Here is a 57,671-nt window from a genome sequence, read left to right as displayed (position 1 = left end):
AAAGCGAAGCATCTCAAGAACCAAGGTTTCTAAGCCTCCAGGTGCGAGATGCTGAACGACATGAACGATCACTTTGCCTTTGCTCTTACTATTACTTTCTCGGGTCTTAACGTTTTCCATTCCTCAGCCCTCGACGTCAGTTGTTATCAGTAATACTGCACAGTGCATGCCAATCATTAAATTCAGTTAAAACATATGGTTAGGGTAGACTTTGGTGAGGTGCTTAAAATGACACAACATTATTCTCAAATTGAAATTCATATTCTTTGTGCACTTTCAAACAAGCAAGAAGTTGATAAATAAGAAAAAGCACCCGAAGTTCGAGTGCTTTGATTGTGCTGAGGGGGCCGTCAGTGAAGAGCTAAAATGTCACCTTTGGAATCGTGGTGATGACAGCGACGCCTAAGTGATTTTCTAATGCCTTACGTGAACGGATAGAGTTGTCAGCCAGCTCGATAAGAGTTGCGATGCCAATTCCTAATCCCGTACCGCCAATGAGCCCCAGAAGGACAAAAACAATACTGGGTAGATTAGAAGGTAGGGTTGGCGTGTAGGGTTCATCAATGATTTTTACCCGTTTGTTTTCTTCGAACACACCGAGAGAACCCGTCAATTGAGCCATTTCATAACGCTCAACCAGATCATCATATAATTCGCGTTTGACTGCGACGTCTCGTGCAAGCCTGTTTATCTCAGTCGCGGTACTACCAAAACGGTTGGCGTTGTTTTCCAGATCTTGAATCATGTTGTAGAGACTATCGGTTTCTTCTTCTAGCGACTCGTATCGACCTCGCATGATTTGCAGTTGATGGAGTTGAGAGACAAGCAAGGGTTGTGCGTCGCCGAGGTTGCTGACCGTTGCCGTACTGGCAATATCCCAAAGCTGATTACTGTTCATTTCCGGTTGTTTAGAATTAATCAGTACCGTACGTTCTTGCTCAAGTCGATTGAGTTCTCGGACTTTACCTTGGACCAGACTGTGTGCTTCGGTGTATTTAGCACGAAGCAGCGTCAACTCACTTCGTATTTCTATGATCTGTTCTTCAATCTTGCCGATAACTGGGTTTGTTTTAGAAAGTTGTTGGTCCAAACTACCCAAGCTGCGTTTTACCCCGGCTAGCTCTGCTTCCTTCTCTGCCAAGGATTGCTTGAGACTGGCGAGTCGAGACAAACTTTGCGCCTGCATCTCGGGTGTTGCGTGGGCGTAAGTATTTTTGTACTCAGCAAATGCTTGTTCTGCTGCATCAAGCTCTGTGCGCCTCTTATCGATATGAATCGTCAGGAAATGACTGGAATCTTTAATAGAGGAGCGCTCTGGTGCAAGCAATTGTTCGACAAAATGATTACTGACCGACGTGAGCATCGCTTCCATGCCATCTGGTGTCTTGTTGGTAAGTTCGATTTGAATGAAGTCTTTACCCAACTGTTTGACGGAGAGTCGACTGGCGAGATCTTTAATAATGAACTCTTGTTCTTTTAGATCCATCTCATCGTTTATCAACCCTTGTTCTTGAGCGACGGAGAAGAGCACGTGTCGGCTCTTTAATAATGTACTCAACGCGTTGATACGGTCTTTCAGTTGAGTAGAAACGGCCAGATCTTCAAGAAACGGATTCATTTTGGCGGTTTCCTGTACCAGCATGCTGGTGTGCGCAACGTAACTTGTAGGCAAAAGCTTGCTAACAATAAAACCAAGGACGGGCAGCACTAGCATAGGGACCACGATCAGGTAACGTCGACGCCAGGCCCCGTGAAGCAATACAGATAGGTTTTCTCTTAAATCGCTCATAGTGACCTCACGAGTTGTTCAACTTGAAAGGCTCTCGATGCCCAGCTTTGTTTTTCGATCAAAGCCATAGAACCAATTGGAGGAGGCAGTAAATGATTTAAGCTGGCGCATACATCCTCGGCATCCGCTGCAACATGCAACATCTGTTTGTAAGGCATGAGCGCTGGGAAAGTGGTGCTGATAACAGGTGTGCCGGTTGCTAAATACTCCAAAAGCTTGAGTGGATTACACGCTTTAATCTGAGCATTGTCGACGAAAGGTAACCAACTCGCATCCCAGTGCTGTGAGTAGCTTGGCAACTGTTGATGTGCTCTAGGTCCAAGGTAGTGGACATTAGTTCGTTGTGGGAGCGGGTTGTGGGGCAGTTCGTTTGGTCCAATGAAAACGAGATCCCAATCGGGTGCTTGAACCGCCACTTGTTCAATCAATGCATAGTCTAACCATTCGGATAAACTGCCGTAAAAGCCAAGTATTTTTCTGCCATTATCTGGCAAGTCGTTAGCTTTGACTGCGGGAGTTGAGAATAAGGTGAAATCCACGCCGTGAGGGAGGGTGACAGTTTTGTCTTGTGGGAATTTAGCCGCCAGTTTTTCACTCGCGGCCAAAATGATGTCGCAGCAATCAATCAAATCCTCTTCGTGTTCCAAGACCGTTTGATTATCGACGCCGGCGAGTGCACCAAAATCGTCGCCACAATAATAAACGATGCCAGAGTTATCCATACTCTTACACACATCAACGGCAGTCGGCAGAGACGTCCAGAGTACCGGTTTTTCAAAGCCAAGCTCTTTTAGCTTTCGCTTCAGTTGATGTTGCATCATGCTCGAAGCCGCCTTCCTTGCCCATTGAGTCCGCGGTGCAGGGATGGTGAGTAGGTTAATCGTTTGAATGCTGGCGCTCATGTGGCAGTCTTGATTGAACGTTGTATTGTTCTGTGTATGTGCATCAAAAGAGCGTGTGAGTTTGTTAACGATGCGCTTTACGTCTTTTGTCACCAACCTCGGCTGCCTTAAACCGATGGAATTAACCCACAGGATGCGGTGATTGTCTGTCAGATGTTTAATGATATGTTGAGTGGAAGAAGGCAATCCGCCAAAGTCTTCGCCAAACACTACGATGTCCGTCATCATTTTCTCCTTTGAGCCAACTTTATGATTGTTCTAATAAGTAGACTTATCACATTGCGTGCCAAGGAAATAATTTAATAAAAACAGATGGTTGAACTTAACGAGGGAAAGGGCTATGACGCTTTCGCATTTTGACAATCAGATTGAACGATACGATGTATCACAATAGTCAGCGCGGCTAGGATGTATATTGGCCAAGTAAACCCTTGAGTTAAAAAAGTACCGGAAACAATCGTACCGATAAGCCCCCCCAAGACGGCGTTTGCTCCAATAGACAACGTATGGTCACTAGTAGGGGTGAGCATCTGGATGGTCTCACGAGAAGTTCGAATCAAAGACACAATCAGCGCGATAAACACGAACAAGCCAACAAATCCAGTTTCAGCTAACACACCAAACCACGTGCTGTGTACGGCGTGATTGAGTCCATCCCAATGAGAACTGTAGAAGAAGTAGTTATTGTAGAAGTTGTCTATCCCGATGCCCGTTAATGGGTTTTCTATCGCCATTTTTATTGCGGCCTCCCAAGCATAAATCCGTCCCATTGCGGACTCGTCTATCCCTTCTTCCGCGGCACCGCCAGACGAGCGGCCAGAAATCCCTGCAACGGCATAAAGAACGAGCGCCCCAACCAACCCAAGAGAGATAACTAACGCTTTGCTTTTGATGTGTTTAAACGCGAAGTACGCAAAGACAGAAAGCGCGCCAAGTAGGCCTCCTCGGCTTTGTGTCTCTAATATCGCGAAGAACAACACGACACAGGTGATCAATGCAAACAAGCGAAGAACGAAGCTGGCTCTTTTCTCTAACAATTGGCTAACAGTAAATGCAAGTGGGAACATCAGTACTAAAGATAAATCATTTGGATCACCAAGTACCGAACCTAAGTCGCGGCTGATGGTCACGCGTGAGCCTTCGACCAATCCTATACCATTACTCGCGTTAGACAGGGCGGTTAAGCCAACCAATAGTCCTGCTAGCATGATGGCTTTCGACATTTGAGCAACTTGTTTTGGTGTGGTGATGAGCCAAGTTATCGCTAGCGTCATTACGATGATCTTCCAATAAACACTGTTGAATTCATCAATCGCAACAGAGCGGTTTGAAGCGAATGCTACGCCTAATGTCACCAGAACCCAAAAAATGGATAACCATTTCAAGCAAGGGTGCCAAAACGCAATAATTTGACGGCTAATCAATAAATGAAATGACAAGGCCATAAGAGCCCCAAGTGAAAGCAGCAAAGGAATTTTGAAGTTGTAAATCACCGGAAAGGTTTCGTGAATCCGAAAGAAAGAAAAAATCACAAACAGAGTCACGAACCAGAAGGTTTGGTTGAGAACAAACAAGATAGCCAATGGCGCAAAACAAAGTACGAGAATCAGAATTGGATTTGGCATCACTAACCATAACAGCGCGATACACGTCGTGAGCGCGATCGCGATGATGGACTGCTTCATTCTCAATTCAGCGCTGATCATAGCGGTGTTCTCTTCATTTGGCCGCGCCACTTGAGCCAAAAGTGGTGCACGTTACTTTTGGTTTGCGCATCAAAGTAACGAAACGCTATGGTCGCGATGAGCACGCAACTTGTGAAACATACCAGCATGATAAGTGGGGCAGAACCGGCTGAATGAATCAAGAATAACGACGCGCCAGCAAGGATATGTAGTATTACCATTAAGCTCAGGTGGAAGGGGAGCTTCATGCATTGTTGACCAATGCTAAAGGTCAACGCAAGTCGACAAAGCTGAGCATAATAAAGAGCGATGAACACACCGAAGATCCCTAGTGTTGATAAGCTGAACAGCATCGCAAGACCAATTGCGGCCGGTATTGCATTAATGCCCATTAACCAGTGGGTCTTCCTTTTGTATAGGATGCTAATACACAGTAATTCGCTCCATTCTTTAAGTAAGGCTATTGGTAAAAGAAACAGAACATAAAGCGACGCTTCTCGATACGCCTCAGGCAAAAAATTGTTGATGATGATTACCGCTAATGAGCCTACGACTACGACTAGAAACGTCAGATAAATCATACCTAGGTGGGTGATTCGCGTTGCTTCGTTGGCGCCCTTTTTCTCTAAAATCGAGAATCGTCTTGGCGACCACCACATGGCAAAAGGTTGTGCCAAAAAACACATACCAATTGCGAATTTAAATGCGATTGTATAAACCCCGAGCGTTGCTAACGATGCATTTGCCCCAATAAACCAACGTTCTGCACCATTTAAACAAAACATAATTAAGCCCGAGCACATAATGGGATAACAGTATTTAAAGAATTGTTTTGTCGAGATAAAACTCGGAAGAACCAACTGATAGCGATTGATGAAGTGTAACCAAATTAATTGTGCAGCAGCAGCGATCAGCCCACCAAGTAAGACGGAAAGCACCGTTTGGCTAAATTGAAGCGCGATGATAATGAACGCAGCTTGAAGTGCCGTGGTCGTCACCATCACATACAACAAGGTTTTCGCCTTGTCGTCTTGTAGTCTTAGCCACGCTGTCCCTATCGCAATCGCTCCCTCGAAAGCAATGGCAACTAAGGCAACCATCCATTCTGTCTTAGTAAAAGGTTCTGGTACGGGCATAGCAATGATGATCGTAGCCAAGACCAAAGCGATAGGAACAGAGATAAGCAATGAAAGAGAGTAAATTTGGTCTAGTAGTGACTTCCTTTTCTGCGGGTCGTCTTCCACGCCAGCGAAGCGATTTAGGGCTTCATGCAATGCTAGGCTAATGATTAAAGCAATCACAATACCAACAGACGCGATGATTTCCATTTTACCGATTTGTTCCGGTGTCAAATATTGCGGAAGTATTGGTAGCATGATTAAGCTAATGCTCTTGTTGATCACCAGTGCAATGGCAAAGAGTGACATGTTGGTCATTGCTCTAGACATGGTCATATCCTTTGACGTTGTTGCGCTTTTTCGCGCTGGATTCATTTTGTTGTTCTGGGCCTGAGCACAAATGCTGAGTGATTGGGAAGTAACAACGTTCAGCCGTATAAAGTTGAGCGACATTGAGTGCTTCGATTCCCATCGTTACCTTTAACCATGGAGACTCATTGAGTAAGCGAATCGCGTTGTGCAGCGAGGCCGCGTCGTTGGGTGTGTATTTGATGCAATTTTTTCCGTCAGTAAGGATTCGATCCCAGTAACTGTCATCATGTGGAATTACCACACACATTCCTGCGGCTAATGATTCCAAAATTGCAAGACCAAACGGCTCATTCTCTGCTGTTGCAACAAACACACCACATTGTGCTCTTAGGTCATCAAGGTTTGCTGGTGACTCGTACCAATCGACGCCTTTTGCAGTTAAATCAGGGGTTAAGCATTCATCATCAATTAGGTTGGGTTGGATATAACACACGGTTGCTTTGAGGTTTGTACCGTTTTCAAATTGGATGGCGTCTAAGAGCAAGTCAACGTTTTTGCGTTTTAGGAGAGTCGCTGCCCAAAACACGCGAGAGGACATAGGATTCGCTTGCTTTGGCCAACGCTCTGAAGAGAGACCGTTAACGAATGATGATGTATTTAGGTCTGCCCAGTAACGTTTAACTGCAGCAATGGGTTGGTTGAGATACGCTTGCAATGCGTGGATTATGGATTCGCGACAACTTGCCAAGTAATAGATACTGGTTGCTTTTGTGACGCAATAACCTGCAGATCGTGATTTACCTACCGATTGGCTGATGATTTGAACGATTGGTTTGCGATTCAATAAGCGCAATAGATACAAAGGCATATCGTTGTTGGGATTAGAAAGGCCGAGTAGCCAATCAATTTTGGGTAATCTGCACAAGATGAACAACAATTGGAAGAGGTAAAATCCATTCATTAACCAATAAGCCAGACCATGCTGAGAAATAATCGGCGAGCGACGAACTTTAACGACTTGAATACGTTCGTCATCTTTCAGTAACCGATTCCAGTGCTCTGGGTGAGTCGTTGCGACATAACCGACCACATCTCGCTGATCGCACTGTTTTAAGAGTTCAGCATTTGCTGTTTTTGAACCGCTTTGCAACGGGATAGTGTCCAACATCAGTACGTATTTCATGACCCTATCCTCAATTGTGTTTTAGCCAACGAGGCATAGGTTTAAGACTGTGCGAGGGTGGTATAGAAGCCGTAGGCTCATGTGCCAGCTCTGCATGATAAATTGACTCTATCGCGCTCACCGAAGCCGAAACGGTAAGGTGTTGCGTCGCGTAGTGATAAGCATTGTGAGCAATTTTATTTCGCAGCGGAGCATCATTTAGCATGCGCTGCACAGAATTGAGCAGACCGGCCATCCCATGATTGGAATACAGAAGAGCACTGTGATTGTGTTCGACTAATTCAGGGATAACACCGATTTTTGGGGCCACGATAGGCAATTTTGCTAACGCAGCTTGCCCAATCGCCAGGCCGTAGTCTTCTTCGTAAGCACCACTGATAAAGGCGTCGACGTTGCCTGTCATCCATGCGTCTTTGTTATGCTGTTCCGCGACAAAATGCACACGGTCTTCAACACCAAGATCCGCTGTGAGTTGTTGTAAGGGGGCTTTTTCTTCCCCGTCTCCAACAATCACAAGGTGCGGATTATTCTGATGATAGTTGTGCATGTGAATCGCGCGAATCAGGCGGTCAAAACCTTTACTTTTAATCAGAGCACCAACGGATAGGAAGGTGAAAGCGTTTTTTGGGATACCGAGGTAGTCCTTCACATCAACCGATGGTTCATTTCGGTTTAACGAAACGCCATTGTGGATCACGTGTAAGTTCTCTTTTGGGTAGCCGTCGCGGGCCAGCTCTTGGCTTATTCCCTTACTGACACAGATCAGCTTTGGCGACATGTGCAAGTCAAGTGAAAACCGATCACGGATGGGATAATGGCAATGCAGCTGCGTAACCAAAGGTATGTGGTTCATTCGTGTCGCCAGACACATCCACTGACAGGTCACACCACTGTTCACATGCACAAGATCGATAGTGTGCTTTTCGATGAGTTCAGAGCCTTGCTTGATAAGGCGATTCCAGGCGCTGATGTCCCAGCGGGGAGTACTCCAGCCTCCGACTAACTTGAAGGGAGAATATTGAGTTTCAATCCCCATCTCTCGGCATTTTTCAATTAAAGGCTCACAGTTCGTCCAGACATAAGGCAAGAACTGCTCACGATCAATGCGCGACAAAAGATCAAGTAATACAACTTCGTTGTGGCGAAGCCAGTTGTCGCCATAATGAACATATAGAATGCGTTTTGGAGTAGCCATCGTCGTCACCTCGGTTTGCCCTTTTGTTTACTGGGATACTGCAACCGAGATGCCAAACCTTATCATTTTTTTAAGTTACTGATTTAATGGAGTAAAGATATTTAAGAGTAGGTAGGGGAAAGCAAGTTTTTCATAATGAGAATGCATATGCATCAAGTTTGATTTTCAATTTGATAGCGTTCAATCAAAATAGGAATGATACTTTGTGAAGAATACTGCTCCGAGATGGTCTTAATGGCCTTTTTGCGAATAAGCGATTGGGTATAGGTGCTCATGGTTATCCAGTGGTTGAGCTTGTTTATCAAATTGAGAATATCTGGCGCAATAAATCCATTACTGCCATCTTCAATAAGATCAGATAATCGGCCGACATTTAGGCTGAATACCACAATTCCTCTCGACATCGCTTCTAATGCCGCCATTGGGAGGCCTTCATAGCGAGAAGAGATAATCAATACGCCAATATTGTTCCATACTGCGTTCATGTTGTGTTGATGCCCATGAAACACAACATTACCGGGCGCTTGTTGGGCGAGGTCTTTTCCTTCAGGACCGTCGCCGTAAATAGAAAACTGACGATCAGGAAAATGCCTCGCGATGTCGATAAAGCGATCCGCGCCTTTTTCATGGCTCAATCGACCAACGAATGCGATTTCTTTGTAGCTGCTGTTTTGTGCAGGAAGTGAAACAAAGTTGTTCAATAGCTCGGTTTTTATCGGCAGTTTATTTTGAATACTTTGGCTAACCGCAAAACAATGATCGGACAAACGACCGCTATAACGATCAAGCCAATCGTAAAACCACACTTTTCCCGTTGGTGTTTCGCCGGCATGGTAGGTAGAAATAAGACGAGGGAAGGTACGTGTAAACAGTTCGGCGCTGCGCGCAAGTAAGCTCGCTTTGTAGCCGTGAGTGTGGATAACGCTTGGTTGATGCTCTGCAACCGCAATGGTAAGCCGTTTTACCGCAATGACAGAATGTGTGTCATTATTCTTGGGGCAAAGTTGGTGTAAGTAGCTTACGGGAACATCGGAATCGGCCAACCTAGAAACAAGCGATGCTGGTGGGTTGTACTCAACCACCAATACCACTCTAACGTGGACATGAAATGCTTGTAATCCTTTGGCAAGCTCAAGGACGTGACTTTCTATGCCACCAAAAATGCAGCTGTCGAGTAAAATCCAAACCTCGCCAGCGACAGGTATCTCACGATTGTTCGAGATTAGCCTCATCCGCTTCCCACGCTTGTTTTTTACGATAAACAGTAGATGGACTCAGCTCTAACATTACCGCGGCGTTGAGTACGTTACCATCGCAGTAGGCTATCGCATTTTGAATTGCTTCCCGTTCCACCTTCCACATCGGTCGAATGGTGCCGTCCGTATTAAAGTACGGCGACGCGACTTGTGCAGAAGCACTCATTGGTATCGGTTCGGGTCTGGTTACCGGTTCTTGAGGCAGCATATCGGTAGCGATATGTTCAACGGGCTGTATTGGAGAAGGCTTAGCGACGGTGGTCGGTGCGGGTTCTACGGGCTGCGTAATCACACGTGCTTTTGATGGCTTGCGAGTTAGCTGCGCGGGTAGATGCGCGACGGTGACTTTGTCTTCATTGTTTAACACCACGATGTTACGGATGATGTTTTGCAATTGACGAACATTCCCCGGCCAGTCGTAATGTTTGATGACGTACTGTGCTTCATTATCGATATTGTTGAACTTCTTTTTGTCCTGCTTGGAGTAGGTGGTCAGAAAATGCTTAGCAAGAGTGACAATGTCACTACCTCGCTCTCTGAGTGGCGGCATATCAATAGGTACAACATGGACGCGATAGTATAAATCTTCGCGGAAGCGGCCTTCTTCGACTTCCGTAAGTGGGTCGCGGTTTGTCGCACAGATGATGCGAACATCCACTTTCATTTCTTTGGTCGCGCCAAGTGGCGTGTAAGTGCCTGTTTGTAGAAAACGGAGCAGCTTTTTCTGCATTTCCAATTCCATCTCACACAGTTCATCTAGGAAGAGGGTTCCACCATGAGCAACGGTTGCTGCACCTTTCCTATCTGTTGTCGCACCAGTAAATGCGCCTTTAACGTGACCAAAAATTTCGCTTTCCATTAAATCTCGTGGAATCGCACCACAGTTGATGGCAATAAAGGGTTTGTCACGACGATCACTTTGACGATGGATTGCTTCAGCGCAGACTTCTTTACCAGTACCACTCTCACCAACGATAAATACACTAGCAGAGGTTGGAGCGACAGCATCAATGGTTTTGTAGACGGCTTGCATTGGCAAACTAGAACCGATGAATCCATGGTAATTGTGTCGGTCGAAGGTAGATTGAATGTTTTCTACTAAGTTTTCTAACTTGGCACGTTTAAGGTGAAGTGCAACAGAGGTCTTGAGTCGGTCTGCGTTGATGGGCTTTTCAAGAAAGTCTTCCGCACCTTTTTGAATTAAACCTACCGCAATGTCTACGCTGCCATGTGCGGTTGCAATGATGACTGAGGTTGGAATTTCATTCTCATTGATCCAATCAAGAACGTCTTCCCCGGACATATCGGGTAATTTTAAATCGAGAATGATGAGTTGTGGTTTACTTCTCTCAATGAATTGGATGGCCTCACGCCCAGTTTCTACGTGAAAGATGTCGTAAGGTTCGTCCTTGACATACTGTTTGTATAGTATGGCTAGTGAGGTAGAGTCTTCTACCAATAACACCCTTGGTCTCATAGTCCTTTCCCAACTTTTATTCGCTTTCCGTTAAAACCTTTAATCAGTACTGACACTGTATTGGTTCTAACGTTGCTTTGTCAGCTTGTGAGTCAGTTCGCGAGAATGAATAGTTGTCGTACTCTCAAGCAGATAGCTTCTTTTCTATTCTCATTTTGAGAATCGTTATATTTAAGTATTAGCACAGGTTGGGAGTCTTGCAGAAAATTCTTTATTTTTTAGCTAATTAAATAAATCAATATATACCCAAGCGTGTTGAAGTTACCTAGGTATAGACCTTAATCCTCAAATCCTTGCTCCTTTCTCTGATTCAAGGCAATAAAGGAATTTTCGGCGAGTTGCGGCAATGATTGGCATAGGAGTAGGGCTTGTTGAGTTTCACCTTCCACGCAGTGTTTCTCAATGGTTCTCGCATGTCGAGAAAGGGTACGGTTCCCTAGAGCAAGTGCGGAGCTGCCTAGAGTGTGCACCTCAAACTCTAGGGTGTTGATATTGCAGGTTTCTAATGCTTGTTTGATCTTTTCTACCCGTTCGCGAGACTCCTCGATGTAGTGCTCAATGAGTGTGGGCATTATCTCAGTGCACGTATCTTTGATCATTTGTTGAAGAATCAATTCATCGACCAATTCAGGCTCTACGGCCACATCTGTGTGATTGTTCATTGGATACGCTCCCTATAAGGTAAATAATTCGCTGTCTTTAATCTGTTGCGATATTTTTGCTTTTAACTTATCTGACAAAAAGCGCAGCTTTTTTACCTGACGAATCAATTCGTCTTTTAAGCCTGCATTGTGCTTCATGTTTAATACCGCCCCAAGTAGGTTGGCGTTACTGTTCTCTAATAGTTTTTTTGCTTGGTCAATTTGTGTAGTTGTGGTCGAACCGTAACTGGCGACTAATATGCTCGCATCACAGACGCCTGCAACCACTTGAGCGGGGATGTTATTACGATTTAAGCTCAATAATGGTGAGGTGTCGATGACGACACGATCATATTGGTCCAACCAAGTCTCAATGACTTTTTTAAGCATGGTTGGATCGCGATAAGCGAGTTGTGTGCTGGCCATCGATGGGGCCGTTAAGCCGACTAAGGTCTGATGATCTTCTTCTCTTGCGATGAGCTGTCCGATGCCGTCTTGCTCAGGAAATTGATGCACCGTATTGTATGCAGGCTTGAACAAGTTCAAATCCACGTAAAGCGTGTTATGCCCTGCAAGAATCAAACGCTCGGCCAAAGCGGAAGCCACGGATGTCACGCCGTCTTCGGATTGACAAGCGACGATACATAGGGAGCGATGGCCTTTTAATTCGCCCTGTAAGTAGATTTGTTCGATTTCAGCATGAGTCGCAGGAATAGTCATTACAGCGCTCCTATTAACACAATGGTGGTCGTGATTTGCAAAAGGTCACGTAAGCCAGCCCGTGCTTTCTCTGCAAAACTCTCATCTTTGTGTGGAATATAGATAGTGTCGCCCGCGCGGATAACCGGAAGGTCATAAATGTTAGCGGTTTTGCTAAACTCGGTTAGGTCGAATGTACGAGCTTGGCCTTGGCAACAAGACATGTTGACCACGCTAATTTTTTCTACGTAAGCGTTATCACTTGGTCCTCCGGCTTCTGCCAATAGGTCAAGGATTGTCATATTGTCATTAAATACGTAACGCCCTGGGTCTCTCACTTCGCCCAACACTCGTACGGTCGATTCTTTTGAGCGGTCAAGCCAGTTCTTATTCTTCTCAGGGATGTAGATGGTGTCGCCCGGGCGAACATCCGGCAAGATGTTTTCATCACCGGTTTCAAAATACATCGATAGGTTTAATTTGCTGACTTTAGCGTAACCAAGACCACGGTGCGTTACTCGAATATTATGAATATCGGCATCTTTCGTTGGGCCGTCAGCCGCAGAAAGAATGTCGAGAAAGTGCATCTCGTTGGTAAAACGGTAGCGGCCTGGAGAGTTGATTTGTCCAAAAACATAAATAGACGCATCTGAACTTTGGCTAACCCATTGTGATTTGTTGTCTGTTGGATCATCTGGCAGGGCATGAATTCGAACCACGGTTCCTGCAGATACGCTCGGTAACTTAGAGGTTGGTGAACCTTGTAGGATGTACTTGTCCAAATCAAACTGAGTCATCTTACCGTTATTCGCCACTTCTATTTTGCTGGTGTCTGCGCGGCGAGTTGGGCCGCCAACATGGGCGAGTAGGTCAATCAAATCCATTTCATTGGACCATTCGATTCGACCTGGACGAACCACTTCCCCCATCACTGCGACAGCTCGGCTTGGTGCGACTTTCAACCATGATTTTTCATTCATATCGGTTTTCTCAGGTACGAAAATAGCGTCTCCTGAGGATATTGCAGGCGGTCTCGCAGAAGTGAGCCCCTCTGTGTGTGCCGTAAGGTCGAATTTGATCACTTGTCCGTTCGCTTTAATCACACGGATTTGGCGGGATTCAGCAAAACGAGTAGGGCCGCCAGCGTTGGCGAGAATGTCCATAAAGCTCGCGCCTTTTTTGCCTTCAAATGCTCCAGGGTTTGCGACTTCACCCATAACATAAACAACATTGGCACCCGCTTTTATCTCTTCCTCTTGCTTAGGCACAAAGATGGTTGCCCCTGGTAAGATGTCTGGTAGTAAGTTGGAATCACCTGAGTCTAGGTAGCGCTTTAGGTTAAAAATCACTGGTGTATTGTTGGTGATCACACGGATTTGTTCGACACTCGCGAAGCGCGTAACACCACCCGCTCGCATCACAACGTCGACGAGTGTTGTGTTTGGCTTGTATGTGAATGAGCCGGGTGCGTTCACCTCACCAAACACTTTGATAGCTTTCGTTTCATCTGCACTGTCGCCAGAGTTGGCCAGTTTAGCAGCGTCAAATTCTTGCTCTATGTTACCAACGAGAGGAGAGGCAGGGACGAAGAGAACATCCAGTGATTCAAGCGTCGGCAGTTGGGTGTCATCACCAGTATCAAGGAAGCGTTTGTAATCGAATTCGATGTTCTTGTTACCGCGCTTGACGATGATTTTATCCAGCTGCGCACCAGCACGGAGTCCACCGGCTTCGTATAGGAACATTTGAATGTTAGAGCCGGCTTGTAAAGTGTATTCTCCGGGTTTGACCACATAGCCTTGAACGGATATGAGTAGTTGCTGCTGCTTGATGAAAACGCGCGCGTTGTTCACGTCTCGATAAACGGATTTCAGGTTTTCGATAATCACATCTTGAAGTTGCTTTTCATTATATCCAGCTACAAATACAGGTCCGATTTCCGGTAGGCTGATGCGACCTCGTTTATCGACTTGGAAGCCTTTGTTTAGTGAGGCTTCTCCTGGAAGGTTGATTTGGACTAAATCACCGACTTTAACGACATCGTCTTCCGCAGCCCAACTTGCATTTATGTTGATCATGCAAAGTAACAAAAGGGCGACAATCGATTTGAGGATGCTCATAGCGTGTCTCCCATTTCTGTTGTGCTGTCAGAATTTGAGTTGAGTACTTCAATGCTTACTCGACGGTTGGTCAAGCGAACCGCTGGTGTTTGTCCTTCGTAGAGTGGGAGCTTTTCACCCACGGATTTTGTTTGCACGCGGTCAGAGGTGATACCGAAGACATTGAGGTATCGTTTTACTTGTTCTGCACGTTCTTGTGCGAGCTTTTGGTTGTATTCCGGTTCGCCAGTAACGTCGGCATGACCGGTTACCACCAAGGAGAGAGAAGGGTGCTCTCGTAAAATGTAAGCCGCTTCCGCAAGGTGCCCCATGTACTTTGGATTGATTTCGGCAGAATCGACGGCGAACTGATTATCGATATTGAGCAGGTCATAGACGTCAGCGACGATGTTCAAGTCGCTGCGCAGAGCTTCAATGTCTTGCGGCGGCGAGCAAGTGGTTTGAGAGAGCACGTAATCAAGTTGTTGTTCTAGTTGGCTCAATCGACGACGCTGAATCACGATATCGTTTGCAGCATCAAGTAAAAGCCCGCCCTCGAGTTCTCTTGCGATTCGATTTTGCTTTTCTAATGCTTGCACTACGGCAGCAGGGAAACACCATCTTGCGCCTTCATCAATTAAGGCATCTAAATGTAGTTTTGTGAGTTGCCAATCGAAGCGAAGCCCATGCTCTGGGCCAAGAGGCTCATCAGGCATAACCGGTGAAAACTGATAATTCTCGATAGAAATATCTTGGTAACTTTCCGCCATGCCGCCCTGACCATGATCGGGGTAGCTAAACGCTGAGCAACCAACAACGCCGACAACGAGACCGCTCATTACACTTTGTCGTATTAGATTCACCATGCCAACCTCCGTATTAACCGGTGTTTTTAGTGGCCTTTTGAATTGACGGGAATCGCATGATTGATACGTAACAGGCTCATTATCTCTAACGGTTGTCCCGATACGTTTTCGATTATCATACTGCGTTCACGTTCAACTAGGCGCTTATATAAATAAACAATGGCACCAATCCCTGAGGAATCAAGAAATTGGACGTGTTTGAGGTTGATTTCGACTTCCTTGTGATCATCGCTGTGAATTACCTCATCAATATGATGCTGAGCTTGACGACAGCCTTTTGCGTCTAAATCACCAAAAAATTCGATGGTCAATGTGTTTTGGTCGGTTTCCAATTTTCGCAGTTCCATAGTGCATTCTCCGTTAACAAACTGTCTGCTTGGTATAGAGCACGGAACATGCCAAGAATAAAAGTTCATAAAAACATATAGTTACTTATGCAAGTTCTTAGTTTTTATATTGAGAATTAAGGCGATTTCATTTTGAGAATCAAAAACGCATACAGGTCGAGGAATTTATAAATGCTATTTCGATCTGAACTTTATGTGCTTGTTTGCATTTGCTTGCTTATGAGTGTTGCTGTAGATCGTAGAATGCAAAATGTTGAGTAGGTGAATTGATCGACTTACGGTTCAATGGAGATGCTTTTTTGTACAAGGTCCCCACATGCCATTAAGAATGACATTGATTGCCCTCGCTGTAATTGCTTCTGCTCAGCCACAAGCTGATCCTAATTTACTTCCACCTGTCTCTTTAGCTGAATCATACCAAGATGGTATCGATGTCTCTCAGTATTGGTATAGCGAGAAACTGGATGGGATTCGAGCGTATTGGACCGGTCAACATCTCGTTACACGCAACGGCAACCGAATTTACGCGCCAGAGTGGTTTACCAAGGTATTGCCAGATTACCCTTTGGATGGCGAGTTATGGGCTGGTCGAGGAAATTTCCATCTTGTTCAACAAACGGTATTGGATAAAACGCCGGTGGAAGGCGCATGGCGACGAATCGATTTTATGGTTTTCGATATGCCGTATTCTGCGGGTGATTATCAAAAGCGCTACTACAACATTCAAGATCTGGTGTTTACGATCGACGCCCCTCATATTAAATACGTTGAGCATCGTGCAATTCAAGATGAGAAACATTTGTTCACGCAATTGGACCGAATTTCGCAATCTGACGGCGAAGGTGTGATGTTGCGAAAGGTATCAAGTCGATACCAAGCGGGTAGAGGTAGTGATTTACTCAAACTTAAGCGTTATGAAGATGCAGAGGCCTTAGTATTGGGCTACAAACCAGGAACTGGTCGTTTATTGGGTATGATGGGTGCCTTGTTGGTTAGGTTGGCAGACGGCACTGAGTTTTACATTGGTAGCGGCTTTACCGATGACGTTCGAAAATCTCCTCCTCGAATAGGATCTACCATTACGTTTCGCTACAACGGTTTTACCCATAATGGCAAACCGAGATTTGCCCGATTTTTAAGAGAGCGGGCTTCACAATAAATCTAAATAGCGGCGTATAAACGGCTTGAGCTAACTATTTCCGATTTTCACACCACAACGTTTAAATAGATTTTTCCAAAATTGCACATGCTTCATTGTTTCCTCACGAAACTGATCGTGTGCTTTTTCTATTCCATAGTTTGCACCATGAGCTTGCATTCTCTTTTCAACAAGGGAAAGTCCCCCGTCGAGTTGCTGATAGGTACTGTCGACGTATGCCATGTAAGGTTGAACTTCTGCAACATAAATTGTTTGGAAGACGTTTCTCAAGTAACGAAATTGAGTGGTATCACGGTTGGCACCACAAATGATTTTGTCTTGGTTTGCTTCGAGCATGTGTGTGGTTTGTTCTAACCAATGAGTCGCATCGATCAAAGTGTAATAGAGTCGACCAACGAGACGTGTTTTTTCGATCTCTTCTTGGTAGTTCACAATGGTCACATCGGGCAAGCGAGAAAGAGTGCGATATGGTGTTTGATACATTTCATCCAAAGCAAGGAAAGCATCTCGTACGTGTGCAACTTGGTCTTTGCTTTCCAATGGTAACCATTCAGATCCTGTTAGCTGTTTGCGCATGGCATCGCTAGTCAGCAACATATTGTCGAGATGCACTGTTAGATGGTGCCACTTCTGGTCGTACAAACCGTTCAGCTTTGTGTTTTCTTCATCACTCAATGGGTAATCACTCAAGCAGCCATTCAGTGTTCTCAGCAGGTTGGTTTGATAATCAAAGTCGTAAAAGGCGTCTTGAACTTTACCCAGTTGAGAGTTTTTTTCTGCTAATAAATTAAACAAACCACATTGACGCAGTTGGTAGCTTTCGAGTAAGCCAAGTGATAGACGAGGGAGTTCTTGAAACAGTTCTCGCTTATCAGGAATCGTGACAGCAGGAGAGGCTTCTAACTCCGATTCCGACGTATCTAACACATTTGCTAGGCGTTGATTGTATTTTTCGAAGACCGCTTTCTCTGGGTTAAACCAGTCGTTGCACCCACTGAGTAAGGTTGTCAGTAGTACAAGCGCCGCAGCAACAAGGGAGCTTCTTACAAGGGAACTTCTCACAGCATTTCCTTTTTAATCACTTAGATAAGTATACCGCTTAACGAATATGAGAGATCAAAAAAGCCAGCGAGTGCTGGCTTTAAAATTTGGCGGGTTGAAGTTCGAGTTATTGCTGAGAGAAATTCAACTGAACTTCTGGCTCTTGATGGTGCATCCAACGTAAACGAATACCCAATAGGAAAGCCGCTGAAGATAGGCCTATGATGAAGCCCAACCAAAAGCCTTGTGCGCCCATTGGTTCAACAATCCAATCTGTGCGGCCAAGAATGTAACCAATTGGAAGTCCCAATAACCAGTACGCAACAAAGGTACGGTTGAAGATTGCACGCATGTCTTTATAGCCACGTAGTGCACCAGCAGCGATAACCTGAACCGCATCAGTGCATTGGTAGATTGCAGCAAACAGCAATAGCACCATCGCAAGTTCGATAACTTCTGGGTTATTCGTGTAAAGCAAAGCGATTTGCTCACGGAACAGAACCGTAAGAATCGCGGTCATCATTGCTAACGCTAAACCGACCATGACGCCAACACGAGAAGCGACGCGTGCGCCATCGACGTTTTCTTCCCCTAGACGGTGACCAACACGAATACTGACTGCGGCACCCACACTCATTGGCAGCATAAACACCAATGAAGAGAAGTTAATGGCGACTTGGTGCGCGGCAACAATGATTGAACCTAATGGAGAGACCAAAAGCGCGACCACTGCAAACAATGTCACTTCAAAGAACAATGCAGCGGCAACAGGAAAGCCGAGCTTAAACAGACGAATCTGAGCTTTCAGCTGTGGTTTATGAAATTCGCCAAACAGATTTATGCTTTTTAGACGAGCAGACGTAGTCACATAAAGGAAAAGCAGCCCAAACATCACCCAATAAACGATGGCGGTTGCGACGCCACAACCAACACCACCAAGGGCTGGCATACCAAACTTACCGTAAACGAAAATCCAGTTTAATGGGATGTTCAACATTAGGCCGATGAAACCAATCACCATGGCGGGCTTGGTTAGCGACATGCCATCAGTAAAGCTACGTAACGTTTGGAACAATAAGAAAGCGGGTACCGCAAAAATAACCGCGTGGATGTAACCAACGGTTTTCTCTGTCATCGCTGCTTCTACATCCATCAATCCAAGTATGAACTTAGTTTGGAACAAAACGCCGATAATAGGGATGCTGATCAACAATGCCAAAACGATGCCTTGTTGGATCTCAAAAGGAATGTTTACTCGACGGCCAGAACCATTTAATTGAGCGACAACAGGTACAAGGGCCATCAATAAGCCAACGCCAAATAAAATTGACGGTAACCAAATACTTGCTGCAACAGATACCGCAGCCATGTCAGTAGCACTGACGCCACCAGCCATGACGGTATCCACAAACCCCATCCCGGTTTGTGCGACAGAAGCGATCAACACAGGGGTCGCCAGTTTAATAAGACTCGATGCTTCTTCTTTATAGCGATGCACGAAATACTCCAGAGCGGAACAATAAGTTGAAAATGAAATAAGTTGAAAAGATAGGGAGTACTCGAGGACAAAAGATGTGATGAACTGATCTGATGGTTGATTTTAGTCACTATAAGGTGAAAAAATGCCTCGGAGGAACTCCGCGCAGATGATAAACAATTGTATGCCCAGATGCCATACCCACAAGATAGGGATTTTTGGTTAATTGATAGACAATGGTAAAAACAGCTTGCGAATGTTCGTTCTGGCTATCAGTCGCTTCTAATAAATAGGTAAAGAGAATGTTTACAGGAATAGTTCAGGGTACGGCTAAAGTCGTTCAAATCGAAAAAAAAGAGCGCTTTCAAACTCACGTTATCGAACTTGAAGGCTCGTTAAGTGAAGGGCTAGAGATTGGAGCCTCGGTCGCACACAATGGTTGTTGTTTAACCGTCACCAAAATTGAAGGAACGCACATCAGTTTCGATCTAATGCAAGCAACCTTAGCTCTTACAAACCTAGGTGCATTGATAGAAGGCGACAGCGTAAATATTGAGCGAGCAGCCAAATTTGGTGATGAGATTGGTGGCCACAGTATGTCGGGGCACATCAGTTTAATGGGCGAAATTGTTGATGTGATTGATACACCAAACAACCGCACCATTTGGTTTGCACTGCCGCAAGAATCAATGAAATATGTACTGGCTAAAGGGTACATCGGTTTGGACGGTTGTTCACTGACCATCGGCGAAGTCGAAGAGAATCGATTCTCGGTGCATTTGATTCCGGAAACTCTGCAAAGAACCTTGTTTGGTGCGCGCCAGGTTGGAGAGAAAATAAACATTGAATTTGACCCGCAAACTCAAGCCATCGTCGATACGGTTGAACGTGTATTAGCAGCAAAGCAGTTGTAAGGCGTTTACTTATGACCGGAAACAAGAAAGGAGCTTAACCGCTCCTTTTTATATTTTGTGTAGATGTTTACTTCATGTAGATGATTACTCGGGGGGATTAAAGCTCTCTATTCGTAGTTATCGTCAATGAACAGTTCTACCTTTTCGTGCATCTCATCCACTTTCATGTTGAGGTGGATGGCGTGGCAGCACGCAGGGCAGTCATCATAAAACTCTTGGTTACCATTACTTGCATCTAAAGTGATACCGATAGAGTGCCCACAGTGAGGGCATTTAACATGTCTTTCAGTGTAATTTTGCATACAAAAACTCCTAGTATTGCAGGGCTTTTAATACTTTGGTGTCTCGAAAATTCAGCCCTTGAACACTCGTCTTCTCTCTGGTACAGAGATTCAAATTAAGTCGAGTTACTTTGAATATTAGGTGCTGTTGTTGCTAATTGAGTCGAAATAAGTACAAAAGTTGACCCCAAACTCATGATTGAGCTTGGGGCCTCAAACTAGGGTGATATGCGTCGAATTTTTACATTCGGCAATGATCTTTCCCTTCCAGATCAATAAGAAATAATCTTCTTAATTATCGATTGGGCCTGTTCAAGATAGTGGCCTCCGAACAAGTTACAATGATTGAGGATGTGATAAAGGTTGTAGATGTCTTTTCGTTCATCATAGCCTGCGGGTAATGGCTCAATGGATTCATATCCTTGATAAAACTCCGGCTGGAACCCACCAAACAGCTCAGTCATCGCAATATCACATTCACGATCTCCCCAATAGCAAGCTGGGTCAAAGCAGATAGGGCCAAATGGTGTCAATGCCGTGTTCCCATTCCACAAATCACCGTGAAGCAATGATGGCTCTGGAGCGTGATTGGCTAAAAGCTGTTTCACCACATCAATAAAGTCATCGATATCGACGAGGGTGACACCTTTTTCTTTCAGCAACTGTAACTGCCAACCTATCCGTTGCTCAGAAAAAAAGACACACCACTTTTTATGCCATTGATTTGGTTGAAGGGTAGAGCCTATGTAATTATCGGAATCAAATCCGAACTCTTTCTGTTCTCCCCACAAATGTAAACGCGCCAGTTGCTGGCCAAACTTAAAGCTGTGCTTTGCATCTTCAAGTGGTTTGGTTGGTAGGTAATTCAGGATCAAGAATGAGTGGGTTTTGGTTTTGCCCGCTAACACGACTTCAGGGACAAACACCGTCGAGGTTTCACGTAACAAGTGAAGGCTTTCTACTTCAACTTCGAACTTAGATAAAAAGTCTCGATCATTGAGTTTGACGAAATAGCGCTGTTCTCCGTCATTGATCATGTAACTCTCACTGATGTCTCCACCAGAGAGGCGTGTCTTCTCAGTGATTTGATATTCGAACATCAAGGTATCAGAAAGCTGTTGCGATATTGCTTGCCACATACAAAACCTCGCTTATCTATTTGACCAACAATAGTTTAGGATAAACGGCGGAAGATTGACGCGCAGTTGAGCAAACTTCGACAATAAAACTGCTGCATATAGTAGAAAATGTGCATAAGTGTGAATCATGTCGCCTATAACCCTATGATTTATGGACTTAACATATGGAGCTATTGGTATACAACGAGTATTATTATTTTTTTGACTTTAGTTCCATTGGTGGCATGAAAATACTGATTTGTGATGATTCGGCGGTAGCACGAAAGTTGATATCCCGTTCCATCGTACACGAAACATCATTGCACCTGATCGAAGCCCAAGACGGTTACGAAGCGTTGACGATTCTAGCGGAACAAAATATTGACGTTTTGTTTCTCGATTTAACGATGCCGATTATGGACGGGTTCGAGGTACTAGAGTCTCTACCGGTCAGCAATTATCCCACTCAAGTTGTCATCATTTCTGGTGACGTTCAGCAAGAGGCTAAACAACGTTGTTTAGATCTTGGCGCAATCGACTTTATCGCCAAGCCTCTGTCAGAAGAACAGGTTATCCCGCTATACGAAACGTTAGGGTTGCAATACGCATTTAGCTCGAGTGGGAATGCAGCGCCAGCCCCCGAAATTGAGATTACCCCTCTGGCGAAATTTCGTGAAGTCGCCAACATCGCGTTAGGTAAGGGTGCTGCGATTATGGCCGACCATCTTCATGAGTTCATTCAACTGCCAGTGCCCCACGTTGGTCCATTGTCGTATGGAGAACTGCATATGACGTTAGTGGATGTGATCGGTCGAGACAGTTCAGTTGCCGTTGCTCAGCGATTTGTTGGTGGTGGTATCCATGGTGAAGCTCTAGTTTGTTTGCGTGGCAAAGACATCAATCAAATCGGAGAGCGCCTTGGTTATTTGCTTGAGTTCACTCGGCACAACGAGATTATCCTGAATGTGTCGAATCTTTTGGTATCTTCATTCTTAACGTCACTGGGTACACAGTTGGATAAGCAATTTTCGTTGCGCCAGCCTGCCATTATAGAAAACGTCATTCCATACAATGAAGAGAAGAGTGAATCTGGTGAACTCTTTACCATCGAATACACCTACATGGCAGAGGCGCTCGATTTTGAGTGTGAAGTTCTGTTTTTGATAGATAAATCATCCGTAGAAATCATCTATGAAATTATGGAGCTAATCTAATGTCCGAAATTACGCTGGACATAGCAGACTTTCATTGGGTTACCCAAATACTCGATACCATGGACTCAGGGCTCATCGTTTTAGATGAAGACTATAAAGTCTGCGTGTGGAACAGTTTTATGCAGTCTTACAGTGGCATACTATCGCAGAATATCCTCGGTGAATGTTTGTTTGACCATTTCCAAGATTTACCTCGAACTTGGCTAGAGACCAAGCTCAAGACGTCCGCGGATTTAGAAACTCGTTCATTTTCAAGCTGGGAAAACCGTCCATACCTTTTTAAATTCAACAACTTTTCGCCGGTTTCCAACAGCAGTCATTTGATGTTCCAAGATATTGTTATCACGCCGTTACGCTCGTTATCAGGCGAGGTGAGCCACATAGCCATTCAAATCAACGATGTCTCGGAAACCGCGCGTAATAGAATCCACTTAAGAGAAACCAACCAACACCTGTCTGAAATCAGCCGCAAAGATGGATTAACCGGATTATTTAACCGTGCTTATTGGGAACAGTCACTGAAGGAAGAATTCAATCAACTTAAAGTGATGGAAGGGGCGTGCTCACTGGTTATTTTTGACATCGACCATTTTAAAAAAGTCAATGATACCTATGGTCACCATACTGGGGATGAAGTGATCCGTCGGACGTCCAGTTTATTGCGTAAAACCGCGCGCAGTAGTGACGTGTGTGGGCGTTTTGGTGGAGAAGAGTTTACCGTTCTATTGCCACATACCAACCAAGACCAAGCGTCCTATTTCGCAGAGCGTCTTAGAAAACGAATTGAGCAAGAAATCGTGAAAGTTGAAGACTTTTTGATTAACTACACGATAAGTATCGGTGTTTGCGAGTATAAATCTAACTTTGAGAGTCACACACAATGGCTGAAGAGTGCCGATGCAGCGTTGTATCGTGCGAAAGAGAATGGACGCAATCAGACTTGTTGTCATCAAGACGACTAACCTAATTGGATAAAAATCATTCAGTTGGCGCATCAATGCTTGTTAATATGAAATAAGTTAATGAAATTTTCTCGGCATGTCTTACTATTGAAACTAATTCGCTTTCATCTTCGAAGGCTTGCATTAAACGGAGAAAAACAGTGGTTGTAGAAACCGATGGATATCTCGCTCTTATAGAGCACCTGTCACTTAACTTAGATATTTTCACGTCTGAAATTGGTGACACAGGATCAGAAAGCATCGAAGATGTCGTGAATGACATGGTGGCGTCGAACATCATGGCGATTTTCGAACAAAACCCAGAACTGCATTCAAGTGTACGTTTCAAGCTACTTAAAGAAGCGGATGCCGTCGTTGAAGACCTTGGCGAAGTGTTAGCTGGCGTTTGGGGTAAGAAAGCGACCAACGAGCAAATTGCATTCCTTGATGAATACATTGCGCTAGTGAAAAACTTATTTGATACCGCTGTCGCGACTTACGATTGAATCTAGTCTCTCGTCATTTCGATCTAAAGAGGAGTTACATGGTAACTCTTCTTACTTGCCAAAACTTCGATGCCCAATAAGGGTTGTCTATTCTTGAAATGATCACGCCTTTCGATGTAGAAGCGTGCATAAACTGCTTATTCCCTAGATAGATACCAACATGGTAAGTGGTTCTTCTTGTTTTGAAAAACACTAGATCACCCTGTTGTGCATCTGACCAGCTCATCTCTACGCCTTGCTTAGATTGCTGTCTTGTCGTTCTTGGTAACGACATTTGATATGCCTCGACAAAGGCTTTCTGTACGAAGGCAGAACAATCAATACCAGACTTTTTGGTTCCACCCAAGCGATAAGGCGTGCCTTCCCACTCATCATAAAAGTTGAACAGGCCCCGATTGTCGGAGAGCAGTTCAGTAACAGGAAGAGAGACCTCAGCTTGTGTTTCTGGATCGGGGGCGGACGAACATGCACTAAGTAGTACACTGATTATCAAAGGAAAATAAATACGACGCACATCACCCACCTGTCATCCCTACAACTTAAAACTGAAATATTAATGTCATGACCAATACCTAGTATGGGCAGCAAATCACGTTTTGTCTCACTTCTGTGACGAATAAACGGAAAGTTGATTCAAACCCAAGAAAGAACATTAATTGATTATGACAACGCGCAAACGTCTACGCTTTTCTTTTTCACTGATTCAAACGATCAGTGCAACATTTTTAACTATCATCGCTCTTGTTATAGCCCTTTCTGTCTCAAGTTTCAAAGGAATGGAGCAGGTTGGCGAACAATTTGAAGAGTTGTCTCAAAAAGCGTTACCGATGGCGATGGCAAATGCGACACTGACAAGAAATGTTTTAGAGCAAGTAAAGTTGCTTAACTATGGAATGCAAATTTCTGATCCAGATGAACTTCCTCTCATCACCGCCAAAATTGACGCTCTCGCACAGCAAACTGAAGGTTTAATAGAACAAACATCGGGAGTCGCGGAACATTTATCTAACATGTTACAAGTAAATGTTCAGGAGTTGCATCAAGTCACCAATTCCATTTTATCGAAACAATCTGCGGTGATTCAAATGCAAAGCGACATTAACTCGGCCGTTGGTGGGTTTCGGTATGGGTTAAGTTCGATTGGTCCAGAGATGAACCGTATCAGCTCGTTTCTCAGCAACGACAACCCTGAATCGAGTGATGCGGCAAATCGCTTCATTGCATCCGCGAGCTCGATGGAAAGCACTTTCTTGGTCATGATGATGCAAACCGAGCTAGAGAAAGCGGAGCAAGAATACAGAGAAATGCGAAGCCGTATCGCTGGTATAAATCTCGCTTACGATGACTTCAAAGAATGGCACCCTGAAGTGACTGAGTTCGCCAGCCTAACAGCACCTTATGAGATGGTACAGGCAGGCTTCAAAGATGAAGGGGTTTTGCGTTTGATTCTGGCGAAACTCGAACAGAGCGAACAGCAAAAAGTGGAGTTTCAACGTGCCTCTCAGCTCTCAAACGAAACCATGTATTTGCTCGACCAAGTATCTGATTCCGCCTCAGCGTTGATTGATGAGCGTGAAACTATTGTCCACAGTACCATTCAAAACGTCAGCTTAATGGTTGTTGTTGCCGCTGGCGTCATCTCGCTTGTGGTGTTAGCGACTTGGTTTGGCCTCCGTACTTGGATCAATCGAGGGTTGAAAAACATCCTTACTCGTCTCTCCGCTTTAACGGAACATGATTTCCGAGATAGAGCGCAAGAGATTGGCCCGTTTGAGCTTAAAGAAGTCGCACGCAAACTCAATCAAGTTATCGATTCAACACACGATTCGATTTCTACCGTCACACGTAACTGCGAAACCTTGTACCAAACCGCTGAGATAAGCCACGATGCGGCCGAGCAAACAAATCAAAGCTTAACTGTGCAAAATGAAGCGCTAGCGAGCATGGTGACGACCATTACTCAGTTAGAAGCATCGATTAGAGAGATCGCGACGGTGACAAATGCCTCTTCCGAAGATTCGCATTTAGCGACAGAACACACAGTGAAGGGGGTTGGTGTGGTAGAGCAAAACCGTCAGCGTTTGGAGTCTCTTGAAAGCTCCCTTAATTTGAACGAGCGGTCGATGTTAGAACTCGACCAACGAGTTAAGCAGATCCGCGAGATGGTAGATATGATCAGTGGTATTGCTGATAACACCAACTTACTTGCTTTGAATGCGGCGATTGAAGCGGCGCGTGCAGGGGAGCAAGGACGAGGTTTCGCAGTCGTCGCCGATGAAGTACGCAAGTTAGCGAGTGATACGTCCCAACAAACCACAAATATTCGAGAGATGATGAATGAGCTGGTGGCTGCCGCAGAACGTTCACGTAAAGCGGTAAGTGAGTCGCGTGAAGAGATGGCGCATGCACTTCAATCGAGTCATGAAGTAAAGTCGGCTTTTTCGGATATCGATGCGGCGGTTCGACATATACAGCTACGTGTCGAACAGATTTCTGTTGCGACAGAAGAGCAAGAACGAGCAACAGCCGATGTATCGCAAGCCATTACACATATTTCTGACCAAGGTGAATACACTAAACTCCAATTAGAATCCATGGTTGAAAGCTCAGAGCAAGTCGCAGACATCGCGGGGCATCAACAAGCGATGCTGCATAAATACGAACTGCATCAGGTGAGTTGATCCAGCATTAGGTAAGACCAAACCAACTTCCAATACGATCAAAGGCAGGGCATCGCTCTGCCTTTTTATTTTTTGACTCCAAGAGTGAGTGACCCAAATCGCAAATTGATTAACGGCACGGGAGAAATGTGTCATTAGTATTTGTTAATTCTTTGTTGTCGCTTCAGGGTTGTTAGAATATCTCGCAACACAAATATGCCTTCAGAATGAGGAGATATTCGTTGGTTATTAAAGTATGTCCTCTGGTATTGCGAAAACAAAACCGCGAGATTCTTCTTTTCAAACATCCTCTTGCGGGCGTTCAGTTGGTGAAAGGCACTGTTGAACCCTTCGATTGCGACTTCTTAAGTGCGGCAAAAAGAGAATTGGCAGAAGAGTCGGGTATTGAATTGGTCAATCACACAACCTACTTAGGGGCTTGGGAGAGTGGGTTTCAAGAGCAACTTTGGCATTTCGTTTTGTGTGAATGTGAAGCATTGCCGGAACATTGGGTCTTCCACACTCAAGACGATGGTGAGCATGATTTCGAATTCTTTTGGCATGAAGTTGCGAACGACATTTCTTCTCGTGCGCATCCTGTTTTTCAACGTGCTTTAGAACAGGTTCGTGAACTTATCCGCCTTGGAGCAATGAAGTGAAAGTTGAAATCGGTAATCACACGAATGCAGAGTTACTTAAAGAACTCAAAGAACAACGCATTCAATTCAATCCGTTTGCCTTACAGCTGTTTGAAGACCAAATGATACAAACCAAACAAGGTGGCCAGACATTGTCTGTATTGGTAACAACGCCTTCGGAATTGGGGGCACCTTTTGGCGCAACGCTGGCTGAGCTTCTTGCTCATGCAGCTCTGAAAGGGCTAGAGCCTTGTCCGCTCGCCGTCGCACCATACTTGTTACTTCAAGGTATTTCGCTCACAAAAGACGAATACATAACGCTCGCTTCTTTGCCTCTTGCTCAGGAAGAGACCTATCCCAGAGGTTTGTATTTGCGTAAGCGGGATGATGGTGTTTGGCTAAGAGGTTATCGATGTGATGATGCTTTTATCTTTCCTCCTTCGATGAAGTTTGTGTTCATTGATGCGAAGACTAAAGAGGGGGAGCAATATTGACGTTTGGCTATTACTCGTTCCCGACAATTTCACTGGGAGATTTGTTGCAGCTTCTAAACCACATCCAAACGTCACATCTCACGTTTATCAGCAGTAAGCAAAGAAATACGTAAATCATTCTCACGAAGGAAACACAAACAAGGAAAGTTCATGAAAAAACGACTCGTCATATTGGCAGCCATTGTGTTGCAAGGTTGTGCCACGATAGAGACCCTAAACCCAACAAACAATCATGTGAGAATCTCTCATGAGGGGAAACGGAGCTACTGCAAGGAAATTCCAAGAGTTTATAGTGGAGTGAATTACAACATGTGTTTGTTGAATGGTGAGCCTAGCTATTCTGAAAACACGGGTTCCAAACTAGATGGGGTGCCTTTCTTTGTGTTTGATACTGCTTTTTCAGCGTTGGCTGATACCTTATTCCTACCATACACAATAACGATGCAGGCGCAGAAAGGGCCAATAGAGGTTAATTAAGCTTTCAAGCGAACCATCAAACCAAACGCTATGCTTTTATCAGGAGCGAAATGATAAGGAAGAACAGCCATTTTTGTTCTTTCAACCTCTCACGTACGGTTTAAAGGCACTGTCGCTCTCAAAAATGGCGTCGAAATTACAATTATTTAGCTGATTTCTATATGCTTTGCGCATTCATTCAGATAAGGAAAGGAAACGATAATGGATAAATTCGTACTGTTTCTCCTATGCCTTTGCCTGACCGTGGGTGGTGTCATCCACATTTACGACAATATTGTCGATGGCTTTTTGCCTTACGATTTTGCCCCAGGCTGGTTAAACATGTATTGGAGCGCGCTTGGTCTCCTTGATTTACTCGCCGTTTATTTGCTGATTAGGCACCGCCGGACTGGGTTAGTTTTACTGTTAGTGATTATGTTGAGCAGCGTAGGCTTTAACTCTTATGCGCACTATGGATTGGGCGTATTGGAGAGCAGTGGACAGCTGCAATGGCAAACGTTGTTGTTAGGGTTTTCTATTGGAGTATCAATTTGGCTGTGGAATTCGCAAAAGCATCGCCACTCACGTCAGATATTCCGGTAATTGTTTTATTCGATATTACGTATTTTTAAACAGGGAAGTGTTATGGATAACTTTAAGGAGCTGGCGAGCTTCGGTGTTTTTGCCGCGCTATCGGGCTTTAGTTTTGGCGCAATCTTTTTTGGTGCTGCATTTGTTTACGCAGCCATCAATAAACAACAGGATGTGAGTGTATTCGCCATCTCTTCAATTGTTCTTGGGATTATCGGTTTGTTTGTTGGTGTGACCCAATCAAACAAAAAACGCGATTTGATTAAAGCCTAACGGTTTCTATTCAATCCGAAATACATTGGGATGAGTTGCGGTCGCGTGTTCGTGATACATATCATCTAGGTAGGTCAGCAACTCGTCCTCATCAAGAAAGGGTGGCACTACAAAGTCTCTGATTGGGCGCTTTATCGAAGTTTCTGAATCGATATAAAGCGTCCAAATCCCATCTTTGCATTCAGCAAGCATGATCTTTCCAAACACATTCACTTTTATTGAACTGCTCATGAGGAAGACTTTTCCTTATAACGAAATGGTTGGGTGATCAGTTTATCCAATCTTTGCTCGTCTTTGTCGCGGATCTCTGGAACACCAATCACAACATCATCATGACCTAACTCTGGTTGAGCGCGGTAGGTGCCAAACAAACGATCCCATATCGACAAGAAGAAGCCAAAGTTTGAATGTGTCTCGCGCACGATGACAGAGTGGTGCACGCGGTGCATGTCTGGCGTCACAACCAATTTGCGTAACTTCGCATCCCAAGGTAGTGGCAGCTTTGCATTGCTATGGTTAAACATCGCGCTAGCATTCAATACGATTTCAAACACCACGATGGCGATAGGAGACACGCCTAAAGCAAACACCGCAGCGATTTTTACAATCATTGAGAGAATGATTTCTATCGGGTGGAATCGTGTTCCGGTTGTGACATCGATATCCAAGTCTGCATGATGCATGCGGTGAAGTTTCCACAGCGGTTTAACGCGATGGAAAACTAAATGCTGTAGGTAGATGATGAGATCGAGTAACACAACGGCTATCAGCACATTTAACCAAGTCGGGAAGGAGAGTGCATTGAGTAGACCCCATTGGTTTTCATAAGCGATGATGGCTGCTTGGAAAGCGGCAATAGGCATGACAACGGCAATAACGACGCTATTTAGTGCGACCAATGTGAGGTTATTAAACCAGCGAAATGAACGGTCGACGGTCAACTGCTTTCTCGGTAGCTTGTTTTCCCACAGAGTACAAAGCAACAAAACACCAATAAAGATGCTGAGTCGTAGCCAAGAAGGGTCGTTAAATGCAGTTTCGGTCACGCTAATTTCCTTGATTGATTCGCTTTTTTGTTAAGACCTTAAGACTCCACCGTATCTTTCACCGATAAGAAAGGAATGTGAATATCAGTCCGTTTACGAGCATTTCTTGAGACTCACTGGCGATGCAAGTAGAATCGCGCTCTACTTCATACATGCACTTATTCTAACTGGCACTTTCTATCCATGAGAATCCACGCTTTCCATCGTTTATACCAGCACCGTCAATCTATCTCAACGAAGCCGTTTAACGCTCGTGGCTGTAAAGTGGTTCGCTGTCCATATTGTCAGGTTTCTGAGCAATATTGTTTGTGCGACATTCAGCCGAACATCGAATCCAATATTGCCTGCATGCTGGTCGTATCGGAAAACGAAGTGTTCAAGCCAAGCAATACCGGGCGTCTAATTGCTGATACGATTCAAGAGACCTACGTGTATCAATGGAATCGTACCGAGCCTTCTCAAGATATGCTTGCACTGCTAGAAAACGATGCTTATCAACCTGTGGTTGTGTTCCCAGCAGATTACGTGGATGAGCCTGAGCGTTTATTGGATGGTTTGAATCCAGAGCGATTGAAGGCTTCCGATGGCTCAGATAAAAAATGGTTACTGATCTTCATTGATGGTAGCTGGCGAGAAGCGCGCAAGATCTTTCGCCGTTCAGAGTTTCTTAAATCTTTGCCTGTGCTTTCTATTGAGCCGGAATCACTGTCTGAATACATCATGCGCTGCTCGGACAATGAGCAGCATCTGTCTACAGCAGAGGTCGCGACGTTAGTATTCAAACAAGCAGGTGAAGAGCAAGCTTCGGAGTGTCTGCAATTGTGGTTTGAAGCCTTCCGTGAAACCTACATGCTGACGAAAACTCGCGTGAAAACCGACTGGTCTCGACCGCATCTGAAACGTTTCAAAGAGTGGGCTAAAATCGAGAGCTAACTCTAAGGAATGAACTTTTGTTGATGGCTTGTTGTTCAACTGGCTTCAACGAGGGGATAAATCTGCATTCGGTCACGGTTTGCAGGCGTACAGATATGGATAATGCTCGGAGTTTATCTTTTTTGACTCCAGCATTTTTTGGGAGTCGTTTGAGCTTTTTAGGAGAGAATTGCATGTATTACGGCTTTGATGTCGGTGGCACTAAAATCGAGTTTGGTGCGTTTAACGAAAAACTTGAGCGTGTAGCAACTGAACGTGTACCAACACCAACAGACAACTACGATTTGCTGGTAGAAACTATCGCAGGTCTGGTTAACAAATACGATGCGGAATTTGGTTGTGAAGGTACGATTGGTCTTGGCCTTCCTGGGATGGAAGACGCTGATGATGCAACTGTACTAACGGTTAACGTACCTGCAGCAAAAGGCAAACCACTTCGTGCTGATCTTGAAGCTAAAATCGGTCGCAGCGTAAAAATTGAAAACGATGCAAACTGTTTCGCGCTTTCTGAAGCATGGGATGAAAACCTTCAAGATGAACCATCTGTATTAGGTTTGATCCTTGGTACTGGTTTTGGCGGCGGCTTCATCTACGAAGGGAAAGTATTCTCTGGCCGTAACCACGTGGCGGGTGAGGTAGGTCATACGCGTCTTCCTATCGACGCATGGTTCCACCTAGGCGACAACGCGCCTCTACTAGGTTGTGGTTGTGAAAAGAAAGGTTGTCTAGATAGCTACCTATCTGGTCGTGGTTTCGAGCTTCTTTACGCGCATTACTACGGCGAAGAGAAAAAAGCGATCGATATCATTAAGTCACACGCAGAAGGCGAAGCAAAAGCGGTTGAACACGTTGAGCGCTTTATGGAGCTTCTAGCAATCTGCTTCGCTAACCTGTTTACTGCGACTGACCCACACGTTGTTGTACTAGGCGGCGGTCTATCTAACTTCGAACTGATTTACGAAGAGATGCCAAAACGCATTCCTAAGTACCTGCTTTCTGTGGCGAAATGTCCAAAGATCATCAAAGCAAAACACGGTGATTCAGGCGGCGTGCGTGGTGCTGCGTTCCTAAACATCAAATAATTGTCTGAGTTTTCGGTAAGCGAAAACACTTAGACCTACATTGAAAGCCTCGTTTTCCTTTAAGGTGAAACGAGGCTTTTTATTTTGTCGATCCATACTGCTGCTTTGTATAACTGAGCTACCATCTTTACCCAGCTTTACGCTTCGTTTACGTCCCTTGAACTCTCGATTGATAAGCTGTTTGTATTGCTTCCATGAACAGTAGGAATGAAGATGTTCAACTCATCAAAATTACGCTATGGCGTTCTTAGCATCGCCTTAGTTGGTATGGTTTCACCGACGTTTGCCAAGCCTCCAGCGCCTAAGCCACCAAAGCATGGAAAGAAGGTGGTGGTGGTAAAGCCTGTCTACCGTCCTGTTTATAAAGCGCCAGTTCATCGCGTATACCACTACAATAAAATTCCGAGAACCGCGACTTATCTAGTGATTGCGGGGATCACTTATGCCGTCCTTGATAATCTCTATTACAAGCGAAGTGGCGATCAGTATATTTATGTGGAGCAGCCTCCGGTATCTGTACAGAGCGAAGTGAATACAGCGAGTACCGCTGTCATAACAAATAAGGGGATGGCAGGTAAGATAGTCGATGTGTTGCCGAATGAAGCAATCACGGTGACCGTTAATGGGGCGACTTTCTACGTTCAAGGCAGTGATTGGTATGCGCCAATTGCGGGGACGAACCAGTTTGTGATTGTAGAGCCTCAGCTATAGTGTGTTGCCTTTAGATTACATGCATAAAAAACTCGCGACGAATCGCGAGTTTTTGTTTTGGTCTGTATAGCTTGGCTTATTTTTTCTTTTTGCCTACGCCCAAGTTTTCTTTTTGAGCTAGGGTGATTTTGCTAAAGCCAAGTTTTCTGAAATGATTGTCGCGGTAGTTACGCACTGCCTTGGTGTCAGATACTGCTTCGATTTGCTGCTCCATCTTTAGGTACTCAGTGATATCGATACCTTCCGCCTCTGCAACTGCTTCTTGAATGTTGCGGTGTTGCTGGTACGAGAACGTCAGTTCTTTGTCTTGGTCTTTGTAAGTGTAAAGAATGGTGCGAGCCATAGCTGTCTCTCTGAAAAAATTTTCTGTTATCAATAAAAAGGTCAGACGTGCTGACCTTTGAATTCTGAATCGGCCTAGATTCTGCCTTGAAGTGGGATAATTGTCACGCTTTCTCCCGTTTTTACTGTATCAACAGCAGGGGAGATTTCGATCAAACAGTTCGCCTCACTCATTGAGCGCAGAATGCCAGAGCCTTGTTTACCCGTTGTGCGAACCGTTAGGCGACTTGTTTCGTCTAGCTCGTAGATACCACGGCTAAATTCGGTACGGCCTTGGCGAGAGCGCAGATTTTCTGTCGCAATAGCACTGACTTTAAGTGGCTTCCAACCTTGTTCACCTTGCATCTTACGCAGCGCAGGCTCAACAAAGTTAATGAATGAAACCATCACAGCCACAGGGTTACCCGGCAAACCAAAGAAAGGCTTATCGTTGATTTGACCGAACGCAAGCGGACGACCAGGGCGCATGTTGATACGCCAGAAATCAATTTGCCCCAGTTTGTCCAATGCCAGCTTAATGTAATCCGCATCGCCAACGGAAACTCCGCCAGAAGTCATCACTACGTCGGCTTGCGCAGAAGCATTTTCAAGCGCTTCAATCATCAACTGCTCGTTATCTTCTAGGATACCGAAATCCAAGATCTCGCAACCTAACTTCTCTAACATGCCCATGATGGTGAAACGGTTTGAATCGTAGATTGAATTCGCTTTCTGTTCTGTACCCGGCGCTTGAACTTCGTCACCGGTAGAGAACACTGCAACTTTCAACTTGCGGAACACGTTCGCTTTGCCAAAGCCAAGAGAAGCAATCATGCCCATCTCAGGAGAGGCTAGGCGAGTACCCGCAGTAAACACATCGCTACCAATTGCTAAGTCTTCGCCCGCTTGGCGAACGTTTTGACCGGTTTTGATGCCCGCACCATTGAACGTGACAGTATCGCCATCTTGGGAAGCTTGTTCACGCATAACAACAGTATCACCATTGATAGGTGTTGGAGCGCCCGTCATGACCTTAACCGCTTGACCAACTTCTAAAGGCTGATCGTAAGCGTGACCCGCCATCACTTCAGCAACCACTTGGTAGCTTTCACGCTCGACGTCATCACCGCGAATGGCGTAACCGTCCATCGCTGAGTTGGTGTATTGCGGAACATTCACTGGTGACACAACATGCTTTGCAAGCACACGACCGTATGCACCTTCAATCTTGCACGCTTCGGTTTCAGCAACCGTGTTCACCAAAGATAGGATCTTTTCTTGGCCTTGAACGACAGAAAGGAAAGCTGGAGAAAGGGTATCGCAGCAAGCGGCTTCTTTCTCTTTACTCTTTGGCGCTTTCGCTTCTTGAACATACTGAATAACGAACTGAGCAATCGCTTCAAGATCGTTGATGTTCATTTGTGGCAGTTCAGAGTCCAATTCGCCGCTGTCTGAAGCAATCGCGATGATGTTGTCATCGTTTGGATGAAGCCAAGGCTTGCCGACTTCTTCACGGTGCAATTCGATCTTAGGGAACGCAATGTTTTTGCAGCCTTCCACTAGAACCACGTCTAGCTTGTCTTCGTCGAAACGCGTTAGTAGGTAATCAAACTCCGATTCTGACTCTGGCGTTTCTGTCATCAGTGCGAAGCGGTTACGAGAAGAGATCAGCATTTGCGATGCGCCTGCTTTACGTAGGCGATGGCTGTCTTTGCCCGGTTGGTCGACATCGAAGTTATGGTGAGCGTGCTTTAGCATACCGATGCGTAAACCTGCTTCGGTCAACTTTGGTAGTAATGCTTCAAGTAGCGTAGTTTTGCCCGTACCAGAGTACGCAGCAAAACCAAGAATAGGGATGTTTAGCGTGTGTTTCATGATTCAAGTTGTCCAAATTGCGCCAATTCTTCAGGCGTATTTAAGTTGACGAAACAGTTTGGTGAGTCGCTAAAGTCAACGTAACTGGTGTTGCACTCTTTGTAGAGTAGGATGATCTTACGATCGCCACGTTCTAAAAACGCGGTCAGTTTTGGCAGTACGCGCTTGTGATAAAGCGTGAAGACGGGTTGCTGGTGGTCGCCATCATGAGCAACCAAAATATCGGTGTCTTCTTCTACTGCATTACAAAAACGCTTAACAAGATCAGTGTTGATTTGTGGGCTGTCGCAAGGAACGAAGCCAACCCAGTCGGTTTCTGCATGAACCAAGCCCGCGTGGATACCGCCCATCGGACCTGGGAAATCTTTAAATTGATCGCTGAAGACGAAACCAAACGCACCGTAGGCGTCTTGGTTTCGGTTCGCATTGATTAGAATGCGCGGTGTTTGCGGAGATAAACGTTCGATAACGTGTTCGATGAGTGGCTTCTGATTCAGTTCGATCAGACCTTTGTCTTTTCCACCCATACGGCTGGCTTGACCACCAGCCAAAATGACCCAACTAGTTTGTGTTGGCTGAAGCATATGCGTTCTCTTGGGATGTTTCTTTTGGTATGACATACAAGAGTGGAGACTCTACCAAAGTCTTGTCTTTAATCCACCACTGTTTTTTACATAAATCCGTCAACGCGTTCGTTTGGTGGCTAGTCACAACAATACTAGAACCGCGATCAAGCAGATCTTTTGCCATGATAACCAGACGTTCAATCGACTCTTGGTCGAGAGAGGCACTTGGTTCGTCCATCAGCAAAATCGATGGTTTTAAGATCCAAGCTCGTGCCATTGCTACGCGTTGCTTTTCACCGCCGGACAATACAGAGATGTGTTCGTCGGCTAAGGTTTCTAACCCTACCATGCGCAGCGCACTAATAACTTGAGCTCGCTTATCTTTTGCCGTGTCTTGTTGATATTTAACTCCATAAACGACGTTTTCATACACAGTGCCGTCAAAAAGGTAAGGAGACTGATGGAGATAAATCACATCAACACGACCATTGCGACGCGTCCACTTCTTCAACCACGTATCTTTTGGTGCCACCACTTTACCCGTTGAAGGCTTGAGCAAACCTGCAAGGATCTTGAGTAGGGTGGTTTTACCAACGCCATTGTCACCTTTTAGGTAAATCGCGTCGTTTGGACCAATGGCCAATTCAGGGATGTGGAAAAGCACACGCTCTTTAAAGCGCATGGACAATTGCTCGGCGGTAATTTTTATAGTCATAATTCACCCTTACATTGGGTCGATGGCGAGTCGATTGCTTGCTTCATGTTCTTAGATAGCCTTTGCCTCTCATGCTCGATAAGAGGAAGTTGAGCGCTAACGCTAACGATAGTAATACAATTCCTAATGCAACTCCTTGCGCAAAAGCACCTTTACTGCTTTCCATAGCAATGGCAGTCGGAATATTACGGGTTACGCCCATAATGTTGCCACCAACCATCATTGAACAGCCTACCTCTGTGACGATTCGTGAGAATCCCGCAATGATAGCCGCCAATAAAGGAAAACGTGTCTCCCAGATCATAGTAGCAGCGATACGAGGTATTGACGCACCTAACGTAATTGCTGTTTCAACTGCGCGACGGTCACTCGATTGAAGCGCACCGTGCATCATGGAAACCAGAACCGGAAAACAGACGATCATTTGCCCTAGGATCATGGCTTTTTGCGTAAACAGCATTTGCCAATCACCCAAAGGGCCTGCTCTTGAAAGCATCATGTACAACAGCAAGCCAATCACTACCGTAGGGACAGCTTGTAGTGTGTTGACGATGGACAACAAGAACCACTTACCACGGAAGTCGGTGTAGGCTAGGACAAAAGACATCAAAATAGACGGCAATACCACCAAAGATATTGCCGTAATAGAAACACTAAAGGAGACCGCAACGATCTCCCATAGGTCTGCATCAAAATTCACCAGTAAGCGCAGGGCTTCTAGTGTTGTATCAGCAAGATTCATATTGCGTTATTTGCTCTCAGCATTCGCAACGAACAATTGTTTACCATTCAGACGGAAGCCATTGATCAGCTCTTGACCGCGTGGGTTCACCAACCAGTCACTGAAAGCCTTCGCACCTTGGTAGTTGATGGTTGGGTAACGCTCTGGGTTCACCAAAATCACTTGGTACGGGTTAAACAGTTTTTCGTCGCCTTGGAATAGAATCGCAAGATCCAATTTGTTTTGGTAAGCCAACCAAGTGCCACGGTCAGTCATGGTGTAGCCTTGCATTTCTGACGCCATGTTTAGAGTAGGACCCATGCCTTGGCCTACGCTGCGGTAGCCACCAAAGTTTGGTTCCATCTTAGTTTGCGCCCAGATGCCCAATTCTTTTTTGTGTGTACCAGAATCATCGCCACGCGAGATGAATGTCGCGTCTTTGTTTGCGATCTCTTTGAATACGTCTAGTACTGACGCATCGTCTTTTACTTGTGCTGGGTCAGCTTTAGGGCCAACGATAACGAAGTCGTTGTACATCAGTTTACGAGGAAGGACACCGTAGCCGTTCTCAACAAACACACCTTCTGCTTTAGGAGCGTGTGTCATAACCAAATCAACGTCGCCGTTTTCACCCATCTTCAGCGCTTTACCAGTACCAGCAGCGATGATATCTACTTTGTAGCCAGTGTCTTTTTCAAATTGAGGAAGTAGGTAGTCCAGTAAGCCAGAGTGGTAAGTACTTGTTGTTGTCGCCAGACGAATGTGTTCGCCATCTTGAGCTGAAAAAGCAGAGTAGCTTACAAGAGTGATTGACGTTGCAGCTAGAGTCAGCGCAATTTTTTTCATTTTAGTTGTTTCCTTTCCAATGATTCTTTGGCTTCTTAAGTCTTGGGTTACTAAAGAAGTCGCCAGAGCGTCAGTGAGCGCTCAAATCACAAGCCACCTTAGGGTGAGGGAGCGAGAAGCGATGATATTGCATTGATGTCTCCCACATCCTGAGGTCACTTGGACACTCCATATAGCAAACAAGATGCCAACATTTTACAAGCTCAAAATGTTTGATTTATGCGCTAATTCATGGACTTATTTGCATAAAAATTTGCGTTGGTACAAAATGTCGCACTTTTTGTAGGGTATCTCTGTTTAAACTTGGTACACTCTGTCCCATTCCAATCCAACTGGGGTAAATATGTCTACTCAATCCCATATTAGTACAAACCAACAATACAACGCTTTTTCAGTACTGGTCGTTGATGACGAACTCGGTATGCAAGCCATCCTTAAAAAGGCTCTGGGCAAACTGTTTTCGCAAGTCGATACAGCGGGCAGCATTGAAGAAGCGGAAGAACTGCGTAATTCACGCCACTACGATTTGATTCTGTTGGATATCAACTTGCCAGGGCGTTCGGGGATTGAATGGGAAGAAGCGTTTGAGGACGATGACAAGCGCGCGGACGTCATCTTTATGACCGGTTACGCAGACTTAGAAATTGCGATTCGAGCACTACAGCTTGGTGCGTCGGACTTTATCCTCAAGCCGTTTAACCTAGAGCAGATGTTGAAAGCGGTCAGCCGCTGTATGGATCGTCGTTTGACTGAGCGCATGCAATACGCGATGAAACGTGACTATCAGCGTCTTCACACGTCAGAAATCATTGGCGGCTCTGAGAAAACCCGTCAACTCAAACAGCTGATTACCCAGTTTGCGCCTTCTCGCGCATCAGTCTTGGTCGAAGGTGAGTCGGGAACAGGTAAAGAGCTCGTTGCGCGCGGCATTCACCAAGCGAGTGGTCGCACAGGGCCATTTGTCCCACTTAACTGTGGTGCGATTGCACCAGAGCTTTTAGAGAGTGAACTATTCGGGCATACCTCAGGTGCTTTCACGGGCGCTAAAAAGTCTCGCGAAGGCCTTTTCCGCGTAGCGAACGGAGGTACATTATTCCTTGATGAAATTGGTGAAATGCCGTTATCCATGCAAGCGTCACTGCTGCGCGTGTTAGAGCAGCGTACCATTCGTCCGGTCGGTTCTGAACGCGAAATCAGCATTGATGTGCGCATTGTCGCGGCGACCAACCGTAATCTGCAAGAAGAGGTCAACAAAGGCAACTTCCGTAGCGACCTTTACTACCGTTTGAACGTGTTGAAGATCGAAGTCGCTCCCCTGCGTGAGCGCAAAACCGATTTGTTCGAGCTTGTGCCTTATTTTAGCAACATGCTAACGAGCGAACTGGGTATGCAAGCACCGAAGTGGGCGCATGAGGATATGGAAGCGATGAGTGAGTACGAATGGCCAGGTAATATTCGTGAGCTGAAAAACCTCATTGAGCGCTGCATCTTGTTAGGCAAACCGCCCGCGCACCATTGGCGTGAATTGAATGGAGGACATGCGCTGCCTAACGTGTCGATTACGGTTTCTCATACTGCAGAGCTGCCAACATTCAAAGAGGGCAGAGAGTTCAGCGGTGAAGGTTATCCAAACACTTGGACGCTAAAAGAGGTTGAAAAAGCGCATATACAACAAGTGGTTACTCTTCATGAGGGCAATAAATCTGCCGCTTCACGTGATTTGGGTGTGGCAAGAAAAACCCTAGAGCGCAAATACAAAGAGTGGGACTCTGAGGACGAGGATTATGCCGAATAGTACTTGGCAGCAACGCAAGGGATTGTCTAAATGGGCGTATCGGTTCAAAACAATGGTGCGCTATCGATTATTGATTTTGACCTCTGCGCCAATCTTTTTAACATCATTGGCATTGATCGGTATCACGATCTATTGGTCGATTCACTATACGTGGCAAAATGCGCTGCTGGACGTATCAGAACGTCTTGGTGTGGCCAATAACAGCATCACCTTGCTACAACAAAAACAAGCGAACTACGTGAAATCGTTCGCGGACTCTTATGATTTTCGTACCCGAGTGAACCAAAATGTCCCACAAGCAGAATTGCAAAAGTGGGTTACTGCGCAGAAGAAACGCTACGGGTTGGATTTTTTGTCCTTCCAACGTGTTAATTCGATGGAAAACAAATTCCGCTTTATGGATTTAACCAAGCGCGAATCTTTCTTCGATGTTCTGGACAGAAAAGAACTGGAAAAGCTAGACCCCGAACTCGCAAAACGTGCTGAAGTACCGATTCTAAAAAATGGTGGTGTGGAAGCGCGTGGCTTGGTGAGTCGAACCGTAATACCGGTTTACAGCCAGCAGAATGATTTAATTGGCTTCTTAGATGGAGGTTTGCTGCTCAACAACAGCACGGTATTGGTCGATCAAATTCGTGATCTTATCTATTTGAGCGATAACGACACCCTCCGTCCAGTGGGGACTCTGACGGTATTCTTGGATGATCTTCGAGTCAGCACCAACGTTCCCTTGGACAGTGATCAACGTTTGGGACGCGCTATTGGTACGCGAGTGAGTTCTGAGGTGTACAACAAGGTATTGGAGGAAGGTGAGCAATGGGTCGACCGCGCGTTTGTTTACGATGCTTGGTATATCACGGCATATCAGCCAATCAAAGACCAATACGATAATGTCATCGGTATGCTCTACACCGGTTACTTGATGTGGCCATTCGTAAAAGCCTACATGACCAATATCGTCGAGATAAGCTTGATCACTTTAATGCTGCTCTTAGTTTCTGGTGTGATGGTATATCGAGGCTCACGAGACTTATTCCGTCCAATTGAACGCATCCATAAAGTCGTGAAATTAGTTCAGTTGGGTAAAGAAAAACGTATTGGGCCCCTCGGACTAGACGAACACCACGAGCTGGCTCAGTTAGCTCGCCAATTCGACAATATGTTGGATGCACTTGAAGATCGTAAAGTCGAGCTTAAAAACTCTGCGATGCAACTTGAAGGTAAAGTTCAAAAACGTACAGCGAGTTTGAAGGAAAAAACAGAACAGCTCGAACTCCATATTCAGCTGCTCAACCAAACGCGTGACAAACTGGTGGTCAACGAAAAGCTTGCCGCACTGGGTGAGTTAACTGCGGGTATTGCACACGAGATTAACAACCCAACCGCAGTGATTCTGGGTAACGTTGAATTGATTCAGTTTGAGTTAGGTGAAGAGGCAAGCCGCGTTCAGGAAGAAATTGACGCCATTCACGCTCAAATTGACCGCATTCGTAATATCACGCGTAGTTTACTGCAATACAGCCGTCAGGGTGGGGTGCAAGACGAAATTACGTGGCAACACGTGAACCCAATCATCGATGAGAGTATTACGCTGGTTAAAACCGGTACTAAGAAGCGCGACATCGAGTTTGTCACCGATTTACAGGCTCATACTTCGGTCGAGATCAATCGCCACCACTTGTTGCAGATTCTGGTGAACTTGCAGATGAATGGCATTCATGCGATGGACGGCAGAGGTAAGCTAACCGTCGTAAGTGAAGATTGGATTGAAGACGGCGAACTGAAAGGCGCAGCGATTCATGTCACCGATGAAGGTTGCGGTATCAAGCCAGAAAACTTAAGTCGTATCTTCTCGCCGTTCTATACAACTAAGCGTGACGGTACTGGTCTAGGGCTTTCTGTTTCGCAAAGTATTCTTAGCCAAACAGGCGGCGAACTAAAAGCTGAATCGGAATGGGGCAAAGGAAGCACATTCAGTATCTACCTGCCTAAAAAAGCCGAGTTGCTACTTGACGTTATGAATATTGTTTAGCGCTATTCTTGAACTGACTATGAGTCCCAATCAAATAAAAAGGGTCAGTAAATTTACTGACCCTTTTTGTATCTATTCCTCTCTAAGTGCGAGAGGAAAACGTCGAATTAACCCGTATGCACCGCAATCTTTGGAGGATTGATTCCGTGCTTTTTAAACTCTTTCATTACACGTAGAGTAATGTCGGTTTCAAAGAGCTTCTCGTAGGCGGTATCTACCACATACGCCTTACACGTTAACTGAATTGCTAAGTAGTTATCAGTAATCGTCTGTTTTACGAGAACCGTCACAGGCTTCGGTAGATGGATATAGCGACTTGAAGAGGCCGCTTCCTGAATTAAATCACGTGCTAACGCAATGTCTTCATTCATGCCTACATAGAACGGAATCACCACCTGCATATCCAACGCACCATAGTTGCCGCTGACCACAACTTCACTCAAGAACTTGTTGTTTGGAATCGTAATGATGTCATCGGTTAGGGTACGCATACGCACAGAGCGCAAACCAATAGCAATAATATCGCCGTAATTTCCTTCAAACGTGACGCGGTCACCAACTTGGAACGGTCTATCCACCATAACCGTCATACCCGCGATGAACGATGCCGCTAGGTCTTTCATTGCAAAACCAACGGATACCGCCAACGTACCACCAATCAAAGCAAGGATCTGGTCGTTGATGCGAAAGCTCATCATAAATACCACAGAGCCGGCGGTTAAGTAGATAAAGAACTGCAGGAATGATTGGAGCTTTTGCAGCACCATTCGATACTGCACAAATTGGCTACCAATACTTTCTACCATCGAGCTCATGAACTTAAGCAACAACCATGTACATGCAATTACGATGATAGAGAAGAACACGCCGCTCCAGCGAATCAAGCTGGCAATTTGCGAGATATTATCGACACTCGCGATTTCTTCAGTCGCCAATGCAGGGGAGCTCAATAAACAAAGAGCCAATACGGTGAGTAGTTTTTTCATCGTTATTTCACCAATAAATGTTGACGGTCGAGAACGTTAGTAATGTGACGGAACCAGTGGTCCGACACGCGAGCTTTGTCTTCGCTCCACTCAATAAAGCCACGGCTTTGGAAGTAGCGAAGAGTACCGATAACTTCCGCAATACTGAGCTGGGTACATTCAGACAACTCCTCTGGCGATGCCACTTCAAGCTGAACAATAGAACGCAGAACGGCCAACATTGGCTTCGGCATTTTCTCAAGCTCTTGAGATTCTGGTGCGTGGAACAATCGAACCACCACTTGTTGCGTCTCTTTATCCTGACGCAGAGACAGGCGGAAAAAGCGCAAGCCAACCGTCGGGTTGCCATCAGAGTAGTGCCACAAAATACGGTAGAAGCCTTGTTTCGCTCGTTCTTCTTCGGTGATGTCTTCTTGGTCCCATTGTTTAGGTACGACAAGGCCATCAAACGTCACTGGGTTTGCAATCTGTTGGTTAATACGCGTATCAAACAGCGCAGAGAGTTGTTTCTCACTCCAACGCGGCATAAATGCCACCCAGTCAAACAACAACCGTTCGCCACGAGCACGGTCAACAAAACGCCAGCTCGCTTTCTCAATCGCCATGACAACGCGGTGGTTCTTCTTAGAGCGACGAAGTAGGTTAGTCAGCTTGATTAGGCCGCCTAAACCACCCACCATTGGCTTAACTAAGCGTTGGGCGTTATCGACGGCGATAAGGTAAGGCGTATCACTCTTACGTAGCAGAGAAAGGACTTGAATTTCGGACGCGTCCTCTTCTAAACCGAGTTGTAAAGCGAGTTCTTTAAGCAGTTCACTGTAACCCGCATAAGGGCAGTTTAGATAAACCGGTTCGGCGTTCTTCACTTTATTCAAGATAGTGCGAAGGAAGGTTGTTGTACCAACGCCACGCTCACCCGAGATAACGCACACGGCAGGGCTGTCTGTCAGGAGATATTTAGACAGATGCTTGATTTCATCAGAGGCGTAGTCCACCAACTCGCTTTCTTCGCTACCTGGGAGAATATAGTCGAACGCTTGATCGCCTTTTATTCGCACAAGATTGGTATCTGCACCGTTATTTCCCGTTTGTTTTGCGACTTCAATACGGAACAAATACGCTAAAGCTTGGCTAAACATGGTGTAGTTAGACAACATGGCAACAATGCGGTGTTTAAAGCTATGTAGCATGATCCATATAGCAGCAATGGCGGTGCCGATAATGCTTAGTAGCACGGTGTCTTTTCGGCGGATGGCCCAGTTTACCCAAACAGGGCGGTCAGAGAGCTTTTCCGCGACTTCAAATACCTTCTTACGCCATAGGCGCAATACCGACAGCGTCACCAATACAAACCAAAAGAACAGTGCGCTGTAGATCCAAGAATAAATGGTGCCTTTGCCTAGTGTTCGAATCGAGATTTGCAAAATCACGCCTGCGACAATCGCGCTCCATACATAGCGACGAATGGTCGATAGACGCAGCGCAATCACTTCTTGGCTGGTACTGCGACTGTTACGGTAAGCAAACTCTAAAATGAAGCTGATGGCAATAGAACCACCCAACACCCACCACGTGAAGATCTCGAGAATGATCAAATGCTGCAAGCTCGGGATTTCTGATAGCACGCGAAGAGAAAGCGTAATTGCAATCAACCAAGCAATCGCTCGGTGTGCACGACTAATGTACCAAATCAAACGAACCCAAATCGGAGGCTTGGCCACATTGTCTAATTGCGTTTCACGGAACAGCGTAATGATGCGCTTGCTGTTGGTTAACCACCAAACCAACCCAAAGTAAATAAACAGTACTTTAATGCCTGCCCAAAGTACTGGGATTGGTGAAATGAACACCTCTTTTATCAGCGATTGGAATGAACGAATCTGGAAGAACAGTAAGTATTCCGCATTCAATTGAGTTTGACGCCACTCTTGCTTGAATTGGGTCACACCATAAGGACCAAAGCCAGTTAGCTTGTCGTGTGTAATCGGATCCGTCAATGCTAATAATCGCTCTTTGCTTTGACCAAGGCTGTTCAGAGTCAAATTGCTAGACTGCGTTTCAAACCACTCTTTGTCTTCACCAGACTCGCGATAAGCTTTTAAATGTTGGTCAAAGATGAGGGTTTGTTTGCGCTGCTCGTTCATCACTGCATTAAGCAGTTGATTGACTTTGCGTTTGTCTTGGTCAGACATAAACAAAGGTTCAGGCAATTTGTTTATCTCCTGAGTGATCTCTTGCGCCACTGGCAATACTTGAGGCTCAGGTTGGAATTCGTACTCCCACTCAGCGTGAGCGGGTAAAGAAAGCACGAGACCGACTAGCATTAAAATGCGCGCCATGAAATGCATAAAATTCTCTTAAAACTTATAAGGTTAGAGTTAGTGTAGTTGCTTTATCGCGATATGCGAGTTTTACCCAATGACCGTGCGTGATGTTGCGATTTCCTTTGAGAAATGGATGCTCAATAAAGGAATGACGTACGGAATTGATAAAAGGGGACGCACTATAAACCCAATTTTATGGGGTATGTCAATGCTTAGTCATGACAGATTTATGTCTCACTTTTGAACCGGTTAAGGTAAGAGCCCTTAGAAATGGCAAGGTTTATGTTAGCCAAATCTCAAAAAACAACCGAACGAAGAAAGCTTTTTCTCATTAATTAATAAAAACAAAACTTGAAGTGTGTAGCCTTAAGCAGTAACGTTGCGCGGTTTTTCCCAATAAACTTGAATTGCTAAGGTAAAGGTTTTGATTTCCACAGCGAATATTACTCAACAATTTGGCGCTAAGCCGCTATTTGAAAACATCTCAGTTAAGTTTGGCGAAGGTAATCGCTACGGCTTAATCGGGGCTAACGGTTGTGGTAAATCAACCTTTATGAAAATCCTGAGTGGTGAGCTAGAGCAAACTAGCGGTAACGTAAGCTACGATCCGAACGAGCGCGTTGCAAAACTGAACCAGGATCAGTTCGCATATGAAGAGTTCACGGTTATCGACACGGTAATCATGGGTCATAAAGAACTATGGGAAGTGAAGCAAGAACGTGACCGCATTTACTCTTTGCCAGAAATGAGCGAAGAAGACGGCATGAAAGTGGCTGACCTTGAAGTTCAGTTCGCGGAGATGGACGGTTACATGGCCGAGGCGAAAGCGGGTGAGTTGCTTCTTGCTGTAGGTATCCCAATGGAGCAACACTTCGGTCTAATGAGTGGAGTGGCGCCAGGCTGGAAACTTCGTGTGCTTCTAGCGCAGGTTCTCTTTGCTGACCCTGATGTGATGCTTCTTGACGAACCAACCAACAACTTGGATATGGATACTATCCGTTGGTTGGAAGACACGCTAAACGCGCGTAACTGCACCATGATCATCATCTCGCACGACCGTCACTTCCTAAACTCAGTATGTACGCACATGGCTGACTTGGATTACGGTGAACTACGTGTTTACCCAGGCAACTACGACGAGTACATGACAGCGGCTTCCCAAGCTCGTGAACGTCTGTTGAACGACAACGCGAAGAAGAAAGCACAAATCGCTGAACTACAAACGTTCGTTGCGCGTTTCTCTGCAAACGCATCGAAAGCAAAGCAAGCGACATCTCGTGCGAAGCAAATCGACAAGATCAAACTGGACGAAGTGAAAGCGTCTAGCCGTCAAAACCCATTCATTCGTTTTGAACAGTCTAAAGAGTTGTTCCGTAACGCTCTGATTGTTGAAAACCTAAGCCAAGGTTTTGAAGACGATCTGTTTGCTAACTTCAATGCGATTTTTGAAGTCGGTGAGCGCGTTGCAATCATCGGTGAGAACGGTGTGGGTAAAACAACCCTACTAAACACACTTGCTGGCGTACTAGAGCCACGCTCTGGTGAGTTCAAGTGGTCTGAAAACTCAAACATTGGCTACTACGCGCAAGACCATGCGCATGACTTTGCAGAAGACATGAACCTGACAGATTGGATGGGTCAATGGCGTCAAGAAGGCGACGACGAGCAAGTGGTTCGTGGTTTCCTAGGTCGTATGCTGTTTGGTCAAGACGACATTAAGAAGTCAGTAAAAGTACTGTCGGGTGGTGAGCAAGGTCGTATGTTGCTTGGTAAGCTAATGATGCACAAACCAAACATGCTGCTAATGGACGAACCAACCAACCACATGGATATGGAATCTATCGAATCATTGAACACGGCACTAGAGCAGTACAAAGGCACATTGTTCTTCGTATCGCACGACCGTGTATTCGTAGACTCACTAGCTACGCGTATCATCGAAATCCGTGATGGTAAAATCACAGACTTCAAAGGCACTTACTCTGAGTTCCTAAAATCTCGTGGTATTGAAGGCTAATCCTTCTACCGAATAAATAAAAAGACCTCATCGCGAGGTCTTTTTTTATGTCTATTCTTTGCTAGCGCTAGGTTGTGGCGTTCAATCCTTAAATTGCCTCATTAGATAAGCATAAATGCCAACGAGCCCGAAAGTAATGATCATCGAAACGATGATACCGCTTGGGGTGAGTAGATAATTCCACAGTTGATCGTTGTTCATCGTTCACATCCTTTGTGAATCCATATGATTGTTTAAGTCTAACTCATTTGGCGACTTAATGATGAGTTATTGATTTCCCTTTACGTCAAAATCAATTTTCTCTGCGCCTGTGAATACTTGGAAACGTAAACCTTTAGCACGAGCGATAGTGGTAATACCAAACTTCTTGGCTAGATCTAAGCCCATTTGCGTAACGCCAGAGCGAGACAGCAAAACTGGAATGCCCATTTGAGCGACCTTGATCACCATCTCTGATGTAAGGCGACCCGTTGTGTAGAAAATTTTATCCTCGCCAGTTTCTTGGTTAAGCCACATTTCGCCCGCGAGGGTATCAACAGCATTGTGGCGACCAACATCTTCCACAAATGACAGTACTTTATCGCCTTTGCACACTGCACAGCCATGAACTGCACCAGCTTTCTTGTAAGTGTCATTATAGTGCGTCAACGCTTCTAACGAGGTGTATATCTCAGACTGTTTGAGTGGCATTTGTGGTACTTGATAATCTTCAAGCTGCTTCATTACGTTGCCGTACATAGTGCCTTGACCACAACCAGACGTGACGGTCTTCTTCTTCAATGCACCTTCAAGATGTTCAATGTTCTCTTTGGTGATAACCGCAGCTGTGTGCGTTTCCCAATCGATAATCACAGATTCAATCGCTTCAGGATCTGAAAGGAAGCTTTGATTCTTCAAATAACCCAATACAAGCGCTTCTGGGCGAGAACCGAGTGTCATCAGTGTGACAATCTCTTTCCAGTTCAACATGACGGTAAGAGGGCGTTCACACGCAATTTGCTTAGTCAGCTTCTCACCGTATTCGTCAAACACTTCTACTTCGATGGTCTGTAGGGGATTTTCACTGGTTTTAATAATGTTTGGTTTTACCACAGTCATGTCCTGATGAATGAGAGAGCCGATACACGCTCTCATTGATGGGTTCTTTTGTCTTAACAGGATTACAAAGCAATTCTCATTCCAAAATAGCGGGTATAAATGAAATTGCGAGGCTTTACGTCAAATGTCTGCTAAAACTGAGAGTTCGCAGTAATGACACAGACTCACACTGACGGCTAGACTAATTTTGTATAGAGAGAAAAGTGAGTTTGATTTGGCGCGTTTATTGCTTTGTAACGCTAAAATGGTTGAAAGCAAAGTACAAAATGTCCTTTTCTGTCTTCAAGCCTACATAGAACAAACTGGATGAGTTATGTCGAATACGAAAGAGTTCGAGAACAAATACGAAAAAACAGAAGATTCATGGCCAATTGGCGTTGATTTGGTAGAGCACGAAATCAGCACTGGGATTTGGGTTACGACTCAATGGCAGCTTGCAGGTTTTGAAATCACGCCAACGGATGAGACTCAAGATGTGTGTTTACTGCAACTGCATAAAGATGAGCGCACTGATTACCGATTTAATCTAAGTTCTCAGCAACCTAAGTTGTTTTTAATTATGGATAATGTGGATTCTGGTGAAAAACCAATAATTCAATTGCTTACTGCCTCTCAAACGGTTGCTGCACAATATATGGATGGCGATAACCTAGTGTTGTCCAATGATATGCCATTAACTATTCAAGCTTGGATGGAAGCCTTTATTGGTCGCCATGGTGAGTTATTAGAAGTAAGACGCAAGAAACGCAAAGGAGCGGGCAGAGCAAATGGCAACTAGTTTTTTTAGCCGTTGGTCGAAACGTAAATTAGAAGAAACCACTACCGAGTCTACAGACGCTAAGGTAGTGGAGCCTGTTGAATCTAGTGAACCAAAAACCGCACTAGCTCATGAAGACTTAAGTACGGAAGCGCAAACATTGGCTACCGAGGCTTCTGTTACTGAGACTGAAGCTAAAGGAGTAATGGCTCAAGAAGCATCAAGCGAAACTACTGATTCTGAAGAGATGTCCGTAGCGCAGCTATTGGTGTCTGAGGCTTCAGAGAGCGTTAAGAAAGCCGCACTGCGTAAGATGTTCTTATCAGAAGAGTTTAACGTTCGTGATGGCTTGGATGATTACGATGATGACTACAGTAACCTCAAGTCGCTTTCTGAAGGAGTGGCTGAAACACTTCGTGATTGGGTAAAAGAGAAAACGGAAGAAGAATCAGCAGAAGAAACCGCACAACCAACTGAATCTCATGAAGAAAGTGATATTGAATCGGCTGATGTAGAACTTGCTGAAGGTGCCGAAATTCCCGAAGAACAAAAAAAGCTGGATATAAATACAGTATCTAGTAAAAATGATATTCCAGAGACAAAACTAGCCCCTGAAGAGGTGGGACAAAATATACCACACAAAGAATAGGTACATTTTGACTAAACGCTCAATGAACCGGCTGAGACAAAATGTCCCAGTCGGTTTTTTTATCCCTACTATTTCTAAGATAAATAGCTAACCTGTTGAAAATTAGCTGATATTTAATTGGCACGACATTTGCTATCTGTTGCTCATTACCATTCTTGTTGAAGTTAGACCATTTGCCCAACAGGCAGTGATAACCCGGGTGGGACTACCTAAAAGGCGTAGTTACTGACGAGTTAATCAGCAGAATCGCCTGCGCTAACTACAATGAAAGATGGAAGAAACTATCCATGCGTATAAATGGAACTGAGCAATGTTGAAACAACTATTAGAACAAGCAACTTCCAATAACGGTAAAGCGCGTCTGTATGCGTTTGAGAATACCGTAGAGTTGACCAATCTTATTCCACCAACGGTGAGCTACGAGAGTGGCGGTAATACACTGATTGTTGGACCGACTGCCATCATTGAGAGTGCAGCCGCGCAGCTATCTCAAATGAACAGCCTGACATTTCTTTCTACAGACGGAGAGAAAGGCACCAATCCAGAACTGTACTTTGCAAACTCAGTTCAGGTTTCTGGTTTCCTAGGCACGTTTGAAGTGCTTATCGAAAATAACGGTCTAACAAGCAACCTAGCAAGAGTCGCTATTAATAGTGATTGTTTCGATGTTGTTCTCGATCTTTGTCTAAGCAGCTGTATGTCAGAAGAGGTTCCGGTTCCGGGTTACTACCCAGTGGGACGCGGCTATCCAAAACTGGCTGAAGCGCTAGAAGAAATCCCAACATTAATGGGTACGTTTGATAAGCCAAAATTCTTCCGTCTGGACACTGACCTATGTGCGCACAGTTCTCGTGGCGTAAAAGGTTGTGAGCGTTGTGTGGATGCTTGTCCTGCTGGTGCACTATCAAGTGAAGGCAGCGATAAAACCGGTCATCGCATCGAGATTAACCCATACCTATGTCAGGGCGTGGGTACTTGTGCAACGGCTTGCCCGACAGAAGCGATTCACTACGCGCTACCTAATCCTGAAGATACGCAAAAATTCATTGAACGCACGCTAGCGAACTACGAGCAAGCGGGCGGTCTGGATCCTATCGTTCTTATCTGTAGTTCTCGTCACGAGACTTACAACGTGATGGCACTGAAAGCGCTACCAGATAACGTGATTCCAATTGTGGTTGAAGAGCTTCCTTCTATCGGTATCGATACATGGTTCGCAGCTCTAGTTAATGGCGCGACGCAAGTACTATTTGCAGCTTCTCGTTTTATGCCTGCAACCATCATTCGTGTTCTAAATAACGAAGTAGGTATCGCGCAAGAGCTATTGGATCAACTTGGTATCGCAAAAGAGACCATCGATATCCTTTACTTGGAATCGCTTCGTGAAGGTCCTCCAACACTATGTACAGATTCATTCGACCTTGCCCTTGGCGATCTTCAAGGTAACAAGCGTCAACGTTTGTTTACTGCGCTGGATGCAATGTCTTCTTCTCGTATTCCGGTTGAGAACATTGTTGAACTGCCTGCGAACGCGCCTTACGGCAATGTTTCTTGTGAAAGCAAAGATTGTACGTTGTGTATGAGCTGTGTGGCGGTTTGTCCAACACGTGCACTACATACTGATGGTGAATCTCCATCACTTAAATTCGTTGAACAAGATTGTATTCAATGTGGTTTGTGTGAAAAGGCATGTCCAGAGAAAGTTCTGACTTTAACGCCACGCATGAACTGGGTGAAAGAAGAGCGCCAAAAAGCGGTGGTGATTCATGAAGAGAAAGCAGCGGAATGTATTCGCTGTCATAAGCCATTCGCACCTCAGTCTATGATCGATATGCTACAAAATAAGTTACGCGGTCACTCTCATTTCTCTGATGAAGCGGCGATCAATCGCATCGCAATGTGTGAAGACTGCCGTGTGATCGACATGTTTGAGTCGATGGCAGAAGACCCAATGAAACAACTGAAATACTAGGAGCTCGCAGTGGATACACAACGAGAACAAGAGCAAACACTGAGAACAGAGATCTACTTGGTTTTGTCAGCGCTTTTCCGTAGCGCACCAAGTGAAGAGATGATCGAGTTCCTGATTTCTCTAGAAGTTGAACCATCAGAAAGCGCAATGCAAAAAGCGTGGATTGCGCTTCAGCAAGCGGCGAAAGACTCCAACCGCGAAGCGCTTGAAGATGAATACCAAGATCTTTTCATTGGTATAGGTCGTGGTGAAGTGATGCCGTTTGGCTCATGGCACATGACGGGCGCAATGATGGAAAAACCACTGGCTGAAATTCGTCACGATTTGGAACTGCTTGGTTTCGAGCGCGATGAAAATGTGAAAGAGCCGGAAGACCACATTGCAGCACTTTGTGAAGTGATGTCGATGCTAACGGGTGAAGAAGAAGACCTTCAACAAGCGGTGTTTAACAAACACATCGCACCTTGGTTTAACTCTTTCACTCAACAACTAGAAAACGCACAGAGCGCGAACTTTTATAAGCCAGCAGCTCAGCTGTGTGAGGCGTTCTTAACACTGGAACAAGTGCGCTTTAGCGTGAACACCAAAAGCAGTAAGCACAAATTAAAAATTGATGTGAAAAACGTCACTGATTACGAGTAATCGAGCAGTACTTGGTCATATCGATAGAGGGGCAATAGCCTCCAAAGATCTACCGTAAGGTAAGGAAGCAATGATGAAAGATAATAAAGAAATAAACACAAGCCGTAGGGATCTCCTGAAAGGCTTAACGACTGCAGCCGTAGCTGGTGCGGTTGTCGCTGGAACAACAAAAGTGGCAAGCGCTTCAGAAACGGTTGAGCCTTCTGAAAAAGACGTGAAGAAGAAAGGGTATCGTGAAACTCAACACATTCGCGATTACTACGACACACTTTAGGAGATAACGGATGAAACTTGTCAAACGCTCCGACAGTGTGAGCAAAGAAACCAATCAGCTTGGCGTTTCTCGCCGTGCATTCATGAAAAACACCTCGCTTGCTGCTGGTGGTGCGGTTGTAGGTGCTAGTCTTTTTGCACCGGGCATGATGAAGAAAGCACAAGCTAAATCGGTGGATCCAGAAGCGAAAACAGAAGTAAAACGTACTATCTGTTCTCACTGTTCTGTAGGTTGTGGTATCTACGCCGAAGTTCAAAACGGCGTTTGGACAGGTCAAGAGCCTGCATTCGACCACCCATTCAACGCTGGTGGACACTGTGCAAAAGGTGCAGCACTGCGCGAACACGGTCACGGTGAGCGTCGTCTTAAATACCCAATGAAGCTTGAAAACGGTAAGTGGAAGAAGCTTTCTTGGGATCAAGCGATCGAAGAAATCGGTAACAAGGTGATGGACATCCGCAAAGAGTCGGGTCCAGATTCCGTTTACTGGTTGGGTAGTGCGAAGCACAACAACGAACAAGCGTACATGTTCCGTAAGATGGCGTCGCTTTGGGGTACCAACAACGTTGACCACCAAGCGCGTATCTGTCACTCAACAACCGTAGCAGGTGTTGCAAACACTTGGGGTTACGGTGCGATGACCAACTCTTTCAATGACATGCACAACTGTAAGTCGATGCTGTTCATTGGTTCAAACCCTGCAGAAGCGCACCCTGTTGCGATGCAGCACATCCTAATCGCGAAAGAGAAGAACAACTGTAAGATCGTTGTTGCGGATCCTCGTCGTACTCGTACCGCTGCAAAATCGGATCACTACGTGTCTCTACGTCCTGGTTCTGACGTTGCGTTTATTTGGGGCGTGCTATGGCATGTCTTCGCGAATAACTGGGAAGATAAAGAGTTCATCCGTCAACGTGTATTCGGTATGGATGAAATCCGTGCAGAAGTGGCTAAGTGGACACCAGCAGAAGTTGAGCGCGTAACTGGCGTTCCTGAGTCTGAAGTTTACCAAACAGCGAAACTGCTTTCTGAAAATCGTCCGGGTTGTATCGTGTGGTGTATGGGTGGTACTCAGCATACGACTGGTAACAATAACACACGTGCTTACTGTGTACTTGAGCTTGCGCTAGGTAACATCGGTAAATCAGGCGGCGGTGCAAACATCTTCCGTGGCCACGATAACGTACAGGGTGCAACTGACCTTGGCGTTCTATCTGACACGCTACCAGGCTACTACGGCTTGTCTGAAGGTTCTTGGCGTCACTGGTCGAAAGTGTGGGAAATCGATTACGAATGGATCAAAGGTCGTTTCGATGACAACGCTTACGGCGGTCAAAAACCAATGAACAGTGCAGGTATCCCTGTATCTCGTTGGGTGGATGGTGTTCTTGAAAACAAAGAAAACATTCGTCAACGTGAAAACATCCGCGCAATGTTCTACTGGGGTCACGCAGTAAACTCTCAGACTCGTGGTCCTGAGATGAAGAAAGCGATGCAGAAGCTGGATATGATGGTTATTGTTGACCCATACCCAACAGTTGCAGCGGTAATGAACGATCGTACTGATGGCGTTTACCTGCTTCCTGCAACGACTCAGTTTGAAACGAACGGCAGTGTGACAGCATCTAACCGCTCACTTCAGTGGCGTGATCAGGTTATCGAGCCATTGTTCGAATCTAAACCTGACCACGAAATCATGTACCTACTAACTAAGAAGCTAGGTTATGAAGATCTGCTGTTCAAAAACGTACGCGTAGAGAACAACCAGCCAGTAATTGAAGACATTACTCGCGAATTCAACAAAGGCATGTGGACCATCGGTTACACAGGTCAAAGCCCAGAGCGTCTGAAAGCGCACCAACAAAACTGGCATACATTCCACAAGACATCTCTGGAAGCAGAGGGTGGTCCTGTGAATGGTGAGACTTACGGTCTACCTTGGCCATGTTGGGGCACACCAGAGATGAAGCATCCAGGCACACACATTCTGTACGATACGTCGAAGACGGTTGCAGAGGGTGGCGGTAACTTCCGTACGCGTTTCGGTGTTGAGTTTGAAGGTCAAAGCCTACTTGCTGAAGACAGCTACTCAAAAGGCTGTGAAATCAAAGACGGTTACCCAGAGTTCTCTGACAAGCTAATCAAACAGCTTGGTTGGTGGGACGACCTAACGGCTGAAGAAAAAGCAGCAGCGGAAGGTAAAAACTGGAAAACGGACCTGTCTGGCGGTATCCAACGCGTTGCAATCAAGCACGGTTGTATCCCGTTTGGTAACGCAAAAGCACGTGCAATTGTTTGGACATTCCCAGACCGCGTGCCGCTACACCGTGAGCCGCTATACACGCCACGTCGTGACCTTGTAACGGATTACCCAACTTGGGACGACAAAGAAGCGATCTTCCGTGTACCAACGCTTTACAAGTCTATCCAGAAAGAAGACAAGTCTGGCGAGTACCCAATCATCCTGACTTCTGGTCGCTTGGTTGAGTATGAAGGTGGTGGTGAAGAGACACGTTCAAACCCATGGCTTGCTGAACTTCAACAAGAAATGTTCGTTGAAGTGAACCCGAAAGACGCAAACGATCTTGGCTTCAAAGATGGCGATGATGTTTGGGTTGAAGGTGCAGAAAAAGGCCGCATCAAGGTGAAAGCGATGGTAACTCGTCGTGTTAAACCGGGTCTTGCGTTCATTCCGTTCCACTTCGGCGGTAAGTTCGAAGGTGAAGACCTACGTCCTAAGTACCCTGAAGGTACGGATCCTTATGTTGTTGGTGAAGCAGCCAACACGGCAACCACTTACGGTTACGACCCTGTTACTTTGATGCAGGAAACTAAAGTAACCCTATGTAACATTCGTAAAGCGTAAGGAGTCTGACAATGGCACGAATGAAATTCCTATGTGACACCAAACGCTGTATCGAGTGTAACGGCTGTGTTACTGCATGTAAGAACGAAAACGATGATGCGCTTGAGTGGGGCATTCAACGTCGCCGCGTGGTAACACTAAACGACGGTGAACCAGGTGAAAACTCAATCTCTGTTGCTTGTATGCACTGTACAGATGCGCCTTGTATGGCGGTTTGTCCAGCTGACTGTTTCGAGCACACAGAAGATGGCATCGTTCTTCACAACAAAGATCTTTGTATCGGTTGTGGTTACTGTCTGTTTGCTTGTCCATTCGGTGCGCCTCAGTTCCCGAAACAAGCGTCATTCGGTGAGCGTGGCAAAATGGACAAATGTACTTTCTGTGCAGGTGGTCCAAACACAGAACCAGGTTCTCTAGAAGAGCGTGAGAAGTACGGTGCGAACCGTATTGCTGAAGGTAAGCTACCTATGTGTGCGTCACTATGTTCAACAAAAGCACTGCTAGCGGGTGATGCAGAGAAAGTTTCTGACATCTTCCGTCAACGTGTGGTTGAGCGCGGTGCGAAAAACGCAGGTTGGACAGACGGTAACGATCTTTCTTACGACGCAACCAAAAGCTAAGTAGGAGAGACACATGTTAAATACTCTTAAACGTGCGTCTCTTGTAATGCTGTCTATGATGACAGCATTACTGCTGACCTTCACGATGCCAGTGTCTGCGCAAGAAGACACATCTCCAGTGGTACAACAGGAGATGACGCAACTTGCAGGTGCAGACTTTTGGCGTCAGGTCAAAGAGGGGCAAGAAGGCTATACCACGTCGAAATCAGCGGAACACGGTGTGCTGATCAGTACTCCGGGTGAGACTTGGTACATTCTTAAAGAGAAATGGATGTCTCCTGCGGGCGCTGTCGCGATTTTCGGCAGTATCGCAATGGTTATCATGGCTTACGTATTCGTTGGTCCTCTGATGCTAAGCAAACCACGTACTGGCAAGAAGATGAAACGCTGGTCTCGACTAGACCGCGCACTGCACTGGAGCATGGCGTTTACCTTCTTAACGCTGGCATTCAGTGGTTTGATGCTGGTTTACGGTAAGCACTTCTTGAAGCCGTACGTACCAACTGAGTTTTGGGGCTTCATCGTCATGTTGGCGAAGCAGTACCACAACTACATGGGTCCTTTGTTCTTTATCTTGCTGATGTTTGTTCTGTTGAAATGGTGGCGTAAGTCCATTCCAACAATGACTGACATTCGTTGGTTCATGAAAATGGGCGGCATGGTTGGTAAGCATAAAGGTACGCATCCATCGGCTGGTTTCTCAAACGGTGGTGAGAAGGCGATTTACTGGCTGTTGATCTTCTTCGGTGCTATTGCTGCAGTGAGTGGCTTAGTTCTGGATTTCCCAATTTTCGGCCAAACTCGCCGCGATATGGAACTATCTAACCTTGTTCACGCGATTTCAGCACTGATTCTGATCTGTGGCTTTATATTCCACATCTACATCGGTCTATTCGGTATGGAAGGTGCACTAGAAGGTATGGTTACTGGTGAAGTTGACGAGACATGGGCGAAAGAGCACCACGACCTTTGGTATGAAGAAGTGAAATCTAAAGAAGCGATGGGTGAGGCTGACACAGCTCAAGCGGACGTAAAAGGAGCGAAGACGAATGAACAAACCTCATAACGGGATTTGGGTTGCCTACATCCTGAGTTGTTTTACCCCGTTTACGTTTTTGATCTCAGGCGTTATCGCAATCATTTACGCGGGTTACCGTTTGGATAAAGGTGAAGACAGTGACGTAGTGAATTCACATTACTACGGCTTGATTCGCACATTCTTCCTGTACTTCACGTTCTTTGTTGTTCTGATCGTAACAGTGGCAACATCGAATGGTGTATTGGTTGGCGTAAGTGATTATTGGGTGCACAGTACCTTGTTAGACACGGTTGCTTATTTCATTCCTTGGGTAGGTATGCTGTTCGCAACGCTTGCGATTCTCGTGTGGTTCCTACGTATGTACCAAGGTATGAACCAACTGCGCAACAATATGCCGCACAGACCGTCTACAGGTCCAAACCTTTAAAACGGTGTCTAGTCCTAAAATAGGT

At 45.4% G+C, this 57,671-nt stretch carries 56 protein-coding genes (1 of these 56 running past the window's edge); 26 read left to right on the top strand and 30 right to left on the bottom strand.

All coding sequences use genetic code 11. The features are described 5' to 3' along the window. The 14 genes from BCT11_RS26485 to BCT11_RS26420 all read right to left on the bottom strand — a co-directional run. On the bottom strand, nt 1-120 hold the start of the coding sequence (locus tag BCT11_RS26485) for a glycosyltransferase (RefSeq protein ID WP_102389763.1). It extends 1,002 nt beyond the left edge of the window; the window shows 120 of its 1,122 coding nt (coding positions 1-120); the start codon lies at nt 118-120; the stop codon falls past the left edge of the window. A 241-nt stretch (nt 121-361) separates the two neighbouring features. Further along, nucleotides 362-1,789, bottom strand: a complete 1,428-nt coding sequence (locus BCT11_RS26480) for a GNVR domain-containing protein (protein WP_038874973.1) — start codon at nt 1,787-1,789, stop codon at nt 362-364. Then, nucleotides 1,786-2,916, bottom strand: coding sequence for a glycosyltransferase (locus tag BCT11_RS26475; protein ID WP_102389761.1), 1,131 nt, complete (start codon nt 2,914-2,916; stop codon nt 1,786-1,788). The genes BCT11_RS26480 and BCT11_RS26475 overlap by 4 nt, the downstream gene beginning before the upstream one ends. A 113-nt stretch (nt 2,917-3,029) precedes the next feature. Further along, a complete protein-coding gene (locus BCT11_RS26470; protein WP_198594006.1) occupies nt 3,030-4,397 on the bottom strand; it encodes an O-antigen ligase family protein in 1,368 nt (455 codons plus the stop codon). Beyond that, complete coding sequence (locus tag BCT11_RS26465) at nt 4,394-5,824, bottom strand: lipopolysaccharide biosynthesis protein (RefSeq protein WP_102389759.1); 1,431 nt, start codon at nt 5,822-5,824, stop codon at nt 4,394-4,396. The genes BCT11_RS26470 and BCT11_RS26465 overlap by 4 nt, the downstream gene beginning before the upstream one ends. Further along, nucleotides 5,817-6,989, bottom strand: a complete 1,173-nt coding sequence (locus BCT11_RS26460) for a glycosyltransferase family 4 protein (protein ID WP_102389757.1) — start codon at nt 6,987-6,989, stop codon at nt 5,817-5,819. The genes BCT11_RS26465 and BCT11_RS26460 overlap by 8 nt, the downstream gene beginning before the upstream one ends. 10 nt (nt 6,990-6,999) lie before the next feature. Beyond that, on the bottom strand, nt 7,000-8,184 hold the full coding sequence (locus BCT11_RS26455) for a glycosyltransferase (protein ID WP_102389755.1): 1,185 nt from the start codon (nt 8,182-8,184) through the stop codon (nt 7,000-7,002). 152 nt (nt 8,185-8,336) lie between these two features. Next, the gene (locus BCT11_RS26450) at nt 8,337-9,416 is read right to left on the bottom strand and encodes a glycosyltransferase family 4 protein (protein ID WP_102389753.1); all 1,080 of its coding nucleotides are present in this window, start codon (nt 9,414-9,416) and stop codon (nt 8,337-8,339) included. Further along, nucleotides 9,391-10,917 (bottom strand): sigma-54 dependent transcriptional regulator, encoded by a 1,527-nt coding sequence (locus BCT11_RS26445; RefSeq protein ID WP_038872671.1) that lies wholly within the window; start codon nt 10,915-10,917, stop codon nt 9,391-9,393. Before BCT11_RS26445 ends, BCT11_RS26450 begins: the two co-directional genes overlap by 26 nt. A 278-nt stretch (nt 10,918-11,195) precedes the next feature. Further along, complete coding sequence (locus BCT11_RS26440; RefSeq protein WP_186175922.1) at nt 11,196-11,579, bottom strand: Hpt domain-containing protein; 384 nt, start codon at nt 11,577-11,579, stop codon at nt 11,196-11,198. Between the two features lie 12 nt (nt 11,580-11,591). Beyond that, nucleotides 11,592-12,278: a CpsD/CapB family tyrosine-protein kinase gene (locus BCT11_RS26435; protein ID WP_102389752.1), complete on the bottom strand. Its 687-nt coding sequence runs from the start codon at nt 12,276-12,278 to the stop codon at nt 11,592-11,594. After that, nucleotides 12,278-14,377 carry an SLBB domain-containing protein gene (locus tag BCT11_RS26430; protein WP_038872680.1) on the bottom strand — a complete coding sequence of 700 codons (2,100 nt, stop codon included), beginning with the start codon at nt 14,375-14,377 and terminating at the stop codon, nt 12,278-12,280. The genes BCT11_RS26435 and BCT11_RS26430 overlap by 1 nt, the downstream gene beginning before the upstream one ends. Further along, the gene (locus BCT11_RS26425) at nt 14,374-15,222 is read right to left on the bottom strand and encodes an OmpA family protein (RefSeq protein WP_039977309.1); all 849 of its coding nucleotides are present in this window, start codon (nt 15,220-15,222) and stop codon (nt 14,374-14,376) included. Before BCT11_RS26425 ends, BCT11_RS26430 begins: the two co-directional genes overlap by 4 nt. Nucleotides 15,223-15,248: 26 nt before the next feature. After that, a complete protein-coding gene (locus BCT11_RS26420) occupies nt 15,249-15,569 on the bottom strand; it encodes an STAS domain-containing protein (RefSeq protein WP_038872685.1) in 321 nt (106 codons plus the stop codon). Nucleotides 15,570-15,885: 316 nt separating this feature from the next. On the opposite strand from BCT11_RS26420, the gene BCT11_RS26415 reads away from it, so the two are divergent. After that, nucleotides 15,886-16,728, top strand: a complete 843-nt coding sequence (locus tag BCT11_RS26415; RefSeq protein WP_038872688.1) for a DNA ligase — start codon at nt 15,886-15,888, stop codon at nt 16,726-16,728. Nucleotides 16,729-16,758: 30 nt separating this feature from the next. On the opposite strand, the gene BCT11_RS26410 is transcribed toward BCT11_RS26415, so the two are convergent. Further along, nucleotides 16,759-17,790, bottom strand: a complete 1,032-nt coding sequence (locus tag BCT11_RS26410) for a DUF3080 domain-containing protein (RefSeq protein ID WP_102389750.1) — start codon at nt 17,788-17,790, stop codon at nt 16,759-16,761. A 106-nt stretch (nt 17,791-17,896) separates the two neighbouring features. Next, on the bottom strand, nt 17,897-19,267 hold the full coding sequence (locus BCT11_RS26405; RefSeq protein ID WP_039977307.1) for an MATE family efflux transporter: 1,371 nt from the start codon (nt 19,265-19,267) through the stop codon (nt 17,897-17,899). Nucleotides 19,268-19,548: 281 nt separating this feature from the next. Between BCT11_RS26405 and BCT11_RS26400 the strand changes: the two genes are divergently transcribed. Further along, nucleotides 19,549-20,160, top strand: coding sequence for a riboflavin synthase (locus tag BCT11_RS26400; RefSeq protein ID WP_038872698.1), 612 nt, complete (start codon nt 19,549-19,551; stop codon nt 20,158-20,160). 107 nt (nt 20,161-20,267) lie between these two features. On the opposite strand, the gene BCT11_RS26395 is transcribed toward BCT11_RS26400, so the two are convergent. Next, nucleotides 20,268-20,462 carry a CPXCG motif-containing cysteine-rich protein gene (locus tag BCT11_RS26395; protein ID WP_038872701.1) on the bottom strand — a complete coding sequence of 65 codons (195 nt, stop codon included), beginning with the start codon at nt 20,460-20,462 and terminating at the stop codon, nt 20,268-20,270. A gap of 251 nt (nt 20,463-20,713) precedes the next feature. Next, complete coding sequence (locus BCT11_RS26390; protein WP_102389748.1) at nt 20,714-21,580, bottom strand: fructosamine kinase family protein; 867 nt, start codon at nt 21,578-21,580, stop codon at nt 20,714-20,716. Between the two features lie 224 nt (nt 21,581-21,804). Here BCT11_RS26390 and BCT11_RS26385 point away from each other — a divergent pair, with 224 nt between their 5' ends. From BCT11_RS26385 to BCT11_RS26375, 3 genes are all read left to right on the top strand, one after another. Beyond that, nucleotides 21,805-22,773: a response regulator gene (locus BCT11_RS26385; RefSeq protein WP_038872772.1), complete on the top strand. Its 969-nt coding sequence runs from the start codon at nt 21,805-21,807 to the stop codon at nt 22,771-22,773. Further along, entirely contained in the window at nt 22,773-23,735 is a 963-nt protein-coding gene (locus BCT11_RS26380) for a diguanylate cyclase (protein ID WP_102389746.1), read from the top strand. Before BCT11_RS26385 ends, BCT11_RS26380 begins: the two co-directional genes overlap by 1 nt. Before the next feature lie 140 nt (nt 23,736-23,875). Next, entirely contained in the window at nt 23,876-24,220 is a 345-nt protein-coding gene (locus tag BCT11_RS26375; protein ID WP_038875014.1) for a DUF3802 family protein, read from the top strand. Between the two features lie 34 nt (nt 24,221-24,254). Here BCT11_RS26375 and BCT11_RS26370 read toward each other — a convergent pair whose 3' ends face one another. Then, entirely contained in the window at nt 24,255-24,743 is a 489-nt protein-coding gene (locus BCT11_RS26370; protein ID WP_198594005.1) for an NlpC/P60 family protein, read from the bottom strand. Nucleotides 24,744-24,882: 139 nt separating this feature from the next. Here BCT11_RS26370 and BCT11_RS26365 point away from each other — a divergent pair, with 139 nt between their 5' ends. From BCT11_RS26365 to BCT11_RS26340, 6 genes are all read left to right on the top strand, one after another. After that, nucleotides 24,883-26,901 (top strand): methyl-accepting chemotaxis protein, encoded by a 2,019-nt coding sequence (locus tag BCT11_RS26365; protein WP_102389744.1) that lies wholly within the window; start codon nt 24,883-24,885, stop codon nt 26,899-26,901. A gap of 221 nt (nt 26,902-27,122) precedes the next feature. Further along, nucleotides 27,123-27,539: an NUDIX domain-containing protein gene (locus BCT11_RS26360; RefSeq protein WP_102389743.1), complete on the top strand. Its 417-nt coding sequence runs from the start codon at nt 27,123-27,125 to the stop codon at nt 27,537-27,539. Next, a complete protein-coding gene (locus tag BCT11_RS26355) occupies nt 27,536-28,012 on the top strand; it encodes a hypothetical protein (RefSeq protein ID WP_102389741.1) in 477 nt (158 codons plus the stop codon). Before BCT11_RS26360 ends, BCT11_RS26355 begins: the two co-directional genes overlap by 4 nt. Before the next feature lie 150 nt (nt 28,013-28,162). Then, a complete protein-coding gene (locus tag BCT11_RS26350; protein WP_039977300.1) occupies nt 28,163-28,489 on the top strand; it encodes a YceK/YidQ family lipoprotein in 327 nt (108 codons plus the stop codon). Nucleotides 28,490-28,690: 201 nt separating this feature from the next. Next, the gene (locus BCT11_RS26345; protein WP_102389739.1) at nt 28,691-29,071 is read left to right on the top strand and encodes a hypothetical protein; all 381 of its coding nucleotides are present in this window, start codon (nt 28,691-28,693) and stop codon (nt 29,069-29,071) included. 42 nt (nt 29,072-29,113) lie between these two features. Next, complete coding sequence (locus BCT11_RS26340; protein ID WP_039977299.1) at nt 29,114-29,332, top strand: hypothetical protein; 219 nt, start codon at nt 29,114-29,116, stop codon at nt 29,330-29,332. A gap of 6 nt (nt 29,333-29,338) precedes the next feature. Here BCT11_RS26340 and BCT11_RS26335 read toward each other — a convergent pair whose 3' ends face one another. Then, nucleotides 29,339-29,563 carry a hypothetical protein gene (locus tag BCT11_RS26335; RefSeq protein ID WP_039977298.1) on the bottom strand — a complete coding sequence of 75 codons (225 nt, stop codon included), beginning with the start codon at nt 29,561-29,563 and terminating at the stop codon, nt 29,339-29,341. Continuing rightward, nucleotides 29,560-30,378 (bottom strand): sterol desaturase family protein, encoded by an 819-nt coding sequence (locus tag BCT11_RS26330; protein WP_102389738.1) that lies wholly within the window; start codon nt 30,376-30,378, stop codon nt 29,560-29,562. Before BCT11_RS26330 ends, BCT11_RS26335 begins: the two co-directional genes overlap by 4 nt. Before the next feature lie 183 nt (nt 30,379-30,561). Here BCT11_RS26330 and BCT11_RS26325 point away from each other — a divergent pair, with 183 nt between their 5' ends. The 3 genes from BCT11_RS26325 to BCT11_RS26315 all read left to right on the top strand — a co-directional run bounded on the left by BCT11_RS26325 (nt 30,562) and on the right by BCT11_RS26315 (nt 33,104). Next, a complete protein-coding gene (locus tag BCT11_RS26325) occupies nt 30,562-31,311 on the top strand; it encodes a tRNA-uridine aminocarboxypropyltransferase (protein ID WP_102389736.1) in 750 nt (249 codons plus the stop codon). Nucleotides 31,312-31,484: 173 nt separating this feature from the next. Beyond that, nucleotides 31,485-32,393: an N-acetylglucosamine kinase gene (gene nagK, locus BCT11_RS26320; protein WP_045423516.1), complete on the top strand. Its 909-nt coding sequence runs from the start codon at nt 31,485-31,487 to the stop codon at nt 32,391-32,393. A 213-nt stretch (nt 32,394-32,606) separates the two neighbouring features. Further along, the gene (locus BCT11_RS26315) at nt 32,607-33,104 is read left to right on the top strand and encodes a hypothetical protein (protein ID WP_102389734.1); all 498 of its coding nucleotides are present in this window, start codon (nt 32,607-32,609) and stop codon (nt 33,102-33,104) included. Nucleotides 33,105-33,180: 76 nt separating this feature from the next. Here the strand turns inward: BCT11_RS26315 and BCT11_RS26310 are convergent, their stop codons facing one another. From BCT11_RS26310 to BCT11_RS26285, 6 genes are all read right to left on the bottom strand, one after another. Then, complete coding sequence (locus BCT11_RS26310) at nt 33,181-33,447, bottom strand: DUF2960 domain-containing protein (RefSeq protein WP_005441547.1); 267 nt, start codon at nt 33,445-33,447, stop codon at nt 33,181-33,183. A gap of 74 nt (nt 33,448-33,521) precedes the next feature. Beyond that, complete coding sequence (locus BCT11_RS26305) at nt 33,522-35,300, bottom strand: bifunctional molybdopterin-guanine dinucleotide biosynthesis adaptor protein MobB/molybdopterin molybdotransferase MoeA (RefSeq protein WP_102389732.1); 1,779 nt, start codon at nt 35,298-35,300, stop codon at nt 33,522-33,524. Further along, complete coding sequence (gene mobA / locus BCT11_RS26300; RefSeq protein WP_198594004.1) at nt 35,297-35,884, bottom strand: molybdenum cofactor guanylyltransferase MobA; 588 nt, start codon at nt 35,882-35,884, stop codon at nt 35,297-35,299. Before mobA ends, BCT11_RS26305 begins: the two co-directional genes overlap by 4 nt. Next, nucleotides 35,862-36,581 (bottom strand): energy-coupling factor ABC transporter ATP-binding protein, encoded by a 720-nt coding sequence (locus tag BCT11_RS26295; RefSeq protein WP_102389728.1) that lies wholly within the window; start codon nt 36,579-36,581, stop codon nt 35,862-35,864. Before BCT11_RS26295 ends, mobA begins: the two co-directional genes overlap by 23 nt. Before the next feature lie 43 nt (nt 36,582-36,624). Then, entirely contained in the window at nt 36,625-37,323 is a 699-nt protein-coding gene (locus BCT11_RS26290) for an ABC transporter permease (protein ID WP_005427748.1), read from the bottom strand. A 6-nt stretch (nt 37,324-37,329) separates the two neighbouring features. Next, nucleotides 37,330-38,148 carry a substrate-binding domain-containing protein gene (locus BCT11_RS26285; protein ID WP_005441551.1) on the bottom strand — a complete coding sequence of 273 codons (819 nt, stop codon included), beginning with the start codon at nt 38,146-38,148 and terminating at the stop codon, nt 37,330-37,332. A gap of 343 nt (nt 38,149-38,491) precedes the next feature. Between BCT11_RS26285 and BCT11_RS26280 the strand changes: the two genes are divergently transcribed. Both BCT11_RS26280 and BCT11_RS26275 read left to right on the top strand, forming a co-directional pair. Continuing rightward, nucleotides 38,492-39,943, top strand: a complete 1,452-nt coding sequence (locus BCT11_RS26280) for a sigma-54 dependent transcriptional regulator (protein WP_038872736.1) — start codon at nt 38,492-38,494, stop codon at nt 39,941-39,943. Continuing rightward, complete coding sequence (locus tag BCT11_RS26275; RefSeq protein WP_039977293.1) at nt 39,933-41,975, top strand: cache domain-containing protein; 2,043 nt, start codon at nt 39,933-39,935, stop codon at nt 41,973-41,975. Before BCT11_RS26280 ends, BCT11_RS26275 begins: the two co-directional genes overlap by 11 nt. 107 nt (nt 41,976-42,082) lie before the next feature. Here BCT11_RS26275 and BCT11_RS26270 read toward each other — a convergent pair whose 3' ends face one another. Then, nucleotides 42,083-42,961, bottom strand: coding sequence for a mechanosensitive ion channel domain-containing protein (locus BCT11_RS26270; RefSeq protein WP_038872738.1), 879 nt, complete (start codon nt 42,959-42,961; stop codon nt 42,083-42,085). 2 nt (nt 42,962-42,963) lie between these two features. Beyond that, nucleotides 42,964-45,309 (bottom strand): ATP-binding protein, encoded by a 2,346-nt coding sequence (locus BCT11_RS26265; RefSeq protein WP_102389701.1) that lies wholly within the window; start codon nt 45,307-45,309, stop codon nt 42,964-42,966. A gap of 400 nt (nt 45,310-45,709) precedes the next feature. On the opposite strand from BCT11_RS26265, the gene BCT11_RS26255 reads away from it, so the two are divergent. Further along, nucleotides 45,710-47,302: an ABC-F family ATPase gene (locus tag BCT11_RS26255; protein WP_038872740.1), complete on the top strand. Its 1,593-nt coding sequence runs from the start codon at nt 45,710-45,712 to the stop codon at nt 47,300-47,302. Between the two features lie 267 nt (nt 47,303-47,569). Here the strand turns inward: BCT11_RS26255 and BCT11_RS26250 are convergent, their stop codons facing one another. After that, nucleotides 47,570-48,394, bottom strand: a complete 825-nt coding sequence (locus BCT11_RS26250; protein WP_038875099.1) for a formate dehydrogenase accessory sulfurtransferase FdhD — start codon at nt 48,392-48,394, stop codon at nt 47,570-47,572. 319 nt (nt 48,395-48,713) lie between these two features. Between BCT11_RS26250 and BCT11_RS26245 the strand changes: the two genes are divergently transcribed. The 9 genes from BCT11_RS26245 to BCT11_RS26205 all read left to right on the top strand — a co-directional run bounded on the left by BCT11_RS26245 (nt 48,714) and on the right by BCT11_RS26205 (nt 57,646). After that, complete coding sequence (locus BCT11_RS26245) at nt 48,714-49,178, top strand: DUF3305 domain-containing protein (RefSeq protein WP_102389699.1); 465 nt, start codon at nt 48,714-48,716, stop codon at nt 49,176-49,178. Further along, the gene (locus BCT11_RS26240; protein WP_102389697.1) at nt 49,168-49,806 is read left to right on the top strand and encodes a DUF3306 domain-containing protein; all 639 of its coding nucleotides are present in this window, start codon (nt 49,168-49,170) and stop codon (nt 49,804-49,806) included. Before BCT11_RS26245 ends, BCT11_RS26240 begins: the two co-directional genes overlap by 11 nt. Before the next feature lie 310 nt (nt 49,807-50,116). After that, on the top strand, nt 50,117-51,778 hold the full coding sequence (locus BCT11_RS26235) for a 4Fe-4S dicluster domain-containing protein (protein ID WP_102389695.1): 1,662 nt from the start codon (nt 50,117-50,119) through the stop codon (nt 51,776-51,778). Nucleotides 51,779-51,787: 9 nt separating this feature from the next. Then, nucleotides 51,788-52,420, top strand: coding sequence for a molecular chaperone (locus BCT11_RS26230; protein WP_039977857.1), 633 nt, complete (start codon nt 51,788-51,790; stop codon nt 52,418-52,420). Nucleotides 52,421-52,493: 73 nt separating this feature from the next. Continuing rightward, entirely contained in the window at nt 52,494-52,694 is a 201-nt protein-coding gene (locus BCT11_RS26225) for a twin-arginine translocation signal domain-containing protein (RefSeq protein WP_005427585.1), read from the top strand. Nucleotides 52,695-52,704: 10 nt separating this feature from the next. Further along, a complete protein-coding gene (locus tag BCT11_RS26220; protein WP_102389693.1) occupies nt 52,705-55,560 on the top strand; it encodes a formate dehydrogenase subunit alpha in 2,856 nt (951 codons plus the stop codon). An 11-nt stretch (nt 55,561-55,571) separates the two neighbouring features. Then, nucleotides 55,572-56,180, top strand: coding sequence for a formate dehydrogenase FDH3 subunit beta (gene fdh3B, locus BCT11_RS26215; protein WP_005427693.1), 609 nt, complete (start codon nt 55,572-55,574; stop codon nt 56,178-56,180). A 13-nt stretch (nt 56,181-56,193) separates the two neighbouring features. Beyond that, complete coding sequence (locus tag BCT11_RS26210) at nt 56,194-57,246, top strand: formate dehydrogenase subunit gamma (RefSeq protein WP_102389691.1); 1,053 nt, start codon at nt 56,194-56,196, stop codon at nt 57,244-57,246. Continuing rightward, the gene (locus BCT11_RS26205) at nt 57,230-57,646 is read left to right on the top strand and encodes a hypothetical protein (protein WP_038875061.1); all 417 of its coding nucleotides are present in this window, start codon (nt 57,230-57,232) and stop codon (nt 57,644-57,646) included. The genes BCT11_RS26210 and BCT11_RS26205 overlap by 17 nt, the downstream gene beginning before the upstream one ends. The last annotated feature ends 25 nt before the right edge of the window (nt 57,647-57,671 follow it).

This window comes from Vibrio sp. 10N.222.52.B12 (assembly GCF_002875385.1).
In the GTDB taxonomy this organism is placed as follows: domain Bacteria; phylum Pseudomonadota; class Gammaproteobacteria; order Enterobacterales; family Vibrionaceae; genus Vibrio; species Vibrio jasicida.
Note: the sequence above shows the minus strand (reverse complement) of the source record. Positions and strands in the feature narration are given on the sequence as shown.

What these genes read in the sequence shown, in the direction of transcription:
- BCT11_RS26380 (WP_102389746.1), top strand. Translation starts at nt 22,773, where the DNA reads ATGTCCGAAATTACGCTGGACATAGCAGACTTTCATTGGGTTACCCAA.
- BCT11_RS26465 (WP_102389759.1), bottom strand. Translation starts at nt 5,824, where the DNA reads ATGTCTAGAGCAATGACCAACATGTCACTCTTTGCCATTGCACTGGTG.
- BCT11_RS26265 (WP_102389701.1), bottom strand. Translation starts at nt 45,309, where the DNA reads ATGCATTTCATGGCGCGCATTTTAATGCTAGTCGGTCTCGTGCTTTCT.
- BCT11_RS26440 (WP_186175922.1), bottom strand. Translation starts at nt 11,579, where the DNA reads ATGAACAATCACACAGATGTGGCCGTAGAGCCTGAATTGGTCGATGAA.
- BCT11_RS26400 (WP_038872698.1), top strand. Translation starts at nt 19,549, where the DNA reads ATGTTTACAGGAATAGTTCAGGGTACGGCTAAAGTCGTTCAAATCGAA.
- BCT11_RS26335 (WP_039977298.1), bottom strand. Translation starts at nt 29,563, where the DNA reads ATGAGCAGTTCAATAAAAGTGAATGTGTTTGGAAAGATCATGCTTGCT.
- BCT11_RS26205 (WP_038875061.1), top strand. Translation starts at nt 57,230, where the DNA reads ATGAACAAACCTCATAACGGGATTTGGGTTGCCTACATCCTGAGTTGT.
- BCT11_RS26350 (WP_039977300.1), top strand. Translation starts at nt 28,163, where the DNA reads ATGAAAAAACGACTCGTCATATTGGCAGCCATTGTGTTGCAAGGTTGT.
- BCT11_RS26235 (WP_102389695.1), top strand. Translation starts at nt 50,117, where the DNA reads ATGTTGAAACAACTATTAGAACAAGCAACTTCCAATAACGGTAAAGCG.
- BCT11_RS26240 (WP_102389697.1), top strand. Translation starts at nt 49,168, where the DNA reads ATGGCAACTAGTTTTTTTAGCCGTTGGTCGAAACGTAAATTAGAAGAA.
- BCT11_RS26455 (WP_102389755.1), bottom strand. Translation starts at nt 8,184, where the DNA reads ATGGCTACTCCAAAACGCATTCTATATGTTCATTATGGCGACAACTGG.
- BCT11_RS26395 (WP_038872701.1), bottom strand. Translation starts at nt 20,462, where the DNA reads ATGCAAAATTACACTGAAAGACATGTTAAATGCCCTCACTGTGGGCAC.
- BCT11_RS26475 (WP_102389761.1), bottom strand. Translation starts at nt 2,916, where the DNA reads ATGACGGACATCGTAGTGTTTGGCGAAGACTTTGGCGGATTGCCTTCT.
- BCT11_RS26450 (WP_102389753.1), bottom strand. Translation starts at nt 9,416, where the DNA reads ATGAGGCTAATCTCGAACAATCGTGAGATACCTGTCGCTGGCGAGGTT.
- BCT11_RS26295 (WP_102389728.1), bottom strand. Translation starts at nt 36,581, where the DNA reads ATGACTATAAAAATTACCGCCGAGCAATTGTCCATGCGCTTTAAAGAG.
- BCT11_RS26480 (WP_038874973.1), bottom strand. Translation starts at nt 1,789, where the DNA reads ATGAGCGATTTAAGAGAAAACCTATCTGTATTGCTTCACGGGGCCTGG.
- BCT11_RS26315 (WP_102389734.1), top strand. Translation starts at nt 32,607, where the DNA reads ATGTTCAACTCATCAAAATTACGCTATGGCGTTCTTAGCATCGCCTTA.
- BCT11_RS26225 (WP_005427585.1), top strand. Translation starts at nt 52,494, where the DNA reads ATGAAAGATAATAAAGAAATAAACACAAGCCGTAGGGATCTCCTGAAA.
- BCT11_RS26290 (WP_005427748.1), bottom strand. Translation starts at nt 37,323, where the DNA reads ATGAATCTTGCTGATACAACACTAGAAGCCCTGCGCTTACTGGTGAAT.
- BCT11_RS26445 (WP_038872671.1), bottom strand. Translation starts at nt 10,917, where the DNA reads ATGAGACCAAGGGTGTTATTGGTAGAAGACTCTACCTCACTAGCCATA.
- BCT11_RS26275 (WP_039977293.1), top strand. Translation starts at nt 39,933, where the DNA reads ATGCCGAATAGTACTTGGCAGCAACGCAAGGGATTGTCTAAATGGGCG.
- BCT11_RS26365 (WP_102389744.1), top strand. Translation starts at nt 24,883, where the DNA reads ATGACAACGCGCAAACGTCTACGCTTTTCTTTTTCACTGATTCAAACG.
- BCT11_RS26210 (WP_102389691.1), top strand. Translation starts at nt 56,194, where the DNA reads ATGTTAAATACTCTTAAACGTGCGTCTCTTGTAATGCTGTCTATGATG.
- BCT11_RS26470 (WP_198594006.1), bottom strand. Translation starts at nt 4,397, where the DNA reads ATGATCAGCGCTGAATTGAGAATGAAGCAGTCCATCATCGCGATCGCG.
- BCT11_RS26285 (WP_005441551.1), bottom strand. Translation starts at nt 38,148, where the DNA reads ATGAAAAAAATTGCGCTGACTCTAGCTGCAACGTCAATCACTCTTGTA.
- BCT11_RS26425 (WP_039977309.1), bottom strand. Translation starts at nt 15,222, where the DNA reads ATGGTGAATCTAATACGACAAAGTGTAATGAGCGGTCTCGTTGTCGGC.
- BCT11_RS26435 (WP_102389752.1), bottom strand. Translation starts at nt 12,278, where the DNA reads ATGACTATTCCTGCGACTCATGCTGAAATCGAACAAATCTACTTACAG.
- BCT11_RS26340 (WP_039977299.1), top strand. Translation starts at nt 29,114, where the DNA reads ATGGATAACTTTAAGGAGCTGGCGAGCTTCGGTGTTTTTGCCGCGCTA.
- BCT11_RS26385 (WP_038872772.1), top strand. Translation starts at nt 21,805, where the DNA reads ATGAAAATACTGATTTGTGATGATTCGGCGGTAGCACGAAAGTTGATA.
- BCT11_RS26420 (WP_038872685.1), bottom strand. Translation starts at nt 15,569, where the DNA reads ATGGAACTGCGAAAATTGGAAACCGACCAAAACACATTGACCATCGAA.
- BCT11_RS26280 (WP_038872736.1), top strand. Translation starts at nt 38,492, where the DNA reads ATGTCTACTCAATCCCATATTAGTACAAACCAACAATACAACGCTTTT.
- BCT11_RS26325 (WP_102389736.1), top strand. Translation starts at nt 30,562, where the DNA reads ATGAGAATCCACGCTTTCCATCGTTTATACCAGCACCGTCAATCTATC.
- BCT11_RS26415 (WP_038872688.1), top strand. Translation starts at nt 15,886, where the DNA reads ATGCCATTAAGAATGACATTGATTGCCCTCGCTGTAATTGCTTCTGCT.
- mobA (WP_198594004.1), bottom strand. Translation starts at nt 35,884, where the DNA reads ATGCTTCAGCCAACACAAACTAGTTGGGTCATTTTGGCTGGTGGTCAA.
- BCT11_RS26220 (WP_102389693.1), top strand. Translation starts at nt 52,705, where the DNA reads ATGAAACTTGTCAAACGCTCCGACAGTGTGAGCAAAGAAACCAATCAG.
- BCT11_RS26345 (WP_102389739.1), top strand. Translation starts at nt 28,691, where the DNA reads ATGGATAAATTCGTACTGTTTCTCCTATGCCTTTGCCTGACCGTGGGT.
- BCT11_RS26430 (WP_038872680.1), bottom strand. Translation starts at nt 14,377, where the DNA reads ATGAGCATCCTCAAATCGATTGTCGCCCTTTTGTTACTTTGCATGATC.
- BCT11_RS26390 (WP_102389748.1), bottom strand. Translation starts at nt 21,580, where the DNA reads ATGTGGCAAGCAATATCGCAACAGCTTTCTGATACCTTGATGTTCGAA.
- BCT11_RS26245 (WP_102389699.1), top strand. Translation starts at nt 48,714, where the DNA reads ATGTCGAATACGAAAGAGTTCGAGAACAAATACGAAAAAACAGAAGAT.
- BCT11_RS26460 (WP_102389757.1), bottom strand. Translation starts at nt 6,989, where the DNA reads ATGAAATACGTACTGATGTTGGACACTATCCCGTTGCAAAGCGGTTCA.
- nagK (WP_045423516.1), top strand. Translation starts at nt 31,485, where the DNA reads ATGTATTACGGCTTTGATGTCGGTGGCACTAAAATCGAGTTTGGTGCG.
- BCT11_RS26270 (WP_038872738.1), bottom strand. Translation starts at nt 42,961, where the DNA reads ATGAAAAAACTACTCACCGTATTGGCTCTTTGTTTATTGAGCTCCCCT.
- BCT11_RS26310 (WP_005441547.1), bottom strand. Translation starts at nt 33,447, where the DNA reads ATGGCTCGCACCATTCTTTACACTTACAAAGACCAAGACAAAGAACTG.
- BCT11_RS26305 (WP_102389732.1), bottom strand. Translation starts at nt 35,300, where the DNA reads ATGAAACACACGCTAAACATCCCTATTCTTGGTTTTGCTGCGTACTCT.
- fdh3B (WP_005427693.1), top strand. Translation starts at nt 55,572, where the DNA reads ATGGCACGAATGAAATTCCTATGTGACACCAAACGCTGTATCGAGTGT.